Here is a 57,671-nt window from a genome sequence, read left to right as displayed (position 1 = left end):
CCGGCTCGACCGGGACGAGTTCGACCTCGTCAAGACGCACCCCGCGATCGGCCGGCGCATCCTGGGCGGGAGCGCCTCCGAGCTGATCCGGCTGGCCGCGGAGATCGCCGAGTTCCACCACGAGAAGTGGGACGGCGGCGGCTACCCGCACGGGCTCGCCGGCGCCGCCATTCCCCTCTCGGCCCGGATCGTCGCGGTGGCGGACGTGTTCGACGCCCTGACCACGGCGCGGCCCTACAAGGACGCGATGCCCTTCGAGGCGGCCCTGGACTGCATCCGCGCCGAGAGCGGCCGCCATTTCGACCCCGACTGCGTGGCGGCGTTCTGCGCGCGCTTCCCGGACATCCGCGTCGCCGGCGGGCGGACCCGGGCGGGCATGCGGCCGAGCGCCGGGCCGGTCACGGAACCCTGGGCCCGGGTCCCGACCCTCCTGCGCGAGGTCGCCCCCGCCGCGCCCGACCCGACGGGGTGGCGCGCCGACACCCTCGACAGGATCCTGGAGCCGTCATCGGCCCTGTCGGCGAACCTGGAGGCGTTTGCGCCGTTAATCCCCGACCCGCACGGATCACGGACGGAGCCGGACCATGACCCCGACCTGGAAGACGCTGCCGGAGATCGCCCTGGCGCACGGGATCTCCCTGGAGGATGCCCAGCGCCTCGTGGACGGGGCGAACTGCCCGAAGGTCTTCCGCGCGGACGGCACCGTCTACCTCATCTGAGCCCGTCCCATGCGGGTGCATCCCATGCGGGTGCATCCCATGCGGGCGCGCCCCGCGAAGCCGTCCCGGGCGGATGACGCGCGGCCCGGCGGGCCCTAACCTGCCGGCATGCGCATCGTCCACACGCCCGATTCGAGCCGGCACGATCCCGAGCGCTACATGCGCCGCGGCGCGCCGATCCCGCATCCCGAGCAGGCGGCCCGCTACGCGATCCTGCGGGACGCGGCCGTCCGGGGCGGCCACGACCTCGCCGAGCCGGCCGATCACGGCCTCGACCCGATCCGGGCGGTGCACGATCCCGACTACGTGGCGTTCCTGGCCGAGGCCTGGGCGCGCCGGGACGCGATCCCCGGCATCGGCGACGAGATCCTGACCGGGGCCTTCGCCCGACCGCAGATGCACCGGAAGCCCGCCGGCCTCCTCGGGCGCCTGGGCCTCTACACCGCCGACACCTCGACGCCGATCCGCGCCGGCACCTGGGCGGCGGTCTACGGATCGGCGCAGTGCGCGGTCGCAGCCGCCGACGCTGCGCTGGCGGCGGGGCACGCCTACGCCCTGTGCCGCCCGCCCGGCCACCACGCCTACGCGGATTCCGCCGGCGGCTTCTGCTTCCTCAACAACAGCGCCATCGCGGCCGAGCGGATGCGCGCCGCGACCGGCGGCCCGGTGGCGATCCTCGACATCGACGTCCATCACGGCAACGGCACGCAGGGGATCTTCTACGCCCGCGCCGACGTGCTGACCGTCTCGGTCCACGCCGACCCGTCCGACTACTTCCCGTTCTTCGCCGGCTACGCCGACGAGACCGGCGCCGGGGCGGGGGCGGGGTTCAACCGCAACCTGCCGCTGCCGCCGGGCTCGGGGGACGCGCCCTGGCTCGAGGCCGTCGAGGCGGGCCTCGCGGCGATCGCCGCGCACCGGCCCCGGGCGCTCGTGGTGGCGCTCGGCCTCGACGCCGCCGCGGACGACCCGATCGGCGCCCTTGCGGTCTCCCGGGGGGGCTTCGTCGGGGCGGCGGAGCGGATCGCCCGGGCAGGGCTGCCCACGGCGCTGGTCCAGGAGGGCGGCTACCTCTGCGCGGCCCTGCCGGACAACCTCGCGGCCTTCCTCGCCGCCTTCGACGCCGCGCGCTAGGCCGAACGCCGCGGGCGCGCAGAAGGTGCCCAGTGCAAGGTGCGCAGTGAAGCTGCGCAGTGAAGGCGTGATGCGATCGTGATCGCCGGGGCGCCGGATCGGCCGCCCGGATATGGTCGACCCGATGCCACAACCGACCTATCAGGGCGGGGCGGGCGCCGCAGACGCGTCCCGGGCGGGAGGAGCGGACGATGGACGCGGGCGACGTGGGCATGCGCGAGGCGGCCGGCGCACCGTGGCACGCGGGTCTCACCCGGCGCCACTGGCGGATCCTGTGGGGCAGCTATCTCGGCTGGATCTTCGACGGCTACGAGGCGGTGGCCCTGGTCTACGCCCTGCGCCCGGCGCTGGCCTCGATCCTCACCCCCGAGCAGGCCCAGGCGCCGGCCTTCTACGTGGGCCTCGCCATCGGCATCACCCTGCTCGGCTGGGGGATCGGCGGCCTGATGGGCGGGATCGCGGCCGACTATATCGGCCGCAAGCGCATGATGATGGTGTCGATCCTGGGCTACGCGCTGTTCACGGGGCTCACCGCCTTCGCGGAGAGCTTCACGCAGCTCGCCGTCCTGCGCTTCATCACCGGGCTCGCCATCGGCTCGGAATGGTCCACCGGCATCGCCCTCGTGGCCGAGACCTGGCCGAACCGGGCCCGCCCGAAGGGCTGCGGCTTCCTGCAATCGGGCTTCGGCGGCGGCGCGGTGCTCGCCGCCATCGTGTGGGCCGTGCTCGCCGCCACCGAGCCCCTGGGCGCGGAATCCTGGCGGATCCTGTTCGCGCTGGGCGCGCTGCCGGCCTTCGTGTGCCTGTACCTGCGCCGGGCGCTGGAGGAATCCGAGCAGTGGATGCGGGCGCTCAAGGCGCAGCGCTGGGCGGCCACCGCGGAGGACGCGGACCGGGCCCCGCGGAGCGCGCGGCGCCCGTTCTCCCTGACGGAGATCTTCCGCGAGCCCGAGAGCCGGCGGCGGGTCCTCCTCGCCACGCTCCTGTCCTTCGCCACCACGGTGGGCTGGTGGGCGGTCTCGTCCTGGCTGCCGGCCTACACGGAGGGGCTCGCCAAGGCCGCGGGCGCGCCGGCCAATGTCTGGGGCCCGCGCATGGGCATCGTCTACAATATCGGGGCGATCACCGCCTACGTGATCTCGGGCTTCGTGGCCGACGCGATCGGGCGCCGCGCCTTCCTGCTCGTGACCTATGGCGGCTGCATCGCCACGTCGCTCGCCTGCTACCTCTGGACCGGCGGGCTCGTGCCGTTCATGGCGCTCGCCTTCCTGAACGGGTTCTTCACCCTGGGCTTCGCCTTCTCGTGGATGGCGATCTACCTCGCGGAGCTGTTCACCCCGGCGGTCCGGGCGACGGCGTCGAGCGCGGTCTTCAACGGCGCGCGGCTGATCGCCTGGATCTTCCCGATCCTGGCCGGGCAGATCGTGACCGCCTTCGGGGGCGTCGCCGCGGCGGCGCTGACCCTGTCGAGCGTCTACGTGATCGGCCTCGTGGTGCCGTGGTTCATGCCGGAGACGCGGGGCCGACCGCTGCCGGAATAGGCCGGTCCGGCCCCCGCTCGGTCGGAGCGGGGGCCGGTCCTAGTCCTGGTCCTAGTCCTCGTCGTCCTCGTCCTGGTGCCGGCCCTTGAGCTTGGCGAAGACCGAATCGGCGTCGAGCCGCTCCTCGCGGCCGCCATGATCGTCCTCGTGGTCCCGCTCGTCGGCGTCGCGGGCCGTGGAGACCTCGGTCGGCAGCAGCGAGGCGCCGGACTCGGCCGCCACCGCGGCCGGGCGGTCGGCCGCCGCGCGCTGGACCTCGAAATCGAGGTTGATCTGGGTGGTCAGGCCGAGGGTGACCGGGTCCATCGGCTGGAGCGAGCCCGAGTTCCAGTGGGTGCGCTCGCGGATCTGCTGGATCGTCGACTTGGTGGTGCCCACGAGCCGGATGATCTGCGAATCCTTCAGCTCGGGGTGGTTGCGCAGCAGCCACAGGATGGCGTTCGGCCGGTCCTGGCGGCGGGAGAGGGGGGTGTAGCGCGGGCCCTTGGTGGTGCGCTTCACCTCCGGCAGCTTCACCTTCGAGACGGCGGGCTTGAGCTTGTAGTGCGGCGCCTTCTGGGCCTTCTCGATCTCGTCGCGGGTGAGCTGGCCGGTGGAGACCGGGTCGAGCCCCTTGATGCCGGCCGCGACCTCGCCGTCGGCGATGCCCTTCACCTCCAGCGGGTGCAGCTTGCAGAAATCGGCGATCTGCTCGAAGGCGAGCGAGGTGTTCTCGACCAGCCAGACGGCGGTCGCCTTCGGCATCAGCGGACCCTGGGACATGCTTCTCGTGCTCCGGCCTGGCGGGACGGGGGCCGGGCATCGGGCCGCGGGCTCCGGATGACCGATCCGGATGTCCCGTCTCACGCTGTCGAATGGGGATGACGCACTATAGGCCCGGGCGGGGAGGGGCGCAATCGCGGGCTCGAGGCGCCGACGCGGATTCTCCGGGGCCCGGGAATAATGGCTAAGCTCGTGCCGTGAGCCTGACCGACCCACCCGCGAAGGCCGCGCACGGCCGGTCGCGGCCGGGAGTACAGAGGATGGTCATCTCTCTGGCATGGTCCAGAAAAGCGAATGGCGAGTGGCGAGTGGAGATTGACGCTCCGCCTCGCCATTCCTCTCTGGCCTCGGCAACACCTGAAACGGTGAATGCCAGGGACCGGCGGTAGCCGCCGTCGGTCCCACTCCCGAAGATAACGCAGCCCTTGCGGCGCAACAACGTTCCGGTCCGCCCCTCAGCGCGGGCGCACCCCGTCGAGGAACAGCCGCACCGCCGCCTGCCGCCGCCGCTCCTGCGCCTCCGGGTCGGTGGCGATGCCGTAGAGAGTCGCCTGGGACGACCGGCCGAGGACGAGGCTGAGGAACAGGTCGGCCGCGATCTCCGGATCCGCCACGGCGATCCGCCCGCGCCGCGCGAAGGCGTCGAGCAGCTGCGCCACCGCGCGCACGCCGCGCAGCCAGCCCTCCTCGTGGGCGAGGCGGGCGAGCTCGGGAAACTGCAGCGCCTGGGCCACGAGGTTGCGCTTGAGCATCGCCGCGCCCGGCGACTGCCCGTGGGCCAGCAGGGTGCGGCTGAGATCCTCCAGGGCGGTCTCGACGTCGTCGCTCCCGCCCTGCGCGGCCTGGGCCTCGGCCGCGGCGGAGAGCGGCGCCAGCCACGCGGCGATCCGCTCGCGCAGGACCGCCTCGAACAGGGCCCGCTTGTCGCGGTAGCGCGCGTAGACCGTCGGCTTGCTCATCCCGGCGGCCTCGGCCACCGCGTCGATGGAGGTGGCGTCGAAGCCGCGCTCCAGGAACAGGGTCGTGGCGACGGCGATCAGGTGCGCCTCGCGCCGGGCCGCCTCCGCGCGGGTCGGCCGGCCGCCGCGCCGCGGTCCCGCCTCCGCCCGCTCGATCTCCGTGACCGTCACCCCGCGATCCTCCTTGCTCACCACCGCCGTTCGTCCTATTAAAACGATACCGTACCGTTTTGATTCTGGCCAGACCCGATGGACGCACGTCGCAGCGACAGCTTCAAGAGCGCCGACCCGGTCGCGGGTGCGCCGGTCACCGCCCCGACCACCGCGGCTGTCACGCCCCCGGTCTCCGCGCCGGTCCCGGCCACCGTCTCCGCACCGGCGCCGCGCCGCCGCCGCGCGCGGATCGTGCTGCCCCTCCTCGGCCTGCTCGCGCTGGGCGGGGTCGGGACCTACGGCTGGCACTGGTGGAGTGTCGGGCGCTTCCTCGAGGTGACCGACGACGCCTATCTCCAGTCCGACAAGGTCACGGTGGCGCCGCGCATCGCCGGCACCGTCGCGGCGGTGCTGGTCGGCGACAACCAGCCGGTGAAGGCCGGGGACGTCATCGCCCGCCTGGACGACCGGTCCTACCGGGTCCAGCTCAGGCAGGCCGAGGCCGAGGTCGAGAAGGACCGGGCGCAGATCCTGGGCGTCGCCTCGGCGATCGTCCAGCAGCGGGCGCAGGTCGCCTCGTCGCGGGCCGACCTCGCCAACGCCGAGGCCGCCCTCACCTTCGCGCAGCAGGAATACACCCGCTACCAGAACCTGCTGCAGACCGGGTCCGGCACGGTGCAGCGCCAGCAGCAGGCGGAGTCCGACCTGCGCCAGCGCCACGCCGCCCGCGACAAGGCCGCCGCCTCCCTGGACGCCGCGCAGAAGCAGATCGACAGCCTGCAGGCGCTCGAGGCCAGCACCCGCGCGAGCCTTGAGGGCGCGCAGGCCAAGGTCGAGGGGGTGAGGCTCGACCTGAGCTACACCACCATCGTGGCGCCGATCGACGGCGTGGCCGGCGACCGGGCGCTGCGGATCGGGCAGGTCGTCTCGGCCGGCACCGGGCTCCTGACCCTCGTGCCGATGGGCCGCGACATCTACCTCCTGGCGAACTTCAAGGAGACCCAGACCGGCCGCATGGTCGAGGGCCAGCGCGTCACCTTCACGGTCGACGCCTTCGGCGACCACGCGTTCCGGGGCCGGATCGAGAGCTTCTCCCCGGGCACCGGCTCGCAATTCGCGCTGCTGCCGCCGGAGAACGCCACCGGCAACTTCACCAAGGTGGTGCAGCGCGTGCCGGTGCGCGTCGCCCTCGACCCGTCGGATCCGCTCATCGCCCGCCTGCGCCCGGGCCTGTCGGTGGAGGCCACGGTCCACACCCAGGATCCGGTCGAGCCGGTGCGGCCCGCCCGGCCGAGGCCCGCTCCGGCCCTCGTCAGCGAGGCCCTGCCCCGATGAGTCCGGCCCCGATGAGTCCGGCCCCGACGAGCCCCGTGCCGGCCGTGGCCGTGCCCGAGGCGAAGGCGAGCGCCCGGGACTGGCTCGCCGTGTTCGGCGCGATCCTCGGCGCCTTCACGGCGATCCTCGACATCCAGATCACCAACGCGTCGCTCGCCGACATCCAGGGGGCGCTCGGCGCCTCCACCGAGGAGGGCAGCTGGATCTCCACCGCCTACCTGATGGCCGAGATCATCGTGATCCCGCTCACCGGCTGGCTGTCCTCGGTGATCGGCCTGCGCCGCTACCTCGCGGTGAACACCATGCTGTTCACCGCCTTCTCGCTGGCCTGCGCGCTGTCGACGACCTTGGGCCAGATGATCCTGTTCCGGGCCGGCCAGGGCTTCACCGGCGGCGTGCTGATCCCCACCGCCATCGTGATCGTGCGCACCCGGCTCTCGAAGGCGCAGCAGCCCATCGGCATCGCGCTGTTCGGGCTGACCGCGACCTTCGCGCCCGCGATCGGCCCGACGGTCGGCGGCTGGCTCACCGACAACCTGTCGTGGCACTACATCTTCTACCTGAACCTGATCTTCGGACCCGTGGCGGCGGCGATCCAGCTCGGCGCCTTCGACAGCGTGCCGGCGCGCTGGGGCGAGCTGCTCAAGGGCGACTGGATCGGCATCGGCCTGATGGCGATCGGCCTGCCGGCCCTGACCTACGTGCTGGAGGAGGGCCAGCGCAAGGACTGGTTCGGCTCGCAGGTCATCGTGAACATGTCGCTGCTGGCGGTGGCCGGCATCGCCGGCTTCATCGTCCGCGAGCTCACGACCGAGCGCCCGTTCATCAACCTGCGGGTCCTGGCCAACCGCTCGGTCGGCGGCGCCTGCGTGCTGATGACCGTGCTGGGCGCGGTCTCGTTCGGGTCGATCTACATCATCCCGGTCTACTGCGCGCAGATCCAGGGCTACAACGCCCAGCAGATCGGCTACGTGGTGATGTGGTCGGGCCTGCCGCAGCTCGTCCTCTTCCCGATGATGCCGCTGCTGATGCGGACCTTCGACGCCCGGGTGCTGGTGGTCACCGGCACGCTGTTCTTCATCGCGAGCTGCTGGATCAACGTCGGCCTGACCCACGATGTCGGCGCCGACCAGCTGATCCTGCCGCAGCTGATGCGGGCCATCGGCCAGCCGCTCTTCACCATCCCGCTGTCGCAGCTCTCCACCGTCGGCCTCGCCCCGCGCGACACCGCGGACGCCTCCGCCCTGTCGAACATGATGCGCAACCTCGGCGGCTCGATCGGTATCGCCATGCTGTCGACGATGATCGACCGGCGGGAGCACTTCCACTTCTCGATGCTGGCCGAGGCGATCACCGTCAACGCCACCCGCACCCAGGACCGGCTCGCGGCGCTCGCCGCCGGGATGCACGCCCGCATCGCCGACCCGCTGGCCGCCAAGGGCGTCGCGCTGGGCCAGCTCGCCGCCCAGGTCCGCCGCGAGGCCTACGTGATGGCCTACGCGGACGGGTTCTGGCTGGTGGGCGTGAGCCTCGTGGCGAGCCTCGCCGTGGTGGCCATCCTCAAGAAGCCGCAGCGCGCCGCCGGGCTCGTGGAGGCGCACTGAGCGGCCGGGGTCCTACCGCCCCGGCAGGTTGTGGACGATCGGGAAGAACGTGTCCTTCCAGTCCTTGGGCTCGGTCTTGATGGTCTTCATCGCGTAGAAGTGCCGGGCCTGGAGCATGATGCCGTAGGGCGTGGTGGAGAAGTTCGTCCCGGGCTCCTTCATGATCTCGACCAGGGTCTCGGGGGGCGTCTTCTCGTTGGTGGCCGCGACATAGTCCTTGGCGGCCTTCAGCGGATCCCGGGCGATCTCGGCATTGGCCTCGTCGATGGCGGCCACGATGGCGGCGGCGAGCTTCGGGTTGCGGTTGTACCAGCCGGTCCGGGCGTAGAAGATCGCGTTGCTCACCGGCTCGCCGACCATCTCGTAGGAATTGAGCACCTTGTGGATCGCCGGGTCCTGCAGCTCGCGCTGCTGGAACGGCGGCAGCGAGAAGTGGCTGTTGACCTCGTTGTGCGGGCTCGCCAGCGCCGCCACGGCGTCGGGATGGCCGAGCTGGACGGTGAGCGGGTCGAGCTTGGTGGCGTTCTCGGGCCCGAACGCCTTCTTGGCGGCGATCTGCAGCAGCACAGCCTGGGACGAGACCTTCACGGAGGGCAGGGCGATCTTGTCCTTGGACGAGAAGTCCTTGAGTTCCTTCACGTCCGGATTGCGGGTGAGCAGCATCATCGGCGTGGTGCCGACCCCGCACAGGCCCTTCACGTCGCCCTTGGTGCGGTCGTTGAGCAGCAGCATGTTGGTCGAGCCGCTGTCGACGATGTCGATGTTGCCCGAGAGCAGCGCGTCGTTGCCGGCGGCGCCGCTCGTCAGGTTGACCCACTCCACCGTGACGTCCCCGAGGCCCGCGGCCTTGGCGTGCTTCTCGATCAGCTTGTGCTGCTCGGCCAGCACCGCGGGCAGGTAGACGAAGCCCGGCTGCCGGCTGATCCGGACCTTGGCATCGTCGGCCCGGGCGGGGGTGGCGAGCGCCAGCCCGGCCAGCAGGAGGACCGATCCCGCCCGCAGGAGCCGACGGCGGCCCGGCAGCAGCGAGCCCGTCCGAGACGTACGCACCATGACGCTTCTCCCTGTGGCCCGGCGCGATCCTGAGCGGCGCCGGGCTTTCGTTGGACGGGGAGTGGACAGGCTCGGGCCGGCGCGCGCAAGGCCGTCTTCACGCTCCGCTAACGCAGAAGCTGCAAAATATCGCAGGTTGAAATCATCTTCTTGCAATCATCATCGCGGGGGCGCGGGTGAAGATCGGGCTCGGAGCGAAGCTCCACACCATCACGGCCACCGCGCTGGTCGGCATCGTCGCGGTCTCGGGCATCGGGCTCGTCAGCCTGAAATCCCAGGTCGAGCAGGACCGGATGGCCAAGACGCGGAACCTCACGGACGTCGCCTACGGGGTCGCGGCCTATTTCGAGGGCGAGGAGCGGGCCGGGCGCCTGTCCCGGGCGGACGCGCAAGGCGCCGCGATCCGGGCCCTCAAGGCCCTGCGCTACGACGACAAGGAGTACTTCTGGGTCAACGACATGCAGCCCCGCATGGTCGCCCACCCGATCAAGCCCGAGCTGGAGGGCAAGGATCTCGCCGCCGTGCAGGATCCCACCGGCAAGCGCCTGTTCGTCGACTTCGTCGAGACGGTGAAGCGGCAGGGGCAGGGCTTCGTCGACTATTACTGGCCGAAGCCCGGCGCCGACGCCCCCGTGCCGAAGCTCTCCTACGTGCGCGGCTTCGCCCCCTGGGGCTGGGTGATCGGCACCGGCATCTACGCCGACGACACCGCGGCGATCCTGCGGGACGCGGCCTGGAAGGCGGCGGCCGGCATGCTCGTGGTGGTGGCGCTGATCGGCCTGCTCGCGGCGCTGATCGGCCGGCGGCTGACGCGGCCGCTGCGCGCGCTGAACGGCGCCATGCACCGCCTCGCGGCCGGCGAGACCGCCGTGCCGGTGCCGGCACGGGAGCGCCGGGACGAGATCGGCGCCATGGCGGGCGCCGTGCAGGTGTTCAAGGACGCGCTGATCGCCAAGGCCGAGACCGACGCCCGCGCCGCCGCCAGCGCCGACGGGGATGCCCGGCGGGCCGCCGCCCTCGACCGGCTGACCCGGTCCTTCGAGACCCGGGCCGGGACCCTGAGCCGCGGCCTCGCGACGGCGGCCGCCGACCTCGAGGCGACGGCGCGGACGCTGACCGTCACGGCCGCCCACACCACCGAGCGCACCGGCGCGGTGGCCGCGCAGGCGGCCGGCACCTCCGCCGACGTCCAGACCGCCGCGGCGGCCACCGAGGAGATGTCGGCCTCGGTCCAGGAGATCGCCGGGCAGGTGAACCGCGCCTCGGAGATCGCCGGGCAGGCCGCGATCAGCACCCGCCAGGGCGAGGCGACCGTGCGGGCGCTCGCCGCCGGCACCGAGAAGATCGGCGACGTGGTCGGCCTGATCGCCTCGATCGCCGGCCAGACCAACCTGCTGGCGCTCAACGCCACGATCGAGGCGGCCCGCGCGGGCGCGGCCGGGCGCGGCTTCGCGGTCGTCGCCTCCGAGGTGAAGGCGCTGGCCGAGCAGACCGCCAAGGCGACCGAGGAGATCTCCGGCCAGATCGGCCGGATCCAGGGTGAGACCCGGGACGCGGTCGCGGCGATCGGCGCGGTCGGCCGGACCATCGAGGAGATGCGCGGCATCGCGGTCGGGGTCGCGGCCGCCATGGAGGAGCAGAACGCCGCCATCCAGGAGATCGTCCGCGGCGTGGCGAGCGCCGCCACCGGGGCGCAGGGCGTGTCCGAGAACGTCGTCGACCTGCGCCGCGGCGCCGACGAGACCGGCAGCGCCTCCGAGCAGGTGCTGGCGGCCGCACGCGACCTCACCCGCGGCTCGGACGAGCTCGACCACGCCGTGAAGGCCTTCCTGGCCGAGGTCCAGGCTGCCTGAGGGCGCGGCCTGAGGGTGGCCTGAGGGGCGGGGCCCCCGCGGGCGGGCGGGCGGCGCTCAGCCCGCGGAGAAGCCCCGGACCGCGGCCCGCACCAGCGCGTCGATCATCGGCCGCACGTCGCTGACCCCGAGGGGACCCAGGCTGCCGAGATCGGCGAGATAGGTCATGCCGTGGACGCTGGACCACAGCGCCCGCGCCATCACGGGGATCGCCGCCTCGCCGAGGCGGCCACCGTCGCGCAGCACCCCCTCCAGGATCCCGAACAGGGCCGCGATGTCGGCCTGCACCGAGTCCGGCGCCGCCACCGTGCGCCGCTCGAAGATCGCCGCCCAGGCGGCGTGGTGCTCGGCCGCGAAGGCGAGATACGCGTCGGCCAGGCACAGGAGCCGCGCCTCCGTCTCCCGCGACGGACAGGCCGCTAGCGCCCCCACGAGGGTGTCCCGGAGCCGGCGCATGGTGACGGCGTTCGCCTCCAGGCGCAGCACTTCCAGGCTGTCGAACTGCGTGTAGACCGAGCCGACCGCCGTGCCGGCCCGCTCCGCGACGCCGCGGGCGGTCAGCGCCGCCGCGCCGCCCGCGTTCAGGATCGCCACCGCGGCCGCAATCAGGGCCTGGCGATCGGCCGCCCGATCGCCGGGCTCCTTCCGCGGCCGCCCCCTCACTTTTTTATGAACCTCGTTCATTTTATCCCTTGCGGCCCGGCACGTCCCGTGTTTACTTGTTTCATGAACGACGTTCAATCAAATCCGGACGCGGTCCGGCCCGTCGTTCCCGCGAGGTGAACCGTGATGAGGACCCTCTCCTTCCTGATGCGCGGCGTGATCGCCGACAACGCCCAGGCGATCCACGACGCCCATGCCGTGACGATCCTGCGCCAGCAGATCCGGGACGCCGCCGGCGCCCTGGCGACCGCCCGACGGGAACTCGCCGTCGCCATGGCCTACCACGCCGCCGAGGCGCGCGCCCTCGACGCCATCGGCACCCGCATCGACACCCTGTCGGACGGGGCGCGGCGGGCGCTCAGCGACGGGCGCGAGGATCTCGGGACCGAGGCGGCGATCCACATCGCCGCCCTGGAGGACGAGCGGGCCGACCGCCGGGCCGCCGCCGAGCGCTTCGCCGCGGAGGTCGAGCGGCTGAAGCGCCTGGTCGCGCAGGGCGGCGAGCGCCTGCGGGACCTCGACCGCGGGCTCCAGACCGCCCGCACCACCGAGGCGCTGCGGCGGGCCGGACTGGAGGGCCGCCGGGTCACGACCCTGTCGGCGGGGGCGCTCGGGGAGGCCGAGCGGACGCTGGCGCGCCTGCGCGAGCGGCAGGCGGCCGAGGCGGACGTCGCCGCCGCGCTGACCGCGCTCGAGGCCGAGGCCGCGGGCGGGATCGAGGCCGATCTCGAGGCGGCGGGCTACGGCCGCCCCCGCACCGACCCGCGGGCCGTGCTCGACCGCCTCAGGGCCGGCGCCTGACCGGCGCCGCACCGCTTCCCCTTCGATCATTCCTCAGGAGACCGCACCATGACACCGCAGATGCCCCATACCGGCGCCTGGAAGACCTTCACGCTGGTCAGCTTCGCCGTCGCCGCCGCCATGTTGACGTTCGGCATCTTCTTCCTGCCCGCCGACATCTGGATCAAGGGCTACCTCGCCATGGCGTCGCTGTTCCTCACGGGCACGACCTTCACCCTGGCCAAGACCCTGCGCGACGAACACGAGGCGAAGCGGCTGATCAACAAGATCGAGGATGCCGCCACGGAGCGCGTCCTGCGCGAGGTGGTGCCGGGCCGGCTCTGAGGCCCGGCAGGCCCGCGCCCCGACCCGGGCGGCGCGCGTCCGGGGTCGGGGAGGCGGCGCGCGGCGGAGCGCGGCACCTCCCCGGATCGCTCACGCCGCGGCGTCCAGGAACCCGGCCACGACCCGGGCGAATTCCGGGGTCCGCAGGTAGCCGTAGGATTTGTGCCGGTTCTCGGCGCCGTCCGGCCTCCGGTAGGCGTTGATCACCGGTACGTCCCGCACCCGCACCCCGGCGGCGTTCGGCGCGTAGAGGGCCGCGAGGTCGTCGCCCACCGTGGCGATGTCCTGGCGATCCATCAGGTTGGTCCAGGCGGCGAGCGCCGCAGGCACCCGGAGGTCGCCGTGCTCGTCGGCGAGCTTCAGCTTCAATTCGGCGAGCCCGAGGGGCGCGCCGAGGGTGACGAGGTCGCAGCGGGGCATCGGCGTCCCGTCCGCCTCGGCGGCGCGCAGCACGTCGTAGGCGATCAGGCCGCCCATCGAGTGCGCGGCGATCAGCACGCGGTCCGCCGCGGCCGCCGCCAGGGCGTCGCGCAGGCGCGCCCGCGCCGCCGCCCGGAAGTCCGCGTCCTCGTAGTAGCCCCAGAGGTCGTCGAGGCGGTATTCCAGGATCAGGTCGTCCACCGGCGTCAGACCGGCGGCCTCCTGCAGGTGCGACAGGCCGCGGTAGATCCGGTCGGTGAGGGTCGGCTCGGCGCGCTCCGGCTCCCCCGCCGGGGAGGGGAACGGCCCGAGGCCGTGATCGGGGCGGTAGGGCTCGCGGTTGCGGTCGCCCGCGAGCGGCTGCGGGTAGCGCAGGTCGGCCCAGTAGACGAAGGTGAAGGGCAGGTCGGGCTCCGCGACCCGGAGCCCGAGATTGCGGTCGAGCCCCTCGCGGATCGCGGCGCGCCACCAGGCGGCCTTCTCGTCCCGGGGCGGCTTGTTGGCGAGCCCGTGGATGCCGATGATGTGCGTCCGACCCAGTGTCCGCTCCCAGACCGAAGAGAGTGCCGGCCGGGCAAGATAGGGCCGCCCCGCGCGGACGGAACTGCGGCTTAGTTTCCGCGCGGCCCGCCGTCACGCCGCTACCCTCCGCCGTCACCTGGCCGTCACCTCGCCGTCACGCCCGCCGATACCCCATTGCCACGCGGCCGCTCCGCCATAGCTGCGCTGCGGGAACCGGATCGGGCCCGGGGCCTTCTCCCACGACAGATGATCCTGCCGCGCTTGCGTCCCGGTCGCGCGGCCAATGACGAGGACGGTGGCCCGATGCGGCGCGCCCACAGCATGGATTTCGGGGCCGAGATGGTCGGGGGCGGCGTCCGCTTCGCCCTCTGGGCGCCCACCGCCCGGAGCGTCGACCTCGTCGTCGACGGCGTCGACCACCCGCTGCCCGAATCCGGCGGCGGCTGGCGCCGCACGGCCCTGCCGGGGGTGAAGCCCGGCGCCCGCTACGGCTTCCGCGTCGACGGCGACCTCGTCGTGCCCGATCCCGCCTCCCGCTTCCAGCCGGACGACGTCTCGGGCCTCAGCGAGGTGATCGACCCGCGGAGCTTCGAGTGGTCCGACGCGGGCTGGACCGGGCGGCCCTTCGAGGAGGCGGTGATCTACGAGTGCCATGTCGGCACCGCGACGCCGGAGGGCACCTATGCCGGCCTGCAGGCCCGGCTGGCCGACCTCAAGGCGCTCGGCGTCACCGCCCTCGAGCTGCTGCCGCTCGCCGACTTCAAGGGCTCGCGCAACTGGGGCTACGACGGCGTCCAGCCCTACGCGCCGGACGGCGCCTACGGTCGACCGGACGACCTCAAGCGCCTGATCGACGCCGCCCACGGGCTCGGCCTGATGGTCTATCTCGACGCGGTCTACAACCACTTCGGGCCGGCCGGGAACTACCTCCACGCCTATGCCGGGACGTTCTTCACCGAGCGCCACCAGACCCCCTGGGGCGCGGGCATCAACTTCGACGGCAAGGAGAGCGGCGCCACGGTGCGGCAGTTCTTCATCCAGAACGCCCTGTACTGGCTGGAGGAGTACCATTTCGACGGCCTGCGCTTCGACGCCGTCCACGCCATCCTCGACGATTCGCCCCGCCACTTCCTGGCCGAGCTCGGCGAGACGGTCCGGAGGATCTTCCCGAACCGGCAGATCCACCTGATGCTGGAGAACGAGGCCAACCAGGCCCGCTGGCTGGAGCGCGACGCCGCCGGGCGCCCGAAGATGCACGACGCCCAGTGGGCCGACGACCTGCACCATTGCTGGCACGTCCTGCTCACCGGCGAGGACGCCGGCTACTATAAAAGCTTTGCCGACAAACCGGTCGCCCACCTGGCCCGCTGCCTCGCCGAGGGCTTCGCCTACCAGGGCGAGCCCTTCCCGACGCTCGACAACCACCCGCGCGGCGAACCCTCCGGGCACCTGCCGCCCTCCGCCTTCGTGACCTTCCTGCAGAACCACGATCAGGTCGGCAACCGGGCGCTCGGCGAGCGGCTCAACCACCTCGCGGATCCCAAGAAACTCGACCTCGCCCGGGCCGGGCTCCTCCTGGCGCCGCAGATCCCGATGCTCTGGATGGGCGAGGAATGGTCGGCCTCCGCGCCGTTCCTGTTCTTCGTCGACTTCGCGCCCGACGCGGAGCTGAACAAGGCGGTGCGCGACGGGCGCCGCCGGGAGTTCAAGAGCTTCGCGGCCTTCGCGGACGACACCTCCAAGATCCCGGACCCGACCGAGGCCGAGACCTTCGCGGCCTCGAAGCTCGACTGGTCCGAGCGGGAGCGCTCGCCCCACCGCGAGGTGCTGGCCGAGACGACGCGGCTCCTGGGGCTGCGCCGCGACGTGGTCGTGCCCCTGGCGAAGTCCGGCTACGACGGCGCCGCCGCCGCGATGCCGCGCCCGGACGTGGTCGACTGCACGTGGCGCTTCGGCGCCGGCACCCTGCGCTTCGTCGCCAATGTCGGGACCGAACCCTTCGCGCTGGATCCGGGCGGTGCCCGGCCGGTCTGGACCAACGCCCCGGACGGGGCCGGACGCGATCTCCCGTCCTGGACGGGCGTGTTCCTGACGGAGTCCCGCGCGTGAGCCGCCTCGAGACACTCGCCGACCTCGTCGGCGTCGCCCCCGGCTACACCGACGCCTTCGGCCAGCCCGTCGAGACGTCGCTGGAGGTGCGCCGCGGCCTGCTGGCGGCCCTCGGCTTCGCGGTGGAGGACGAGGCGGCGATCGCCGCGAGCCTCGCGGAGGTCGAGCGCCTGCGCCGCGGCCTGATCCCGCCGCTCCTGCCGGTGGAGGCCCGCCGGGCCGCCCGGGTGCCGGTGCGCCCGCAGGACGGCGCGCCCCACACCCTGGTCTGGCGCCTCGTCGACGAGCGCGGCACGGCCCGCGAGGGCCGGGCCAACCCGCAGGGGTCGGAGCCCGGCTTCGAGCTGCCGCCGCTGACGCCCGGCTATCACCGCCTCACCGTCCAGGCCGGGCAGACCCGCGCCGAGGCCTGGGTGATCGCCGCGCCCCAGCGCTGCTGGCGCCCGCGCCCCTACACGGAGGAGGGCGCCTCCGACTGGGGCATGGCCGCCCAGCTCTACGGCCTGCGCTCGGCCACCAATATCGGCATCGGCACCTACGCGGATGCCGGCGAGGCCGCCCGCGAGGCCGCCCTGCGCGGGGCGGCGTTCTTGGGGCTCAGCCCGGTCCACGCCCTGTTCGGCTCCGACCGGACCAAGATCTCGCCCTACTCGCCGTCCTCGCGGCTGTTCCTGGAGACCCTGTTCATCGCCCCGCGCAGCCTGCCGGGGCTCGCGGGCTCCCGGGCCGAGGCGCTGCTCGCCGAGCGCGCGGACGCGATCACGGCTCTGCGCGAGGCCGCCCTCGTCGACCACCAGGGCGTCCACGACGTGCTCGACCCGGTGCTCCGGGCGCTCTGGGCCGAGTCGCCGGCCCGGGCCGGCACCGACGCGGGCTTCGAGCAGTTCCGCCAGGAGGGCGGGGAGGATCTCGAAGCGCACGCCCTGTTCGAGGCGCTGTCCGAGCATTTCCGGGGGCAGGGGGCGCACTGGCTGGGCGACTGGCCGGAGGCGTATCGCCGCGCCGGCACGGAGGCGGTCCGAGCCTTCGCGGCGGGGAACGCGGACCTCGTCGGCTACCACGCGTGGCTGCAGTACCTCGCCGACCGGCAGCTTGCCGAGGCCTCCGCGGCGGCGCTCGGGGCCGGCATGCGGGTCGGGCTCTACCGCGACCTCGCGGTCGGCGCCGACCGGGGCGGCTCCGAGATCTGGTCGCATCCCGAGCGCTTCGCCGACAAGGTGTCGATCGGCGCGCCGCCGGACCTGCTCGCACCGAAGGGCCAGAACTGGGGCCTGCCGGCCTTCGATCCGCTGGCGATGGAGCGCGACGGGCTCGCGGCCTTCCGGGCCCTGGTCCAGGCCAACATGCGCCACGCCGGCGCGATCCGGATCGACCACGCCTTCCAGCTCGCCCGCCTGTTCCTGATCCCGCTGGGGGCGGGGGCCCAGGCCGGAGCCTACGTGGCCATGCCGTTCGAGCCGATGCTGGCGGTGCTGCGGCTGGAGAGCCACCGCAACAAGTGCCTCGTCATCGCGGAGGATCTCGGCACGGCGCCGGAAGGCTTCTCCGACGCGCTGATGCGGGCCGGGGTGCTGAGCTACCGGATCCTCGCCTTCGAGCGCGAGGCCGACGGACGCTTCAAGCCGCCCTCGGCCTACCCGCGGGACGCGCTCACCGCCATCACCACCCACGACCTGCCGACCTTCGTCGGCTGGTGGCGCGGGGTCGACACCGACACCCGCCAGTCGCTCGGCCTCTACGATCAGGAGCGGGCCGAGGTCGAGCGGGGCGAGCGCGTCGTCGAGCGCCGCCGCCTCGCCGAGGCGCTGGCGGCCGAGCAGCTGCTGCCCTCCGCCGAGCCGCCGGATTCCGCGCCCTTCGAGGCCGCCGCCCGCTACCTCGCCCGCGCGCCCGCGATGCTCACCGCCGTCCAGTACGAGGACGTGGTCTCGGAACTCGCCCAGGCCAACGTGCCCGGCTCGACCGAGGGCTACCCGAACTGGCGGCGCAAGCTCGACCGGGATCTCGTGGACATCGCCGCCCCCGGCGGGCCGCTGGCGAAGCTCGCGGCGTCCCTCTCGGCCGAGGCGCGGGGCCCGCGCTCGGGCGCCGCGCGGCTCGCCGCGCCGCCGCCGCGCGCGACCTACCGGCTGCAGTTCCACAAGGACTTCACCTTCGCGGATGCGGGCCGGATCGTCCCCTACCTGCACCGGCTCGGGATCAGCCACGTCTACGCCTCGCCGCTCCAGAAGGCGCGGCCCGGCTCGACCCACGGCTACGACATCGTCGATCACGGCGCGATCAACCCGGAGCTCGGCGGCGAGGAGGGCTTCATCGCGCTCTCCGAGACGCTCCACGCCCACGGGATCAAGCTCCTGCTCGACATCGTCCCGAACCACATGGGCGTCGGCGGCTCCGACAATCCGTGGTGGCTCTCGGTGCTCGAATGGGGCTCCCTGTCGCCCTTCGCCGACGCCTTCGACATCGACTGGCAGCGGCTCGGGGCCGGGCGCAACCTCGTGATCCCGTTCCTCGGCGACCGCTACGGTGAGGCCCTGGAGAAGGGCACGCTAGAATTGAAGTTCGACCCCGAGAAGGGCGCCTTCAGCGTCTGGCACTACGAGCACCAGCTGCCGATCCGCCCCTTGAGCTACCCGACCATCCTCAACCGGGTGATCGCCGCGATCGGGGCGGTGGACGACGACACCACCGCGGAACTGCTCGCCATCTCCGAGCGGCTGCGGGCGATGTCGATCGATACCGACGAGACCCGCCGCAAAGGCTTCCCCGAGGAGGCCGAGGGGCTGAAGCGCCGGCTCGCCGAGATCTACGGCGTGTCGCCGCTGATCCAGGAGGCCACCGCCAGCACGCTCGCGCTGCTCAACGGCTTCAAAGGCCGCCCGGACAGTTTCGGGCCGCTGCACCGGCTGCTGGAGGCCCAGGCCTACCGGCTGGCCCACTGGCGGGTGGCGTCGAGCGACATCAACTACCGCCGCTTCTTCGACGTGAACTCGCTCGCCGGCCTGCGGGTCGAGCTGTCCGACATCTTCCACCGCTCGCACGAGACCGTGTTCCGGCACGTCCGCGAGGGCCGGATCGACGGCCTGCGCATCGACCATATCGACGGCCTCGCCGACCCCCTGGGCTACGCAAGGGCGCTCCAGGCGGCTGTCGGACCGGGCTTCTACGTCGTCGTCGAGAAGATCCTGGAGCCGGGCGAGCGGCTGCGGCCCTGGCCGGTGGCCGGGACCACGGGCTACGACGTGCTCAACCAGCTCGACGGGATCCTGGTCGACAAGAGCCGGCGCGGGAAAATCGAGCGGCTCTACACCTGGGCCACGGGGTTCGACGAGCCCTACGGCTTCCAGCTCCGCGCCGCCAAGGCCGAGATCCTCGAGATCAGCTTCGCGAGCGAGCTGGAGGTGCTGACCACCGACCTCAAGGAGGTCGCCGACGCCGACCGGCGCACCCGCGACTTCACCGTCAACGCGCTCCGCCGGGCGCTGATCGAGATCATCGCGCGCTTCCCGACCTACCGGAGCTACCTGCCGTCGGATCTGGAGGAGGGCGAGGTCGAGCCCGAGGATGTCCGCCTGATCGAGGGCGCCGTCGCCAAGGCCAAGCGCTGGTCGAGCCTGCCGGACCGCTCGGTCCACGACTTCGCCGCCGACGTCCTGCTCGGTCGGGTCGAGACGGCGGGCCCCGGCCGGCCGGACCCGCGGGTGGTGCTGCGCTTCCGCCGCCGGTTCCAGCAGCTCACCGGCCCGGTCATGGCCAAGAGCCTGGAGGACACGCTGTTCTACCGCTACGCCTGTCTCCTCGGCCTCAACGAGGTCGGCGGCGATCCGGGCGAGTACGGGATCGACGCGGAGCACTTCCACGATCTGCAGATCGCCCGCGCCCGGGACTGGCCGAGCGCCATGATCACCACCGCGACCCACGACACCAAGCGGGGCGAGGATGCCCGCACGCGGCTGCTCGCCCTCTCGGAGATCCCCGAGGAATGGGCCAAGGCCTGGGACTTGTGGCAGCGGGTCGCCGGCCCGCACCTCGCCCGGATCGACGGCGAGCCGGCCCCGGACGCCAACGACCAGTGGATGTTCTTCCAGGCGATCCTGGGCGCCTGGCCGCTGGAGCTTCTGGAGCGGGACGAGGCCGGGGCGATCGCGGATTTCCGGGACCGGCTGATCGCCTACGGCGAGAAGGCCATGCGGGAGGGCAAGCGCCGGTCGAGCTGGGTCAACGTCGACGAGGTCTACGAGGGCGCGGTCAAGCGGCTGTTCACGGCGCTGATCGCCCCGGGCTCGGATTTCCTGAGCGCGCTCCGGCCCTTCGCCCGACGGCTCGCCCATCTCGGCATGCTGGCGAGCCTCGGCCGGACGGTCCTGAAATGCACCCTGCCGGGCCTGCCCGACACCTACCAGGGCACGGAGATCTGGGATTTCTCCTTCGTCGATCCCGACAACCGCCGCCCGGTGGATTACCCGGCCCTGGAGCGGATGCTGGAGGAGGGCGGGGCGCCCGCGGAGCTGCTGGGCCACTGGCCGGACGGGCGGGTCAAGCAGGCGACGCTGACGCGGCTCCTCGCCGAGCGGGCCGAGCGCCCGGACTTCTACGCCAGCGCCGCCTACGAGCCCGTCGCGGCCACCGGCGCCCGGGCCGACCACGTCATCGCCTACCGGCGGACCGACCCCGTCCAAGAGGGCGGCGACCTGTTCGTGGCGGTGCCGCGGCTGGTGGCGGGCTTCGTCGGGGAAGCCGTCTGGTCGGGCGAGGCCTTTGCCGGCACCCGGGTCGATCTCGGGGCGGGGACGCGCTGGCGGGACCTCGCCTCGGGGCGGGTGGTGGAGGGGGAGGGGGCCGATCTCGGCGCTCTCCTGCGCGACCTCCCCTACGCGGTGCTGCGGCGGGAACCGTGACCGCGCCGTCATCGCGAGCGGAGCGAGGCGACCCAGGGCAGCGCGACCTGGATCAGCGTGGCGCCGCTCGCAGAGACGGCGGCGGTCCGGGCGCGTCTTCCGGTGGCCCCGCCGCAGCCCTGTCACGCGACTCTGCTGAGACACGTCGGACCGGATCGCGCGGCACAGCCCGGCGGTTCGGGCGTTACGACACTGGGAACGGGAGCCGAGAGGCAGCATGAACGCACCGACCAAAGCCGCTGCGACGTCCGGGGCCGCGGCCGTCCTGCCGGCCGCGCTGGCCCCCCGGGCCGAGGGGCCGCGGATCTACAACCTGTTCCCGCTCCTGGTCGGGCGCATCTCGGACTGGACGGCCGAGTTGCCGCGGATCGCCGCCCTCGGCTTCGACTGGGTCTACCTCAACCCGTTCCACCAGACCGGCGGCTCGCGGAGCCTCTACGCGGTCGCCGATCCCGAGCGCCTGGACGAGCGCTTCCGCGACCCCGACGGCACGCCCGACGACGAGCAGATCCGCCGCTTCTGCACCGCCGCCGCGGCTCTGGGCCTGTCGGTGATGACCGACCTCGTGATCAACCACACCGCCGACAACGCCCGGCTCGCCACCGAGCGGCCCGACCTGTTCATGAAGGAGCCCGACGGCTCGATCATGCACCCGGCCGCCGTCGACCCGGACGACCCGTCGATCCGCACCGTCTGGGGCGACTTGGCCGAGCTCGACTACCACACCCCCTCCGCCCGGGACGAACTCACCCGGATCTGGGGCGCCTACGTGGCGCATCTCCAGGGCCTCGGCGTGAAGGGCTTCCGGTGCGACGCCGCCTACAAGGTGCCGCCGGAGACCTGGCGGGTGCTGATCGGGCAGGCCAAGAGCCAAGACCCCGCCTGCCTGTTCGCCGCCGAGACCTTGGGCTGCACCTTCGAGGAGGCCCGGGCCACGGCCGGCGCCGGCTTCGACTATCTGTTCAACTCCTTCGCGTGGTGGGACCTGAGGAAGCCCTGGGCGCTCGAGCAGTACGAGCGCCTGCGGGTGCTGGCCCCCTCGATCGCCTTCCCCGAGAACCACGACATGACGCGGCTCGCCACCGAGATCGGCGGCGGCCCGGAGGCGGTGGCGGCGCACCTGCGCACCCGCTACGCGCTCGCGGCCTTCTTCTCGGCCGGCGTGCTCATGCCGATCGGCTACGAGTGGGGCTACCGGCGGGCGCTGCACGTGGTCGAGACCACCCCGCGCGACCGCGAGAACGAGACCGGCATCGACATCTCCGGCTCCATTCGGGCGATCAACGCCCTGCGGGCGGAGCTGCCGGCCGCCAATGTCGAGGGCGCGCAGATCCGGATCTCGGCCCCCGACAGCGATCTGGTGGCGCTCGCCCGCTTCGACACCGGCCACCCGGCCTCGGCGCAGCACGGGCTGATCGTGCTCTACAACCCGACCGACCGGCCGGTGCCGGTCGAGGCCGGCGCGCTCGTCGCCCGCACCGGCGGGATGCTCGGCGCCTTCGTCGACCGGACCCCGGAGGCCGAGCCGATCGCGTTCCATCCCGGCAGCGCCATCGACCTGATGCCGGGCGAGTTGCGCATCCTCGCGGCCAGCGCCCAGGAGGTCGCCCGCCAGCCGGCGCGCGGCACCCCGGACGGGGAGGGAAGGGTGGTGATCGAGGCGGTCAGCCCCGAGATCGACGGCGGTCGCTCGGCGGTGAAGCGGATCGTCGGCGAGTCCCTGCGGGTCGAGGCCGACATCTTCTCCGACGGCCACGAGATCATCGACGCCGCGATCCTGTCGCGGGTCGCCGGCACCGAGGCGTCTGGAGGCGAGACTTGGCGCGAGGACCCGATGGTCTTCGTCGACAACGACCGCTGGGCCGGGCACTTCCCTCTGGAGCGGAACGCCCGCTACGAGTTCACCCTGATCGCGTGGCGCGACGCGTTCTCGTCCTGGGTGCGCGACACCCTGAAGAAGCGCGCCGCCGGCGTCGACGTGCGGCTCGAGACGATCGAGGGCGTGGCGCTCGTCGGGACCGCGGCCTCGCTCGCCCGGACCCGCGGCGGCCGCGACGCCGAGCGCCTCGCCGCGCTGGTGGCGGCGCTCGCCGCCGAGGAGACCGGCTCGGCGGCCCAGCTCGACCGGATCCTTCAGCCCGACGCGGCGAGCCTCGTGCGCCGGAACGCCGAGCGGGTGAACCTGACCCGCTATCCGGTGACCCTGCCGGTGATCGCCGACCGCCTCGCGGCCCGGTTCTCCGCCTGGTACGAGATCTTCCCGCGCTCCCAGTCGATGGACGTGAACCGCCACGGCACCTTCGACGACGTGATCCGGCGCCTGCCCGAGATCCGCGAGCTCGGCTTCGACGTTCTCTACTTCACGCCGATCCACCCCGTGGGTCGGACCAACCGCAAGGGGAAGAACAACACCCTCAAGGCCGAGCCCGGCGATGTCGGCTCGGTCTACGCGGTGGGCGCCGAGGAGGGCGGCCACGAGGCCGTGCATCCCGACCTCGGCACGCTCGCGGATTTCGAGCGGCTGGTCGCGGCGAGCCACGCCTACGGGATGGAGATCGCCCTTGACTTCGCGATCCAGTGCTCGCCCGACCATCCCTGGATCAAGAACCACCCGGAATGGTTCGAGTGGCGCCCCGACGGCACGCTCAAATTCGCCGAGAACCCGCCGAAGAAGTACGAGGACATCTCGAATGTCCACTTCTACGGGGGCGCCCTGCCCTCGCTCTGGATCGAGCTGCGCGACATCCTGCTCGGCTGGTGCGCGCGCGGCGTGCGCATCTTCCGGGTCGACAACCCGCACACCAAGCCGATCCCGTTCTGGGAATGGGTGATCGGCGAGGTCAACGGCCGCTACCCGGACGCGATCTTCCTCGCCGAGGCCTTCACCCGGCCGAAGATGATGAAGAAGCTCGCCAAGGCCGGCTACCAGCAGAGCTACACCTACTTCACGTGGCGCAACACCAAGCAGGAGCTCACCGACTACGCCCTGGAGCTGGCCGGCGAGATGGGCGAGTACTACCGCCCGAACTTCTTCGCCAACACCCCCGACATCAACCCGTACTTCCTCCAGACCAGCGGGCGCGCGGGCTTCGTGATCCGCGGCACGCTCGCCGCGACCCTGTCGTCGGTCTACGGCATCTACAACGGCTTCGAGCTGTGCGAGGCCGCGCCGTACCCGGGCAAGGAGGAGTATCTCAACTCCGAGAAATACGAGCTCAAGGCCTGGGACTACGACCGGCCGGGCAACATCCGCGAGCACATCGTCAAGCTAAACAAGATCCGGCGCGAGAATCCCGCTCTCTGGGATTTCCGCAACGTGACCTTCACGGGCGCCTGGAACGACAACATCATCGCCTACGCCAAGGCGACGCCGGAGCGCGACAACTGCGTCTTCACCATGGTCAACCTCGACCCGAAGAACCGCCAGGAATGCACCTACGAGGTGCCGCTCTGGCTGTTCGGCCTGCCCGACGACGGCGCCGTCGAGGTCGAGGACCTGCTGCAGGGCTACACGTTCGAGTTGCGCGGCAAGACCCACCGCATCGCCCTCGATCCGGCCGAGCGATCCTGCGTGATCTGGCGCCTCCGGACGCCGCGGCGGGTTGCGGGCTGAGGCCGCGCGTGGCACTCGGCCATGGCCCTTGAATGCGGCGGCGGGAATTCCCGTCGCCGACCCTCGCACCCGCGCGGCGGCCCGCCGCCCGCGCCCCGGCCGGGTCCCCCGCCGGTCCCGTCAGACTCGACCGATGAGGCAGCGACGCGATGATCGATCGCAGCGACCCGCAATGGTACCGTGACGCCATCATCTACCAGATCCACGTCAAGTCGTTCTTCGACTCGAACAACGACGGGATCGGGGATTTCGAGGGCCTGACCCAGCGCCTCGACTACGTGCGCGATCTCGGCGTGACGGCGATCTGGCTGATGCCGTTCTATCCCTCGCCGCTGCGCGACGACGGCTACGACATCGCCGATTACCGGGACATCAACCCGTCCTACGGGACCATGGAGGACTTCAAGGCCTTCGTGGAGGCGGCGCACGAGCGCGGTCTGCGGGTCATCACCGAGCTCGTCATCAACCACACCTCGGACCAGCACCCCTGGTTCCAGGCCGCCCGCGAGGCCCCTCCCGGCTCGCCCGAGCGCGACTTCTACGTCTGGTCGGACACCGACGAGCCGTACAAGGACACGCGGATCATCTTTCTCGACACCGAGGCGTCGAACTGGACCTGGGACCCGGTCGCCAAGCAGTATTTCTGGCACCGGTTCTACAGCCACCAGCCGGATCTCAACTTCGACAACCCGAAGGTGCTGGAAGCGGTCATCGACGTGATGCGCTACTGGCTCGACATGGGCGTCGACGGCCTGCGGCTCGACGCGATCCCCTACCTGATCGAGCGCGACGGCACGAACTGCGAGAACCTCGCCGAGACCCACGACGTCATCAAGGCGATCCGCGCCGCGCTGGACGCGAGCTACCCCGACCGGATGCTGCTCGCCGAGGCCAACCAGTGGCCCGAGGAGACCGCGCAGTATTTCGGCGACGGCGACGAGTGCCACATGGCGTTCCACTTCCCGCTGATGCCGCGGATGTACATGGCGATCGCCCGGGAGGACCGGCACCCGATCACCGACATCATGCGCCAGACCCCGGAGATCCCGGAGGGCTGCCAGTGGGCGATCTTCCTGCGCAACCACGACGAGCTGACGCTCGAGATGGTCACGGCCGAGGAGCGTGACTACCTCTGGTCGTTCTACGCCGCCGAGCGGCGCGCCCGGATCAACCTCGGCATCCGCCGCCGCCTCGCGCCGCTCCTCGAGAACGACCGGCGCAAGATCGAGCTGATGAAGTCCCTCGTCCTGTCGATGCCCGGCACGCCGGTGCTCTACTACGGCGACGAGGTCGGCATGGGCGACAACATCTACCTCGGCGACCGCGACGGCGTGCGCACGCCGATGCAGTGGTCGCCCGACCGCAACGGCGGCTTCTCGCGGGCGAATCCCCAGAAGCTGTTCCTGCCGGCGATCCAGGACCCGATCTACGGGTTCGACGCGATCAACGTCGAGGCGCAGACCCAGGCCCAGACGAGCCTGCTGAACTGGACTCGGCGCATGATCGCGATCCGCAACAACAGCGTCGCGCTGGGGCGCGGCACCATCCAGTTCCTGTACCCGTCGAACCGGAAGGTGCTCGCCTGGATCCGCGAGCACGAGGACGAGCGGATCTTGTGCGTGGCGAACCTGTCGCGCGCGCCGCAGGCGGTGCAGCTCGACCTGTCGGAGCTGCGCACCGCGGTGCCGATCGAGCTGACCGGTGGCACCGAGTTCCCGCCGATCGGCGACCTGCCCTACCTGCTGACCCTGCCGTCCTACGGCTTCTACTGGTTCTCCTTGAGCGCCGCTCGGTCGGGGGTGATCGGCCCGCAGCAGGAGCCGCCCGAGCTGTTCACCCTGGTGCTCACCGGCGGGATCGAGACCCTGATGAGCGGGCGCGAGCGCGTCGCCTTCGAGCGCACCGTGGTGCCGCCGTTCCTGACGAGCCGGCGCTGGTTCGGCGCCAAGGGCTCGCGGATCAAGGCCACGAAGGTCGTCGACTGCGCCGCCCTGAAGGACGTCGACGGCAGCGCGCGCTTCCTGCTGCCGCGGCTGCAGGTGCAGCTCGCCAGCGGCGAGACCCAGGAATACTTCGTGCCCGTGGGCGTCGAGGAGGGCCGCGAGGACGAGACCCTCATGCCCTTCGCGGTGGCGCGGGTGCGCCGGGGGCCGCGCACCGGCCTGCTCTACGGGGCGGCCGGCTCCAACGACTTCGCCGCCTGCCTGATCGACGACATGCGGCAGGCCCGCGAGATCCCCACGGAGACCGGGCGGCTCGTCTTCGCCGTCACCTCGGCCTTCGACCCGGACGTCACGGTCGACGTGGCCGACATCCGCCGGCTCTCGGGCGAGCAGAGCAACACCTCGATCGCCATCGGCTCGAAGATGATGCTCAAGCTGCTGCGCCGCCTGCAGCCGGGCCTGCATCCCGAGATCGAGGTCGGGCGCTTCCTCACCGAGAAGGCGGGTTTCTCGAATACACCCGCCCTGCTCGGCACCCTGGAGCATGTCGCCGAGGACGGCACCCGGACCGCCCTAGCGGTCCTGCAGAAGTTCGTGATGAACCAGGGCGACGCCTGGACCCTGATGCTGGAGGGCCTGCGCCGGGACTTCGAGACCGTGGTGCTCACCCCCGAGAGCGAGGCCGCGACCCCCGAGGAGGCGTTCCAGGCCCACCGGCCCTGGGCCGACCTGCTCGGCCGGCGCACCGCCGAGCTGCACGCGGCGCTCGCCATCGAGACCGACGACCCGGCCTTCGCGGCCGAGCCGTTCACCGGGGACGACCTCGCCGTGCTGGCGCGCGACGCCCGCCACCAGGCCGAGCGCGCCTTCCGGGCGCTCAAGGGCCTCGCCGACCGCGGCCTCGACGCCGGCAAGCCGGCTTGCGCGGAGCTCGGCCAGCGCCGGGGCGAGGTCGAGGCGCTGATCGCCGCTCTCACCGAAGCGCCGGTCCGGGGCGCCCACAAGACCCGCATCCACGGCGACTACCATCTGGGCCAGGTGCTGGTCGCCGAGAACGACCTGATCATCGTCGACTTCGAGGGCGAGCCCTCGCGCCCGGCCGACGAGCGCCGGGCCAAGTCGATGCCCCTGCGGGACGTCGCCGGGCTGATGCGCTCCTTCGCGTACGGCGCCGAGACGGTGATCCGGGAGATCACCGCACGGTTCGCCGATTCGGAGGAGCGGGCGCGGGACGCGGCGACCGCGTGGCGCGGCATGATCGAGGCGGCGTTCCTCGCCGGCTACGAGACTGCGGTCGAGGGCTCCCGGGCGGCGGTGACCGATCCGGAGAGCCGGACCCGTCTGCTGCGCCTCTGCCTGCTGACCAAGGCGCTCTACGAGGTCGACTACGAGGCCAACAACCGGCCGGACTGGATCGAAATCCCCGCCCGTGGGGTTCTCACCATTCTGGACACGGACGGACACGAGCCCGGAGCATCTGAATGACGGCGATCGACGAGACCTTCGCACGACGGGCCGACCCGGGCGCGGGGACGGCGCGGACCGCGGATGTCCCGGGCTCCGGCGCCGCGCAGCCGCCGAGCGTCCACCCGGACGCGATCGCCGCGCTGATGGCCGCCAACCACGGCGACCCCTTCGCGGTGCTCGGGCCCCACCGGGTCGGGCCGAAGGCCTGGGAGGTGCGCGCCGTGCTGCCCGAGGCGCGGGCCGCCACCCTGGTGATGGACGGCCGCACCGCGCCCTTCGAGAAGCGCCATCCGGACGGGTTCTGGGTCGCGAAGGCCGAGGGCGAGCACCGGCCCCTCTACGAGATCGAGGTGGAGTCCTGGGACGGGACGAAGCGCCGCCGCTACGACCCCTACGGCTTCGGCTCCTCGATCGAGCAGTACGACGTGGCGGCGCTCCGCGAGGTCGGCACCAACCTCGTCTACCGGATGCTCGGCGCCCAGTCGGGGCAGCTCGACGGCATCGACGGCTTCCGCTTCGCCGTCTGGGCGCCCAACGCCCGCAAGGTCAGCGTCGTCGGCGACTTCAACGACTGGGACGGGCGGCGCCACCCGATGCGCCTCTGGCAGGACGGCGGCATCTGGGAGCTGTTCGTGCCGGGCCTCAAGGCCGGCGTGCGCTACAAGTTCGAGATCCGCGGCCCCGACGGATCCCTGGTCCCGCTCAAGGCCGACCCGGTCGCCTTCGCGGCCCAGCACCCGCCGGAGACCGCCTCGGTCACCCACGGGTCGAGCGACTTCGACTGGCGCGATTCCGGCTGGATGAGCACCCGCGGCGCCAAGGACCCGCGCCACGCGGCGATCTCGATCTACGAGGTCCATCTCGGCTCCTGGGCGCGGGTGCCCGAGGAGGGCAACCGCTACCTCACCTACAAGGAACTCGGCGACCGGCTGATCCCCTACGTCAAGGATCTGGGCTTCACCCATATCGAGATGCTGCCGATCACCGAGTTCCCGTTCGACGGGTCCTGGGGCTACCAGCCGGTCTCGCTCTTCGCGCCGACGAGCCGCTTCGGAAGCCCTGAGGACTTCGCGGCCTTCGTGGACGCGGCCCACGAGGCCGGCATCGGCGTGCTGCTCGACTGGGTGCCGGGCCACTTCCCGCTCGACGCCCACGGGCTCGGCCTGTTCGACGGCACCCACCTCTACGAGCACGCCGACCCGCGCCAGGGCTTCCACCAGGACTGGGGCACCTACATTTACAATTTCGGGCGGACCGAGGTCGCGACGTTCCTCGCCGCCAACGCCCGGTTCTGGCTGGAGCACTACCACCTCGACGGCCTGCGCGTGGATGCCGTCGCGTCGATGCTCTACCTCGACTACTCGCGCCGCCAGGGCGAGTGGATCCCGAACCGCTACGGCGGCAACGAGAACCTCGACGCCATCGACTTCCTGCGCAAGACCAACGAGGCGACCTACAGCCACGCCCCGGGGACGATCACGGTGGCGGAGGAATCGACCTCCTGGCCGGGCGTCTCGCACCCGACCTACACGGGCGGCCTCGGCTTCGGCTTCAAGTGGAACATGGGCTGGATGCACGACACCCTGCATTTCATGCAGGAGGATCCGATCCATCGCCGCTACCACCACCACAACCTGACCTTCGGGCTGCTCTACGCCTTCTCGGAGAATTTCATCCTGCCGCTCTCCCACGACGAGGTCGTGCACGGGAAGGGCTCGCTGCTCGGCAAGATGCCCGGCGACCGCTGGCAGAAATTCGCGAATCTCCGCGCCTATTACGGCTTCATGTGGGGGCATCCCGGCAAGAAGCTGCTGTTCATGGGCGGCGAGTTCGGCCAGGAGCGGGAGTGGAACCACGACAACAGCCTGGACTGGCACCTGCTGGACGATCCCCTGCACGAGGGCGTCCAGAGCGTGATCCGCGATCTCAACCGGCTCTACGTGTCGACCCCGGCCCTCTACAGCCGCGACGTGGAGCATACCGGCTTCCAGTGGCTGGTGGCGGACGACCAGGACAACAGCGTCATCGCCTGGGCCCGCAAGGGCGCGAAGCCCGGCGAGGTCGCCATCGTGGTGTCGAACTTCACCCCGGTGCCGCGCGAGGGCTACCGGATCGGCGTGCCGCAGGCGGGGTTCTACCGGGAGGCGTTCAACTCGGATGCCGGCGTGTATGGCGGGTCCAACCTGGGCAACCAGGGCGGCCGCCACACCGACGATCAGGCGAGCCACGGCCAGGGGCAGAGCTTGTCGCTCACCCTCCCGCCGCTCGCCACGATGATCTTCCTGCTGGAGGGGTGAGGAGACTTTCGCCTTCGCCCAGGCGTCACCGCGTCGTCCCGGGGCCGCGCAGCGGAGCCCGGGATCCAGGCCCGCCGGCGGTCAAGGTCCGCACCGACGGCGGTCCGGGTTGCCCCCCTCCGGCATATCCGTCCGGGTCCGGCTGCGACGCCCCGGGACGACGGGCGCGGTGAAGCGGCGCGAGGGGAAGCGCCCGCGCCGTTGGCAGAGATGATCTGACCCGACCGGACCTCCCCGCCCCGCAGGGGGGCCCGCGAGAAGTCCCTACGCCGCCCGCCAGCGCAGCCCGACGCTGTTGCCGATGGCCCGGCCGTAGAGCCCGGCATAGTTCTCGGCGGCCCGGTCCCAGCCGAAATGGGCCGCCATGGCCCGCCGCCGCATGGCGTTGAGGCGCTTCTTCTGGCCGAAGGCCTCCAGCGCCCGCCGCACCGCCGCCCCGAAGGAGGCGGCCGAGGCCTCCCCGAAGGTGAAGCCCGTCACGCCGTCCTCGACCGTGTCGGCGAGGCCGCCGGTCCGGCGCACGATCGGCAGGGAGCCGAAGCGCTGCGCGTACATCTGGGCGAGGCCGCAGGGCTCGAAGCGCGAGGGCATCAGCAGGAAGTCGCTGCCGGCGAACATCCGCCGGGCCTGCGCCTCCTCGAAGCCGACATGCACACCGACCGCGTCGGGATGGCGCTTGGCCAACCCCTGCAGCGCCTGCTCGAACCGGCCCTCGCCCTGGCCGATCACCACGAGCTGGCCGCCCCCGGCCACGATGGTCTCGGCCGCCTGCAGGCTCAGGTCGATGCCCTTCTGGTGCACGAGGCGCGACACGATGGCGAAGAGAGGCCCGCGGGAGACCGCGAGGCCGAATTGCTGGCGCACCGCCTCGGTGTTGGCGCGCTTGCCCTTCCAGTCGTCGATCTCGAAGCGCGTGGCGAGGTGCGGGTCGGTGGTCGGATCCCAGCTCTCGTCGATGCCGTTCAGGATGCCGGCGAGCCGGCCCTGGCCGGCGCGGGTGCGCAGCAGCCCGTCGAGGCCGCAGCCCAGCTCGGGCGTCTGGATCTCCCGCGCGTAGGTCTCGCTCACCGTGGTGACCTGCGAGGCGTAGAAGATGCCGGCCTTCAGGAAGGAGAGCTGTCCGTAGAACTCGGCGCCGTCGACCTGGAAGGCCGAGTCCGGCACGCCGAGCCGGGGCAGGGCGTCCCGGGGGAACAGGCCCTGGTAGGCGAGGTTGTGGATGGTCAGCACGCTCGGGACCCGCCGGCCGCGCCACGCGAGATAGGCCGGCGCCAGGGCCGCCTGCCAGTCGTTGAGGTGCAGGATGTCGGCCGCCCAGTCGGGATCGGCGCCGGTGGCGAGGTCCGCCGCCGCGAGGCTGAGGCGGGCGAAGCGCAGGTCGTTGTCGCCGAAATCGCCGTGCTGGTCGCCGTAGGGCGTGCCGTCGCGCTCGTAGAGGTCGGGGCTGAGCAGGACGTAGATCCGCAGGCCGTCGGCCGCCTCGACCAGGCCGAGGTCGCAGGCGGGAATGCCCGCGAAGCCCTCGAGGCGGGCGACGACCGGGATCTCCGGGAAGGCGGCCCGGACCTGCCGGTAGCCTGGGATCAGGACGCGGATGTCGTAGTGCGGGACCAGGGCCCGGGGCAGGGCGGCCGAGACCTCGCCGAGGCCGCCGGTCTTCACGAAATCCGCCATCTCGGGCGTCGCGTAGAGGATGCGGCGGCGCAGCGAGGCCGGCCGGGCCGGAACCGGTACGGGACCGACGCCGTTCCCCTCGCCGGACGACCACTCGGCGAAGGGACCACCACGGCGCGCATCGAGCATCAGCATTGATCCTGGCCGGGCGGAATGCCCCGGTCTGGCAGTCGACCGGGCAGGCACGGCTGTCACGATCTCAACCACGGCCAATGCTCCTTCGCCGCGACGGTTCCGTTGCGACGCACAAAATAGGCCACCGTGGTGATTAAGCGTCACTTACCTATGTGGCATCGCAGCGAGAAATCGCGCCGCCACGGCGGATTTCGGCCGCTGGATACAGATCTTCGGCCCGGAACGACGGCGCCCGGCGTAACCGGACGGGTCCCGCTCGTCCGTCTTCGACCGATCGGCGGTGCCCGCCGAGCCCCTGATTCGGTCCCCGGCTTGACGGGTGCCGGAGCCGGGGCGGCCTCGCGTCACCCGGCGCGGCGCAGAATCACCCCCTCGGCGGGCTCCAGCGCGAGGGTGAGGCCGGCCGGCTCGCCCGCGCGCCCCGGACGGGTCGAGAGCAGCACGGTCCAGGCCCCCTCGGGCAGCGGCAGGTCCTGCGACGCCGCGCCGAAATTCAGCAGCACGCGCAGGACGTCCCCGTCGGCGAAGCGCTCGTAGGCGAGCACCTCGGCGATCCCGAGCGGCACCTCGCGGTAGCCGCCCACGGCGAGCGCCGCGTGGTCGCGGCGCAGGGCGAGCAGCCGCCGGTGCAGGGTGAGCATCGAGCCCGGATCCGAGCGCTGGCTCTCGACGTTGCAGGCTGCCCAATCCGCCGCCAGCGGCAGCCAGGGTTCGGCCGTGGAGAAGCCGGCCTGGGGACTGTCGTCCCACTGCATCGGCGTGCGCTCCGGGTCGCGGCCGTGCCCGGGCTCGTTGTGCTCCCAGGGATCCCGGGCGCGGTCGGGCGGGATCGGCACGTGGCCGAGGCCGATCTCGTCGCCGTAGTAGAGGGTCGGCGTGCCCCGAAGGGTCAGCAGCAGCATCGCGGCGATGCGGGCCTGCGCCGGCCCGACCCGCGCGGCGATGCGCGGCTGGTCGTGGTTGCCCAGCACCCAGTTCGGCCAGCCGCCCTCGGGCAGGGCCGCCTCGTACTGCGCCACGAGGTCGGCCACCGCGTCGGCCCGCCACGGGGTCTGGATCAGCTGGAAATTGAACGGCAGGTCGGCCCCGGTCAGGTCCGGGCCGTAATAGGCGACCAGCCGCTCCACCGGCAGGTAGATCTCGCCGATCAGCACGCGCTCGCCGTACTGGCGCAGCACCGCCCGCATCCCGGCGATCACGTCGAAGATCTCGGGCCGGTCGGCGGAGTAGACCTGGGTGAAGCGGTTGATCTCGGGCGAGCCCGGCGCGTAGTCGGGATTGGCCGGGTTGTCGCGGAATCCCGCATCCTTCATCAGGTGCCAGATCACGTCGACCCGGAACCCGTCGACCCCGCGCTCCAGCCAGAAGCGGAGCACGTCGTGCATGGCCGCCCGCACCGCGGGGTTGCGCCAGTTCAGGTCCGGCTGCTCCGCCAGGAAGGCGTGGTAGTAGTACTGGCCGGTGGTCTCATCCAGCGTCCAGGCCGGGCCGCCGAAATTCGACAGCCAGTTGTTGGGCGGGCCGCCGCCAGGCGCCGGGTCGCGCCAGATGTACCAGTCCCGCTTCGGGCTCGCGCGCGACGACCGGCTCTCGGAGAACCAGGGATGCGCGATCGAGGAGTGGTTCGGCACGAAGTCGAGGATCACCTTCAGCCGGCGCCGATGGGCCTCGGCCACGAGGGCGTCGAAATCGGCCAGCGTGCCGAACAGCGGGTCGATCCCGCAGTAATCGGCCACGTCGTAACCGAAATCGGCCATGGGCGAGGGGTAGACCGGCGAGATCCACACGGCGTCGACCCCTAGCCATGCGAGGTAGTCCAGCCGCGCCGTGATGCCCGGCAGGTCGCCGACCCCGTCGCCGTTCGTGTCCTGAAAGGAGCGCGGATAGACTTGGTAGACGGTCCCGCGCTTCCACCAGACGGTGTCGGTCATGCTGCGCCCCTCGCATCGGCGGCCCACGCTTAACCGCTGACCCGCGCCCTGGCGACCGGCGATGGATGCGCCGAGAGCGCGCGCTGCGCGCGAAATGCCCCGACGCGGCGTCGCCCAGGGAATGGCTGCGGCCCCCAAAACCTGTGCGCATGCCCCTCACGCAGGGCGACGCCGCGCGGCTGTGCCTGGAATGTCACGCCGCCCTGCCATATCTCCTCCGGCGTGCCCGTGCGCTCCGCCGGAGCGGCGCTGCCACGACTTCGCCGGAAGCCGACCGCATCGTCGGACGCTTCGGGGCACGGATCGCCCGTCCGTTCATGCGGCGGCAATCCATCAAAAGAGATAATCCGCCCACGATACCCCCGGCGCTAGAATCCGGGGCGACGACTTTGGGGGACCCGCACGTGTTGAACGATGTTCTGACCCGGCCTGTGCCACAAGATGTCTCGCGCGACGAGCGCGCAACCGAGGCGCCCGCCCCGGCCGCCTGGACCGCCCCGGTGCTGTCCGGCAGCGGCGACGCGGTGGTGGACCTGCGCGAGGCGATCCGCGCCAAGCTCACCTTCACGCTCGGCCGCACGCCCGAGACCGCCCGCCCGCGCGACTGGTTCGCCGCGACGGCGCTGGCCCTGCGCGAGCGGATCGTGGCCGCCGCGCTGACCTCCGAGCGGAGCGTGCCGAACAAGCGCGTCTACTACCTGTCGCTGGAATTCCTGATCGGCCGGCTGATGTCGGACGCGCTGAACAATCTCGGCCTCACCGAGACGACCCGCGGCGCGCTCCGGGAGCTCGGGATCGATCTCGATGCCGTGCAAGAGGCCGAGCCCGACGCGGCCCTGGGCAATGGCGGCCTCGGGCGGCTCGCCGCCTGCTTCATGGAGAGCATGGCCAGCATCGGCATCCCGGCCATGGGCTACGGCATCCGCTACGACCACGGCCTGTTCCGCCAGTCCTTCGAGGACGGCTGGCAGCGCGAGGCGCCGGAGACCTGGCTGGCCGAGGGCAACCCCTGGGAATTCGCCCGGCCCGAGGCGACCTACGCGATCGGGTTCGGCGGCACCGTCACGCTGTCCTCGCCGGAGGAGGGCGTGATCCGGCGCCACTGGCAGCCGGCCGAGACCGTGCGGGCGGTGGCCCACGACGTGCCGGTGGTCGGCTGGCGCGGCCGCCACGTCAACGGCCTGCGCCTGTGGAAGGCCGAGGCCGGCGAGCCCGTCGACCTCGCCCGCTTCAACGGCGGCGACCATGTCGGCGCGGTCGCGGCGCGGATGCGCGCCGAGGCGATCTCGCGGGTGCTCTACCCGAGCGATTCCTCGGCCGAGGGCCAGGAGCTGCGCCTGCGCCAGGAATACTTCTTCACCGCGGCCTCGATCCAGGATCTCGTGGCCCGCCACGTGGCCGAGCGCGGCGACGTCCGGTCCCTGCCGGACCACGCGGCGATCCAGCTCAACGACACGCACCCGGCCATCGCGGTGCCGGAGCTGATGCGCGTCCTGCTCGATGTCTACGGCCTCTCCTGGGAGGACGCGTGGCACGTCACCACGCACACGCTGCACTACACGAACCACACCCTCCTGCCCGAGGCCCTGGAGACCTGGCCGGTGGAGCTGATGGAGCGGCTGCTGCCGCGCCACATGCAGATCATCTACCTGATCAACTGGATGCACTTGGAGGAGCAGGCCAAGCACGGCCGGCAGGAATCGGCGGATGCCGCGGCCTACCTCGCGTCGATCTCGCTGATCGACGAGTCGCACGGGCGGCGGGTCCGGATGGGGCACCTCGCCTTCCACGGCGCGCGCCGGGTCAACGGCGTCTCGGCCCTGCACACGGACCTGATGCGCTCGACGGTCTTCTCCGACCTGCACGCGCTGGATCCGGACAAGATCGTCAACAAGACCAACGGCATCACCTTCCGCCGCTGGTTCCACAACGCCAATCCCGGCCTCACCCGGCTCGCCGTGGAGACGGTGGGCGCCGGCGTGCTGGACAATCCCGAGCTGCTCCGGGGCCTCGAGGCCCATGCCGAGGATCCGGCCTTCGTGGCGCGCTACGCGGCCGTGCGCCGGGAGCGCAAGGAGGCCCTGGCGGCGATCATCGCCGAGCGCACCGGCATCGACGTCGATCCGGCCGCTTTGTTCGACATCCAGGTCAAGCGCATCCACGAGTACAAGCGCCAGCTCCTCAACGTGGTCGAGACCGTGGCGCTCTATCAGGCGATCAAGGCCGAGCCGCACCGGGACTGGACGCCCCGGGTGAAGATCTTCGCCGGCAAGGCGGCGCCGAGCTACGTCCAGGCCAAGCTGATCATCAAGCTCGCCTGCGACGTCGCTAAGGCTGTGAACGACGATCCCGAGGTCGCGGACCGGCTGAAGGTGGTGTTCCTGCCGAACTACTCGGTGAGCCTCGCCGAATCGATCATCCCGGCCGCCGACCTGTCGGAGCAGATCTCCACCGCCGGCATGGAGGCCTCGGGCACCGGCAACATGAAGTTCGCCCTCAACGGCGCCCTCACGGTGGGCACCCTCGACGGCGCCAACATCGAGATCCGCGACCATGTCGGGGCGGACAACATCTTCATCTTCGGCCTGGAGGCCGACGGCGTCCGCGCCCGGCAGGCCGAGCCGGACTACGCGGCCCGGGCGATCCAGGCCTCGCCGCGGCTGGCCGCCGCCCTCGACATGATCGCCTCGGGACGGTTCTCGCCGGAGGAGCCGGGCCGGTTCCGGCCGCTCACCGACGACCTGCGCCGGCGCGACCAGTACCTGCTCACCGCCGATTTCGACGATTACTGGCGGGTGCAGCGGTCGATCGACGCCGCGTGGCGCGATCCCCGCGGCTGGTGGGCGAAGGCGATCCGCAACACCGCCCGCATGGCGTGGTTCTCCTCCGATCGCGCCATGCGCGAGTACGCCGAGGAGATCTGGCGGGTCCGCCTGGGCTGAGTCGCCACCGGCCCGCTCCCGCGCGGGAGCGGGCCGCTCCGCCCTCAGGCTGCGCGCACGTTGGCCAGGAACCGCCCGACCTCCGCCGCGAGCCCCTCGGACTGACGGGACAGGGCGGTGGCGGCCGTGAGCACGTGGTCGGCCGCGACCCCCGTCCGCTCGGAGGCCTCGGCCACCCCGGCGATGGTGCCGGTCACCTCCGCGGCGCCCCGCGTCGCCTCGGCGACGGTGCGCACGATCTCCCGGGTCGCGGCGCCCTGCTCCTCCACGGCCGCGGCGATCGCGATCGCCACCCCGTTGATCTCGCGGATCCGGTCGATGATCGCGCCGATGGCGCCGACCGCGGATCCGGTCACGCCCTGGATCCGGCCGATCTGCGCGGCGATCCCGTCGGTCGCCCGCGCGGTCTTCTCGGCCAGGGCCTTCACTTCGCCCGCCACGACCGCGAAGCCGCGGCCGGCCTCGCCGGCCCGCGCCGCCTCGATGGTGGCGTTGAGGGCCAGCAGGTTGGTCTGCTCGGCGATGGACGCGATCAGCCGCACCACGTCGCCGATCTCGGAGGCCGCCTGCCGCAACTCGGCCACGAGCCCGGCGGTCTGGTCGGCCTCGCCGACCGCCTGCTGGGCGAGTTCGGACGAGCCGCCCGCCTGACGGCCGATCGCCTGGATGGCGCTGCCGAGCCGCTCGGTCGCGGCCGCCACCGCGCCGATGTTGACCGCCGCAGCCTCGGCCGCCAGCGCCACCGCGCCGGACTGGCTGGCCGTCTCCTGGGCGGTCGCGGTCATCTGGTGGGCGGTGCCTTCGAGTTCGCCCGCGGCGGTCGAGACCCGGTCCACGATCCTGGCCACCGCCGCCTCGAAGGTCCGGGCGAGGCCCATCGTGGCCTCCTTGCGGGCCGCGGCCGCGGCGGCGTCCGCGCGCCGCCGGCCCTCGGCTTCCGCCTCGGCGTTGCGGATGATCAAGCTCCGGATCGCCTCGACCGCCCGGCCGACCGCTCCGATCTCGTCGCCGCGCCGCGCCTCCGGGATCGTGGCCGCGCCGTCGCCCTGCGCCACGCGCCGCAGCGCGGCGACGAGGCGGTGGAGCGGCCGCGTGACACCGACCACGACGATGGCCGCGGAGAGTCCCAGGGCGACGAGCAGGCCCGCCACCGTGGCGCCGATCAGGACCGTCCGGGCCTGCTCGGCCCCCTGCTGCGTGGCGATCTTCGCCTCGCCGAGGCGGGCCGCCGCCGCCGCCTCGTACGCCTGGGCCGCGCGATCGAACTGCGCCCGGACCTCCCGGCTGGCGACCACGCCGACCTGGATCGCCGCCGGCCGGTCATTCCGGAGCGCGAGGTAGTTGGAGCGGTCGAGCAGGTCGAAATAGTCCCGGGCGACCGTGCCGATCTGGCGCTGCAGAGCCGCGATCTCCGCGCGCCGCGAGCCCTGTTCCAGCGTCTCGATGCCGTCGGCCACGGCCTTGACGGAGGCGTCGTAGCGCTTGCGGAAGAGGGGGATGTCGCCTTTCGGCGCGCCGATGATGAGGTTGCGGTTCATGAGGGCCGCATCGACGAATTTTTCGCGGACACGTGAGAAGATCTCGAGCCTCGCGAAATAGTAATCCACCAAAAATCTATCTCTCTCCTCGATCGCTCTGAGTTCTCTGAGCGAGTACGCGGCAGAGGCGGCGCACACGATCACCATGAACAAGAGCGGCGCGGACATTTTCACATGCAGGTTCGCATCGCGCAGGATCCGCATTCCGTTCGATCTCCGCCGGCGTCACCGGCACAGCTTATCACACGCCACGAACAGGAAGCCACGATCGATCACACCACTCTTCGCGCGCACGAGGACACGAACCGATACAGAGACTAAATCGACAAGTACAGAAATCGATAAATCGAATGCCATAAATGTGCGTTATTCAAACGCTCGTTCCTGCATGACTATGCCCGAACGGGGCCGGAGTCAGGCGCCTCGGACGAGCCCGAGCCGCAACCCGACGCGGCTCAGGCCGCGCCGCAGCCGGTGAAGCTGGCGCGCGGCGCGCGGGGCGAGGCCGAGTCTGCGCCGGCAGACGACGTGCGACACGCGCCCGACCCGCGGACCCGGATCCGGCGCGCCCTTGCGCAAGGCGATGTCCGGGCGCTCCGCCGACTGCGCGATCGTCAGCGCGCGCGCCGCCGGGAGGGTCACGCTGCGGAACATCGCGCGCGTGTAGTAGGAGAACTCGTCGTAGGCGACGAGGGTCCGCGCCCGCCCGGTCGCCGGGTCCTCGACCGTCAGCGTGCCCGCCCGCGGCCCGTAGGTCACGAGGAGCCCGATCACGTCGCGGGGGCGCCCCAGGGGAACGGCGACGCGCGTGCCCTCCGGGATCTCCAGGAAGTCCAGCGGGATGCCGTTGCGGCGCAGGGCGAACCCGCAGGTCAGGCCGGGGAGGGCGCGCAGCGGCAAGACCTCGAACCGGCCCGGCAGGGTCCGGAACCGGTCGATATAGGCCCGCCCCGGCGGCGGCGCGCGCAGGAAGCTGTAGACCAGGGTGCCGTAGAGGTCGGCGCCCGCCGGCGTGACGTGGGTCGCGTCCTTCAGCAGGTAGGTGATGTCGCCCGCGCCCGCGGCCGCCACCGGGGCGGCGATGTCCAGATAGGGGATCCCGTAGAGGGCGCGGTACTCCGCCAGCAGGCCGGCGACGGGCTCGGCCGCGTAGTCGACGCCGCCCTGGTGGAGGTTGAGGAAGGCGACGGGCAGGTCCCGCCGGGCGGTCGCCGCGAGGATGTCGTCGAGATAGGCCCGCATCGTCGCGCCGTCGAAGTAGCGGACGTTGCCGGTGAACAGCTCGAGGAGGACGCGGTCGCAGGGGATCGCGTCCAGGATCTCGTCGATCAGCGCGGCGATGGAGGGCAGGGAATGGCCGCCCCAGCCGCTGCGGAGGAAGGTGACCGGGCGCCCCTCGGCCTCGGCCAGGGCGTTGGCCCGCTCGACGTAGCCCGGCAGCTCCGTGACGCTGTAGCCGAGGCAGAGGACGCGGATCATCGGGGCTCGGATCGGGCTCAGGATCGGCCCCGTGCGGCCGCTCCGGCGCCGGTAGCAGCAGGGCGCCGCCGCGTCGAGGCGACGGCGCTCAGTCGATCACGATCGGGTAGCAGCGGGCGCCCACCGAGGCGGCGAGCACCTGCACGGCGCCGACCGTCGAGACGTCGCCCGCCACGTGGACCACGTCGGTGGCGCGCAGGCTCGGCAGGTGGGCGCTGAGCGGGCCGGAGCGCACGTCCGGCGGCCGCTGGCGGCCGCGATCGGCGCAGAGCACGATCCGGCCGACGCCGGTGCGGCGCAGCCAGTCCAGGCTCTCGCGCATGTAGAGGTCCAGGGCGTCGCGGGCGCCGACGGCCAGGGCCATCTCGCGGGCGGGCTCGACGTAGCGGGCCGCCCGGGCGATCGCCCAGATCGCGCCGAAGCCGGCGCCGGCCGCCACCAGCACGAGCCGGCCGCCCCCGGGGCGGTACTGCCCCCGGCCGACGGGGCCCTTGAGACGCACCGGCTGGTCGAGGCGGAGCCCGTCGAGGGGATCGCCCTCGGGGTCGCGGGCGACGTGGAACACCACGTCGTTGATCTCGGTGGTGCCGTCGAGCCGCAGGGTCGGGGACAGCGTCCGCGTCGGCAGACCCGCGAAGGTCACCAGCGCCTGGTGGCCGGGCTCGCCGGTCGGGCGCCGGGTCAGGGTCGCGACGATCTCGAGGATGCCGGGACTGAGCCGGCGGATCTCCGTGACCGTGCCCTTGCGGACGGCGACGGGCGGCGGCGGCGCCTCCTCCTGGCCCTGGATCGGGGCGCCGGGGAGGGCCGGGCGCAGGGCCTCGGCCCGGGCCCGGCGGGCCGGATGGCGGCGGCCGGACGGCGCCGCGCTGCCCTGAGCGATCCCCTGAGCGATCCCCTGGCCGGCGAGCAGGTTGCCGGACTGCGCCTGCAGCGGCGCGATCATGCCCTCGGCCAGCGCCGCCTCCAGCGGCGTGTCGCCGGTCGAGACGCGGACCGACCGACCGTTGACGACGAGCGAGCAGCGCGCCCCCATGGCTCTCCCCCGCATGCCCTGGTGACGGATCAGCGGGCGCGGATCAGGAGCGAGTCGACCAGGGCCGCCCAGCGCTCGCGGGTCGCGCGGACATCGTCGGTCGGGGCCGATTCGGTCAGGAGCTGGCGCTGCGCCCGCAGCGACTCGACCTCCTGCCGCTGGGCCCGGAGCACCGCCTTCATCACCTGCAACTCGGTCTCGAGGCGGACGATCGCGTCGGCCTCGGCCAGCGCCTCCGCGTCGTCCGCGGCCTCGTCGGCATAGGCGTCGGCGAACGCGTCGACGCGGCGCGGGTCGCGGAGGGGCATCCGGGTCCGGACCTGCTGCTCCAGCCGGACCGGCCGGGCCATCAGGCGACGCACGAGGTCCGAGCCGCCCGCCTGCTGGTAACGCCGTGCCGCCTCGGCCATCCGACCCATCCCCATCGCGGGCGCTGGAGGGCCCGTCTATCAACAGGAGCTTGATCGGACATGGTTAAGGCGAACTTAAACCGATCCGCGACTTTCGCCGGATCGGGTCCTGGGAGCAGCCCTCAGGCCGCTTCCGGGGCGGCCCCGACGATCTGGCGGGCCTGCAGCATGGTCATCGGCTCGCCGAAGGCCGGGCCGAGGGCGTACTCGCAGCCGAGACCGGCGAGCGCCTGGGCGTCGGCCTCGGACTCGCAGCCCTCCGCCACGATGGCGAGGTTCAGCTCGCTCGCCATGCGCACGATGGAGCGCAGGATCGCGGTCTGCCCGGTGCCGATCTGGCGCACGAAGGTCGCGTCGACCTTGATCGTGTCGAACGGGAAGCGCTGGAGATAGGAGAGGGCCGAGTAGCCGGTGCCGAAATCCGACAGGCACAGGCCGGCGCCGAGGTCGTGGATCCGCGCCAGCATCTGGGCGGCGTATTCCGGGTTCTCCATCACGAGGCTCTCGCTGAATTCCAGCTTGAGCGAGCCGGGCAGGGCGCCGGAGCGGGCCAGCACGGTCTTCACGTCGTGCAGGAGGTCGTGGCGCAGGAGCTGGCGCGAGGACAGGTTGCAGGCCGCGAAGATCGGCGGCTCGACCTCCAGGGAGCGCTGCCACGCCGCGAGCTCCAGGGCGGTGCGCTCCAGGGCGAAGATGCCCAGGTTGACCACGAAGCCGCTCTCCTCGGCGAGCGGCAGGAAGGTCGAGGCGGGGATGCGCCCGAGCTTCGGATGGTCCCAGCGCAGCACGGTCTCGAACCCCGCCACAGTGCGGTCCTCGAGCCGCACCACCGGCAGGAACAGGACCCGCAACTCGTTGCGTTCGATCGCCTTGCGCAGGTCGCTCTCCAGCATCAGCCGGTCGGAGCGGTCGGTGCGCATGTGGGCGCGGAACACCTCGATCCGGTCGCCGCCGTTGCGCTTGGCCTGGATCATGGCGATCTCGGCGCTCTTGAACACCTCGTCGCGCTTCAGGTTGGCGCCGGCCTCGTAGAGCGCGAGGCCGATCGAGACGGTCAGGAAGATCTCGCGGTCGGCGTAGGTGATCGGCGTCGCGATCGCCCGGCGGATCATCTCGGCGAAGGCCAGGATCCGGTCGGGGTCGCGCTCGGAGAGGAGGATCACCGCGAACTCGTCGCCGGCCACCCGGGCCAGCGTGTCCTGCGGGCGCAGCAGGCGGCCGAGCCGGCGCGAGAGGGTCAGCAGGATCGAATCGCCCGCCGACAGGCCGATCGCGTCGTTGATGCCCTTGAACCGGTCGACGTCCAGCACGATCACGGTGGGCTTGAGGCGCTGGTCCTGGCCGGCGAAGGCCAGAGCCGCGTCGAGGCGGTCGCCGAACAATTCGCGGTTCGGCAGGCCGGTCAGGCTGTCGTGCACGGCGTCGTGGAGCAGGCGCTCCTCGGCGGTCTTGATCTCGGTGACGTCCGCGATGGTGCCGACCACCCGGATCACCTCGCCGTCGGCGCCGATCACCGGCCGCGCCTTCAGGCGGTACCAGAAGAACGTGCCGGCCTCCGAGCGCAGGCGGAAATCGTGGACGATGCGGCCGCGCCGCTCCTCGATCACCGTGTCGAGGGCGGCCGAGTAGCGCTCCACGTCGAAGGGGTGGAGCGCGCCCAGCCAGTTGGTGGCCGGCCCCTCCAGGGTGCCGCGGGCGAGGCCGAGCTGGCCCTCGATCTCCGGGCCGACGAAGACCCGGTCGGCGGGCACGTCCCAGTCGAACACCACGTCGCCGGCGCCGGTCAGCGCCAGCGCCCGCCGCTCCGTGTCGGAGACCAGGGTGTGGCTGAGGCCGCCGCCCGCGAAGGCGTGCTGGAGCACCGTGAAGCCGATCAGCATCACGATCAGCACGAGGCCGCCGATCAGGGCCGGCTGCACGAGGTCGCTGCCGATCTGGCCGGTCACCGCGAACCCCGCCGCCGTCACCCAGACGACGAGCAGGAGCCAGGTCGGCACCAGCAGGATCGCCCGGTCGTAGCCGTTATGGGCGGCGAGGTAGACGATCAGCAGCAGGCCGATCCCGGCCACCGCGGCGATCGAGATCCGCGCCACGCCCGCCGCCACCGGCGGGTCGAACACCGCGAGCCCGACGAGGCCCGCCAGGAAGGCGAGCCAGAAGAACGCCACGTGGCTGTAGCGCACGTGCCAGCGGGCGAGGTTGAGATAGGCGAACAGGAAGACCAGCAGCGTCGCCCCGAGCACCGCCTCCGCGGAGGCCCGGTAGACCCGCTCGGCGAGCTCGGTGACCGGGAACACCCGCTGCAGGAAGCCGAAATCGATGCAGGCATAGGCCAGCACCGACCACGCGAGCGCGGCGGCGGCCGGGAAGATGATCGCGCCCTTGACCACGAACACGATGGTCAGGAACAGGGCCAGCAGGCCGCTGATCCCGATGATGATGCCCTTGTAGAGGGTCAGGCCGGCGGTCTTGCGGCGGTAGGCGTCCTGGTCCCAGAGGCGCAGCTGGGGGACGTTGGAGCCGCGCAGCTCGGCCACGTAAGTGACGGTGGCGCCGGGATCGAGCGTGATGGTGAACTGGTCGGCCTCCGGGTTCTCGTCCCGCTCGGGCCGGATGCCCTGGCTCGCCGTGATGGCGGCGATGCGCGAGCCGCCGAGATCGGGCCAGATCACCCCGGAATCGACCAGCCGGAAATGCGGGGCGACCAGGATGCGGTCGATCTGCTCGTCGGTGTCGTTGGTGAGCGCGAACACGATCCAGTCGGGCCGGGCGCCGGCGTCGCGCGCCTTCACGACGATGCGCCGGACGATGCCGTCCTTGCCGGGCGCCGTGGAGATCTGGATCAGGTCGCCGTCGGAGCGGTAGCGCTCGATCGCGGTGGTCAGGTCGATCACCGGCGCGTCGAGGGTGACGCGGACCGCCTCCACCGCCTGGGCGGGCGCGCTCGCGGCGAGCGTGAGCGCGAGGGCACCGACGAGACCGCCGACCAGGGTCAGGAGGAGGGCGAGGATGCGCAAGGGTGTCTTGACTTCCGGCCGTGCGAGCTTCGGCATCGGCCGCCCGGGCGGCCTCGATCGATAGGCGCGGACCTGACCTGGGGCAAGGTCGCCCCGGGGCCGGTCCACCGCCCGCGGATCGCGCCCCTTTGCGGCCAAATCAAGTTGGGCGGGGCGGGGGCCGGCCGTTGCGGGGGGTCTCCGCTCGCAAAGACGGTGGCGCGGCGACCGACCGAAGCTGCCCTACGCCCCCTGGAGCGCGCCCGCGATCCTGTCGAGGGCGGGCAGCTTGCGGATCGGGCCGATCGCCGCCAGCGTCGGCGTGCCCTGCAGCATCGCGGCCGCCGCGGCGCGGACGTCCTCGACCGTGACGGCATCGACCTTGTCGATCACCTCCCCGGCGGGAATCACCCGGCCCCAGGCCAGGATCTGGCGGGCGTTGCGCTCGATGCGCCCGCCCGGCGTCTCCAGGGCCGAGAGCAGCGAGACCTTCAGCTGCGCCTTGGCGCGGGCGATCTCGGTGGCGTCGAGGTCGCGGGCCGCCCGGGCGGTGGCCGCCAGGGTCACGTCGACGAGCTCGGGCAGGTCCGCCCCGGCGGTGCCGGCGCCGATTCCGAACAGGCCGCAATCGGAGAAGGGCCAGTGGAAGGCCTGGATCTCGTAGGCGAGGCCGCGGGTCTCGCGCACCTCCTGCCAGAGCCGCGAGGTCAGGCCGCCGCCCAGCACCTGCGCGAACATGTGGAGCGCGTAGTAGCGGTCGTCCCGGAAGGAGAGGCCCGGCAGGCCGATCACCACGTTGGCCTGCTCGAGCTTGCGCGGCATCCGCCGCTCGCCGCCGCCGTAAACGCCCGGCACCGCCGTGGGGGCGGACTTGGCGGGGAGGGCGCCGAAATGGCGCTCGGCCGCCGCCACGATCGCCTCGTGGGTCACGGCCCCGGCGCCCGCCACGACGATGCGGTCGGGCGTGTATTCCCGGTCGAGATAGGCGCGGATCCCGGCCTCGTCGAAGCTCCGGATCGTCTCGGGCCGCCCGAGGATCGGCCGGCCGACCGGCTGGTCCGGGAAGGCCGCCTCCGTGAAGGCGTCGTAGACCACGTCGTCCGGCGTGTCCTCGACGGCGGCGTATTCCTGCAGGATGACGCCCTTCTCCCGGGCGAGCTCGCCCGCGTCGAACACCGAGTCGGTGAGGATGTCGCCGATCACGTCGAGGGCGAGGCCGGCATCCTCGCCGAGCACCCGGGCGGTGTAGCTGGTGCCCTCCGTGGAGGTGGCGGCGTTGATCTCGCCGCCGACATTCTCGATCTCTTCCGCGATCTTCTGCGCCGACCGGGTGCGGGTGCCCTTGAACGCCATGTGCTCGATGAGGTGGGACAGGCCCGCCTCGTCGGCCCGCTCGTTGCGCGAGCCCGCCCCGACCCAGACGCCGAGGCTCGCGGTGGCGACACCGGGCATCGGCTCGGTCACCACCGTGACGCCGTTTGGAAGCCGCGTGGTGCGCAGGGACGGCGAGGCGGCGTGGGTGGAGAAATGCTGGTTCATCGACGCCTCGTCGCGGAGGGGGCCGGATGCGGCGCGGGTCCCCGCTCCCGCACGGGAGAGGGGGCGCGTCGCGTGACGCGCGCCGGGCTCACGCACCCCTCGTGATGCGGGCGCGCTCGCGGATGAGCGACTCCAGGGCGGCCTGATCGTTGGCGACCCGGGTCAGGCGCTCGGGCCGGTCCATCAGATCGGCGAGGTGCGGGGGCAGGGGCGGGCGCAGGCCGCCGGTCGCCCGGGCGACCGCGTCCGGGAACTTCGCGGGATGCGCGGTGGCGAGCGCCACCACGGGGGTCGCCGGGTCCCGCTCCAGGAGCCGTCGCCCGGCCCGGACGCCGATGGCGCTGTGGGGATCGAGCACCACGCCGGTGGCGGCCTGGGTCAGGGCGATCTCCGCCATGACGTCGGGCTCCGGCACCGCCACGGCGTCGAACTCCGCCCGCACCGTCGCCAGCGCCTCGGGGTTCAGCGAGAACCCGCCGGACTGCTTCAGACCGGCCATCAGCCGCGACAGGGACGCGGCGTCGCGCCCCAGCGCCTCGAACAGCAGCCGCTCGAAGTTCGACGAGATCTGGATGTCCATGGAGGGCGAGGAGGTGGGGACCACGCCGCGCAGCTCGTAGGCGCCGTGCTCCAGGGTCCGCACCAGGATGTCGTTGGCGTTGGTGCCGATCATCAGCCGCTCGACCGGCAGGCCCATCTGCTTGGCGACCCAGCCGGCGAGCACGTCGCCGAAATTGCCGGTCGGCACCGCGAAAGAGACCGGGCGGTGGGGGGAGCCCAGCGCCACGGCGCTGGTGAAGTAGTAGACCGCCTGCGCCGCGACCCGGGCCCAGTTGATCGAGTTGACGCCGGACAGCCGCACCGCGTCGGCGAAATCGGCGTGCTGGAACAGGGCTTTGACGAGGTTCTGGCAATCGTCGAACGTGCCGTCGACGGCCAGCGCGTGGACGTTCTGCGCCGGCACCGAGGTCATCTGCCGCCGCTGCACCTCCGAGACCCGCCCGTGCGGGTAGAGGATGAACACGTCGACCCGGTCGAGGCCGCCGAAGGCCTCCACGGCGGCGGAGCCCGTGTCGCCCGAGGTCGCGCCCACGATGGTGGCGCGGGCGCCGCGCTCGGCCAGGACGTGGTCCATCAGCCGCCCGAGCAGCTGCATCGCCACGTCCTTGAAGGCGAGCGTCGGCCCGTGGAAGAGCTCCAGCAGGAACAGGTTGTCGTCGAGCTGGGTCAGCGGGCAGACCGCCGGGTGGCGGAACGTCGCGTAGGCCGCGTCGATCATCCGGTCGAGGTCCGGCCCGGCGACGTCGCCGTCGATCAGCGGGCGCAGCACCCTTTTGGCGGCCTCCGCGTAGGGCCGGCCCGCCAGGGCGGCGATCTCCGAACGGCCGATCTGCGGCCAGGTCTGCGGCACGTAGAGCCCGCCGTCGCGGGCGAGGCCCGCCAGGAGCGCGTCCGAGAACGAGAGCGGCGCGGCCGCGCCGCGAGTCGAGACGTGGAGCACGGGGTCCTCCGAGGGAAGGCGCCCCCTCTACACGATGCCGGCGGACCTGTCGAAAGCCGAGCGCCGCCGCCCTGGCTGCCGGGCGCGCACGGGGCGGGGCCGGCGGTTTAACCGGGGCTGAACGGGCCGGTTCAGGGCCGGTTGCCCGGCCGCGTCCTAGAGCCGGACCGCCCCGCGGCCCCCGAGCCGCCGAGCCGCCGGGGCGGATCCCGTCTCGGAGAGAGCCGACATGACCCGAATCATCGCCCTCGCGGGCGTCGCGGCACTGCTGTCCGGCACCGTCGCCTTCGCGCAGGCCCCGCCGCCGCCGCCCGGCGGCCCGAGGCCCGGCCCCGAGGCCGGCGCGCCACCCCCGCCCCCCGGCGACCCGCGCCGCGGTCCCGGCCCGGATGGCCCCCCGCCGCCTCCGCCCCCGCCTCCGCCGTCGCGGGCCGCCCACATCGTGCTGGAGCGCGGCGACGCGCGGGTCGACGTGAAGTGCGCCGACGACGACACGACCAGGGCCTGCGCCGACGTCACCCTGCAGATGCTCGAGAAGCTCGGGACGTTCCGGCCCTGAGCTCGGCCTCCGCGCCCGCCGTGCCGGCGGCGGGCGCCCCTCGGGGGCGCGCTCTCCTGCGCGCGTCCTCAGGCGCGCGTGCCGGGCGCCTTGGTGAGGCGGCAGCCGGTGATGCGCCACTGCCCGTCCGCGTCGCGGGCGAGGCTGTACTCGGCCGTCCAGTCGTCGCCGTACTCGTCCTGGATCGCCACAGACTGGACCACGCCCGCCGGGTCCGTGTCCCGCGCCTCGCCGAACACGAAGCTGCGGTGGCGGTAGACCGGACGGTACTGGTTCCGGACCATGCTGATGAACAGGTCGGCATTCGGGAACAGCTCCCGGATCCCGGGCGCGGCCTGCTCGTAGGCGGTCTGCGCGTCGTCGCGGCCGAGCGCCTGCTCCTGCTTGGCGATGACCGCCCGGGCCGCCGCGCGCCCCGCCTCGTCGGCCGCCACCGGCCCCGCGAGGCCGAGGACGAGGAGCAGGGCGGGCCACGCGCGCATCGCTGTCACTCCGGCAAGGTCAGGCAAGGTCCGGCAGGGTCCGGCAGGGTCGGACCGAGATCCGTCATCGTCACGGGAAGATGGTCTTCGCCACGCCCACGACAATGTTTGTGACCCTGCCGACAGTGATCGCCGCACCGTCACCGCATCGTGACCGATCATCGCGCCGCGCGGAAGCGCGGGCCGGCGGGAAGGCGCGGCCGGACGGGAAGCGCGCATGGGTTGGGCAGGCATCGCGCCCTGGTTGTGCAAGTCGCTGGAAAGATAGGCATTTTCGCGCCCGACGGGCGCCGCGGGTTTGACCCTCCGCGGCGGTTTTGCGAGCCTCCGCTTGCCGACTCGGTTCCGGCAGGGAACCGACCGGGCGGAGCGCGGGACGACGATGCAGAGCCACGCGGACGACAGCGCCGATGCCCGTCCGGCCCAGGCCATGAGTGTCGGGGTGTTCATCCCCATCGGCAACAACGGCTGGCTGCTGTCGGAGAACGCCCCGCAGTACCGCCCGAGCTTCGCGCTCAACAAGGCGATCACCCTGAAGGCGGAGGGCTACGGGCTCGACTTCGCCCTGTCGATGATCAAGCTCCGCGGCTTCGGCGGCAAGACCGAGTTCTGGGACCACAACCTCGAATCCTTCACCCTGATGGCGGGGCTCGCCGCCGTCACCACCCGGATCCGGCTGTTCGCCACCGCGGCGACCCTGTGCCTGCCGCCCGCCATCGTGGCGCGCATGGCCGCGACCATCGATTCGATCTCCGACGGGCGCTTCGGCCTGAACCTCGTCACCGGCTGGCAGAAGCCGGAATACGACCAGATGGGCCTGTGGCCGGGCGACGACTACTTTGCCAAACGCTACGACTACCTGGCCGAGTACGCCCAGATCCTGCGCGACCTGTGGGAGACGGGCGCCAGCGACCGCAAGGGCACGTATTTCCAGATGAACGATTGCCGGCTGAGCCCCCGGCCGCAGGCGCCGGTGAAGATCATCTGCGCCGGCCAGAGCGGCGCCGGACTGGCCTTCACGGCGCAGTACGCCGACTACAATTTCTGTCTGGGCAAGGGGCTCAACACGCCGACCGCCTTCGCGCCCGTGGTGGAGACGCTCGCCGAGGCCGGCGCGCGGACCGGGCGGCGGGTGACCGCCTTCGCGCTGTTCATGATCATCGCCAACGAGACCGACGACGCCGCGATGGCGACCTGGGCGCACTACAAGGCGGGCGCGGATGCCGAGGCGATCGCGTGGCTCGGCGTCCAGGGCGCGGCCGACACCAAGTCCGGCAGCGACACCAACGTGCGCCAGCTCGCCGACCCGACCTCGGCGGTGAACCTCAACATGGGCACCCTTGTGGGCAGCTACGCCAGCGTGGCCGCGATGCTCGACGCCGTCATGACCATCGACGGCGTCGAGGGCGTGCTGCTCGTCTTCGACGATTTCCTCAAGGGCCTCGACGATTTCGGGACCCGGATCCAGCCCCTGATGCGGTCGCGCCGGCACGTGACCGCGGCGGCACTGCCCGAGGTCGCCTGATGGACCGCCCGATGGACCGACCGATGGATCGCCAGATGGATCGCCCCGCCGGATTCCGCGACGCCCAGGGCCGGCACGGCGGCGTCGTCCTGCCGGCCCGCCCGGAGCCGATCGCCCTCGATCCCGCGACCACGGTCCTCATCGTGGTGGACGTCCAGAACGCCTACGCGAGCCCGGGCGGCTACCTCGACCGGGCCGGCTTCGACGTCTCGGGCACCGGCCCGGTGATCGCCCGGATCGCCCGGGCGGTGGCGGCGGCGCGATCCGCCGGCATCCCGGTCCTGTGGTTCCAGAACGGCTGGGACCCGGCCTATGTCGAGGCCGGCGGCCCGGGCTCGCCGAACTGGCACAAATCCAACGCGCTCAAGACGATGCGGCGGAATCCTGAAGCGAACGCGCAGCTCCTCGCCAAGGGATCCTGGGACTACGCGCTGGTGGACGCCCTGAGGCCGGAGCCCGGCGACATCGTGATGGGCAAGCCGCGCTACAGCGGCTTCTACAACACGCCCCTCGACAGCACCCTGCGGGCCCGGGGCGTGACCACGCTGGTCTTCACCGGCATCGCCACCAACGTCTGCGTCGAGTCGACGCTGCGGGACGGGTTCCACCGGGAGTATTTCGGGATCGTACTGGCCGACGCCACGCACCAGGCCGGGCCGGAGAGCCTGCAGCACGCGGCGCTCGCCAACATCGAGACCTTCTTCGGCTGGGTCTCGGACGTCGCCGCCTTCGAGGCCGCCCTCGGGGCGTCCTCACACGCCGGGATCGATACATCCGGCGGTACATCCGGCGGCGATCTGGCCGGATAAGTGCATCGCGCGCCCGGCCGGTGACCGGCAGGGTGCGCGAAGACCGCCGCGACGCGGCCTCCCGCGCGGCCTGCCCGGCCCGGCCGACAGGTCGCGCGCGGGAGGCGCAGGGAATGCCCAAGCAGGTCGTGATACCGCCGGGGACCGGCAAGCCGCTGGCCCCCTACGTGCCGGGCACCCTGGCCGACGGGATCCTGTACGTCTCGGGCACGCTGCCGCTCGATGCGGAGGCCAACGTGGTCCATGTCGGCGACGCGGCGGCCCAGACCCGCCACGTGCTGGAGACCATCCGGGGCGTGGTCGAGGCCGCGGGCGGCACCATGGACGACGTCACCTTCAACCACGTCTTCCTGGCGGACTGGGCCGACTACGCGGCGATCAACGCCGTCTACGCCGAGTATTTCCCGGGCGAGAAGCCCGCGCGCTACTGCATCCAGTGCGGCCTCGTGAAGCCCGAGGCCCGCGTGGAGATCGCCGCGATCGCCCATATCGGCCGCTGATGGGCCCGCTCCCCCACGCGGTGGCCGGCCCGGCGGGCGGGCGGCCGGTGCTGCTCTCGCCGGGCCTCGGCGGCGCGGCGGGCTACTTCGCGCCGCAGATGGCGGCCCTGACCGCGCGGTTCCGGGTCGTCACCTACGACCACCGCGGCACCGGGCGCTCGCCCGGCCGGCTCGCGCCGGACCACGACGTTCCCGCCATGGCGCGGGACGCGCTCGGGGTGCTGGACGCGGCCGGGATCGACCGGGCCGACGTGGTCGGCCACGCGCTCGGCGGCCTGATCGCCCTCCAGATGGCGCTGGACGCCCCCGGGCGGGTCGGGCGCCTCGTCGTGATCAACGGCTGGGACGCGATGGACCCGGCCACGCGCCGCTGCTTCGCGGCCCGCCGGGCGATCCTGGCCGGGGGCGGGCCGGAGGCCTACGTGCGGGCCCAGGCGATCTTCCTGTACCCGGCCCCCTGGCTCTCCGCGGAGGCCGACCGGGTCGAAGCCGACGCGGCGCAGGCCCTGGCGCATTTCCCCGGCGCCGAGACCGTGCTGACCCGCATCGCCGCCCTGGAGCGCTTCACCATCGCGGACCATCTCGGGGCGATCGGCCACGAGACCCTGGTCATGGCCGCCCGGGACGACGTGCTGGTGCCCTACACCCGGTCCGAGCGGCTGGCGGCGGCGCTGCCCAAGGCCCGGCTCGCCCTCGCCCCGGAGGGCGGCCACGCCCACAGCGTCACCCGGCCCGAGGCCTTCAACCGGGCGCTCCTGGAGTTCCTGGACCGGGACTGAGCGCCCGCTACGCCCGCAGCGCGATCATCGGCAGCACCACCGCGTCGGGGGCGGCGGCCAGCACCGGGAGCAGGGCCGGCCAGCGCAGGGCCGCCGCGGTGCCGATCCGCCCCCGGGCGAAGGCCAGGATCAGCATCGGCGCCAGCGGCAGCAGGTCCCGGGCCTGCATCCCCCCGAGGCCGCCCGCCGGGGCGAGGGCCTGCGGCAGCACCGCCAGCCAGAGGCCGAGCAGCGCGCAGCCCGAGAGCCACAGCCGCTCCGCGGGCGGGGGCAGGGGGCCGCGCCGCAGCGCGACGGGCGGCACCAGCAGCGCGGCGGCCCAGACCCCGGTGAGGAACCCGGGCAGCGGGACGGGCAGGGACACCAATCCGCCCCCCGCCGCGCCGGGGGGCGGAAGCCCGGGGCTCGCGGCCGGAAGCAGGGCCGGCGGCAGAGCCGGCAGGAGAGCCGGCAGCAGGGCGAGCGCGGCGAGCGGCAGCCGCTCCCGCCAGGCGCGGACGCGTCGCCCCGGGGGCGGGAACGGCACCAGCAGCATCCCCACGAGGGGCGCGCAGGCCGGCCGCGCCAGCACCACCAGGGCGATCGCCAGCGCCGCGCCGGCGCGGCGCGCCGATCCGTGCCGGCCCGTCATCGGCCGGGGGCTGAGCAGCGCGGCCGCGAGCGCCGCCAGCGCCAGGACGGGCCCGTCCGGTCCGGAGGCGGCCGCGAGCGAGGCCGGGAAGCACAGCAGCGCGAACAGCGCGGCCCGGCCCCGGGTCGCCAGGGCCAGGGCAGCGAGCCCCAGGCCCAGGAACGCCGCGATGCCGGCGAGCCGGCCGCAGACGGCGAGGGCGGACGGGGTCTCACCGGTGAGACCGATCCAGGCCAGCGCGAGGCAGGCCGGGAGGCCGAGGCCCAGGAAGGCAAGGGCCCAGAACCGGCCGTCGCCGGTGACAGGCAGTCTCACGGCCGCGTCCGGGTCGATCGGGCGGCCGGCCCCTGCGCGGCGGGCGCGCGGACAGGGCACGGCATCGCCGGCCCGCTCAAGCGGCGGGCCGCGCGCGCGCGGCCCGCAGGAGGTCCGGCACGAGCCCCGGCAGCGCCGCGGCCAGGAGGCCCGCCGCCCGCAGGACCTCCGCGGCCTCCCGGGGGGAGCGGCGGGCGAGGGCCAGGGCGAGCCGCAGGGGCACCTGCGCGCCGAAGCTCGCCGCCGCCAGGGCGAGGGCCGTCGCGGCGCCGTGGTGCTTGCCGGCGTAGAGGATCTGGCTGCGCAGGAAGTAGAACAGCCGCCGCGCCCGCACCTGCCGGGTCGTGCCCTGGCCGACATGGCGGGCGACCGCCCCGGCCACGTGCCGCACCGCGAAGCCCGCCGCCCGGGCCCGTTCGCAGAGGTCGGCATCCTCCCAGTAGACGAAGAAGCGCGGGTCGAACCCGCCGAGGCTCCGGAACAGGTCGCGGCGGATCATCAGGAAGGCGCCCATCACCTGGTCGACGGCGCGGTCCTCCGCGTGGTCCCACTCCAGCAGGAAGTGCGGCCGCACGAGGCCGAGGCGGTCCAGCGCCAGGGCGCGGCCGAGGAGGCCCAGCGCCGAGGGCGCCCGGGCGCAGGAGCGCGCGGTCCGCCCGTCCGGGTCGACGAGCCGCGCGCCCACGATCCCGGTCCGCGGGTCGGCCGCCAGGGCGGCCAGGGCCACGCCGAGCGCGTCGGGCGCGACCTGCGTGTCAGGGTTCAGGAACAGGATCGCGGGGGCGTCGCCGGCGGCGGCGCCCTGGTCGCAGGCCCGGCCGAAGCCGAGATTCGCGGTGTTCTGGATCAGCCGCAGCGGGCGGGGCAGGGCGGCCAGGGTCTCGGTGGAGCCGTCCGTCGAGGCGTTGTCCACCACGGTGACCTGCACGGCCGCGGCGTCCCGCGCGGCCGCGAGGCTCGCGAGGCAGGCGCGCAGCAGGCCGCCGCCGTTCCAGTTGACGATCACGACGTCGAGGGCAGGGCGGTCGGTCACGGCAGGTCCCGGGGCAGGTCCCGGGGCAGGTCCCGGGGCGGCCCGAGGCGCCCGAGGGCGCCGTCGCGCGCGGCCGCGAGGAGCCTGAGCAGCACGGCGGGCCGGAAGCCCGAATCCGCCCAGTACAGCCCGGCCTGGAGCGGCAGGTAGGCGGCCTGGGCGAGTTTCCAGCGCGGCGGCACGTGCGGCAGCCGCCACGCGTAGATCGCGTTGCGCAGGTAGGTCGCCATGCGGAACAGGGGCTGGCGCGGCATCGTGATCCCGAGGGCCCGGATCGTCCCGCCGCCCACGCGGTGCGGGATCGCGACGGCGTCGGCTCGGTAGCAGCCGTAGCCGAGGCTCCAGGCACGGAAGCACCATTCGAGCTCGACCCCGTCGATGAAGAAGTCGCCGCGGAACGGCCCGACCCGCGCGAAGGCGTCGAGGTCGACGAGCGAGCCCGAGGTCGCCAGGAACTGCACGGGAGCGAGGCCGTCGCGTGCCGGCGCGCCGGGACGGGGCGGGTAGGCCGGCGCCTTGTGGCCCGGTGCCGGCGCGGGCGCCGGGCCCACCACCGCCGCCGGGATCCCGGCCTCCCGCAGCCGGTCCCGCGCCGCCAGCAGCGCGGCGGCGAGATCCGCGGGCGGCTCGGCGTCCTGGTCGAGGAGGAGGAGGGTCCCGCCCCCCGCGGCGCGGGCGGCCGCCGCGATCCGGTTGAGCGCCTCGGCGATGCCGAGATTCGTGCCCGCCGACAGCAGGGTCACGCCGGTCCGGGCGAGCTGGTCGGCCGTCCCGGTCGGGAGGCCGCCATTGTCGAAGGCGATCACCGCGGCGTCGCCGGCCGAGGCCAGGGCCCGGACGCGCGCCACCTGGTCCGGCCGCGGCCGGAACAGGGTGATCCCGAGGACGAGGCTGCCGAGCCGCGTCCCGGTGACGGGTCCGGTGACGGGCGCGGGACGGCCCGTCACGCCCGCTCCACCGCGGCGGTCGCCGCCTCCAGGGCCGCCGTGATGGCGGCGGCCTGCTCGGCGCTGAGCGGGCCGCGGGCGAGCCGCATCTGCAGGGCGAGCTTCAGCCCCTCCTTGGCGCGCACGACCGAGGGCGGGGGACCGTCGCCCCGGGCGGCCTCGGCCTCGGCCATCCGGGCGAGGATCGCCTCGAGGGTCGGGCGGTTGCCGTCCAGGAAGGCCTGCCCCTCGGGCGTGATCGCGTGCAGCCGCTTGGTGCCCTCCCCGGGGGTCACCGTGACGTGGCCGAGTTCCTCCAGGAGGGTCAGCGTCGGGTAGACGGTCCCGGGGCTCGGGCTGTAGGCGCCGCCGACCCGCTCCTCGATCGCCTTGATGATCTCGTAGCCGTGGCGCGGCTTCTCGGCGATCAGGTGGAGGATGACGAGGCGCAGGTCGCCGTGGGCGAAGAAGCGCGCGAGGTCGCCGCGGCCGCCGCGGCCGAACATCCGGCGGTCGCCGGGACCGCGACCCGGGTGGCCGTGGGGCCCGTGCCGTCCGCGGGGGTCGCCGCCCATCGGCCCGCGATGGGCGCGGACGCGGAAGGCGTCGAAGGGATCGGCGTGCAGGCCGTCCGAGACATAGGGATGCATGGAGACGACTCAATTTCGATATGACGAATTTTCAGATATATCGAAATACGGTCGACAGCAAGGCCCCTCCGCCGGTCCGCGGCGCGGACGCCGGCGGCGCCCCGCGGTTTACGGATTCGGCCGGTTCCGCTAGTGCGACTTGTGTCCGACAGGACGATCGCTCCCGCGCCGCCTCGCGCCTCCGACGCTGCCCGCCAGCTGCCGCCCATGACCCGATCAGAGCCCCGCGCCTCGACGGCGCCCGCCCGGCGGGCGGCCGATGGATCCCGCGCCCCGTGACGGCCCGCGGCGAACGCCCCTCCGCAGAGTCCTGAGATGCGCCGCGACTCCGACGGGACCGGCCGGATCTCGGCCCTGACGCGGATGCGACGCCGCCTCGGCCGGCTGCGCGACCCGCTGGCCACGCCGGCGGCGCTGCACCGACGCTGGGCGGGCGCGGCGACCGGCGCGGATCTCGAGGCGCGCCTGATCGCCGCCCTGGCCCCGCACTTTGACACGGCGTTCTACGCGAGCTGGTACGGGATCGCGGCCGACCCGGTGCGCGACTACCTCGTCCACGGCTGGCGCGCGGGCCGCGACCCGCGCCCCGACTTCGACTCCGCCGCCTACCTCGCCGCCCATCCCCACCTCGCCCGCGCCGGCATCAACCCGCTCCTGCACGCCCTGGCGCGCCGCCGCGCCGGGCGTGGCGGGGCCGGCGGGGAGGGGGAGGCGGCCACCCTGCCGAAGCCCGACACGGCCGAGGCCCACCGCCTCGCCCGCCGCCTCGTCGACGGCGCCTTCTATCTCGCCGGCAACCCCGACCTCGCCGCCGCCGGCGTCGACCCGGTCGACCACTACATGGCCTCCGGCTGGCGCGAGGGCCGCGAGCCGGCGCCGCAGTTCGACACCCTGGCCTACTGCCTCAGCCGCGGGATCACCTTCGCCACCCGGAACCCGCTGGTCCACTACGTCCTCCACGGCGGACCGGCCCGCCCCGACCCGGAGGCCGCGCTCGCGCTGCGGATCGAGACGCTCGCCCCCTACTTCGACGCCGCCCATTACCGGCGGCGCCTGCCCGGACCGCAGGCCGAGGCGCTGGCCGATGCCTCGGACACGGAGTTGCTGCGCCACTACGTGGCGGAGGGCTGGCGGGCGCGGATCGGCCCGCGGCCGGACTTCGACCCGGCCGGCTACGTGCAGGCGCGGGCCGGCAGCCGGGCGGTCGCGGACGACCCGTTCTTCCGCTACGTCGCCGAGACCCGGCTGACGGGGGCCGAGCCGTTCGCGGGGCCGCACCGGCTGAACCTGCCGGCGGTGGACGCGGCGTGGTACCGGGCGACCTACCCGGACGTGGGCGGGCGCGAGCCGTTCCTGCACTTCGCCGAGGCGGGCTGGCGGGAGCTGCGCGATCCCGGGCCAGGGCGCTCGACGCTGGCGGCGCTGCTGCGGGTCTGCGGGCTGCGGCCGGCGCGGGCGCCGGTCGAGGACACGGCCTGGCTCGGGGCGATCGGGCGGGAGCCCCCCGACCGAGGCGCGCTCCTGGACCTGCAGGCGCGGCTGGTGGCGGGGCATTTCGACCACGGCTTCTACCGGGCGCGCTACGGGCTGTCCGAGGCGGAGGACGCGGTGCGCGACTACTGCGACACCGGCTGGCGCGCGGGCCGCAACCCCAGGCCCGACTTCGACGGGCAGGCCTACGCCGACGCGCATCCCGGGATGCGCGAGACGGGCCTCGCGCCCCTCGTCCACCGCCTCGCCACGGCGCTGATGCACGGCACCGACATCGCGGCCGGTGCCTTCCACCCCCGCTACGGCACGCCGGATTCGCGGGAGGCGGCGCTGGCCGACGAGGCCCGGACGGTCGCGCCGTTCTTCGACGCCGCCTTCTACGCCCAGCGCAACCCCGACGCCGCCGGGGCCCCCGGCGGGCCGCTCGCCCACTTCGTCGCCTACGGGCAGCACGAGGGCCGGGACCCGAGCAAGGCCTTCTCGATCGCGTTCTACCGGGAGACCTACGGGCACCTGCTGGGTCCCGGGGAGTCGCCGTTCCTGCACTACGTGCGCACCGGCCGGGCCGCCGGGCTGATGGCCTGCCCCGAGGATCTCGGCACCTACCCGCCCATGGAGGC

The 57,671-nt window shown here is 72.9% G+C and carries 38 protein-coding genes and 1 pseudogene (1 of these 39 running past the window's edge); 20 read left to right on the top strand and 19 right to left on the bottom strand.

All coding sequences use genetic code 11. From position 1 onward, the window contains the following. The 3 genes from ACQKQD_RS20865 to ACQKQD_RS20855 all read left to right on the top strand — a co-directional run. A protein-coding gene (locus ACQKQD_RS20865) for an HD domain-containing phosphohydrolase (RefSeq protein WP_427509445.1) crosses the window boundary here: on the top strand, window positions 1–796 show its 3' portion. 656 nt of this gene lie to the left of the window's left edge; the window shows 796 of its 1,452 coding nt (coding positions 657–1,452); its start codon lies beyond the left edge, outside the window; it ends in the stop codon at window positions 794–796. A 31-nt stretch (window positions 797–827) separates the two neighbouring features. Beyond that, entirely contained in the window at window positions 828–1,853 is a 1,026-nt protein-coding gene (locus tag ACQKQD_RS20860) for a histone deacetylase family protein (protein ID WP_427509444.1), read from the top strand. 191 nt (window positions 1,854–2,044) lie between these two features. Further along, window positions 2,045–3,394: an MFS transporter gene (locus ACQKQD_RS20855; RefSeq protein ID WP_427509443.1), complete on the top strand. Its 1,350-nt coding sequence runs from the start codon at window positions 2,045–2,047 to the stop codon at window positions 3,392–3,394. Between the two features lie 51 nt (window positions 3,395–3,445). Here ACQKQD_RS20855 and ACQKQD_RS20850 read toward each other — a convergent pair whose 3' ends face one another. Both ACQKQD_RS20850 and ACQKQD_RS20845 read right to left on the bottom strand, forming a co-directional pair. Further along, window positions 3,446–4,156 carry a DUF1013 domain-containing protein gene (locus ACQKQD_RS20850; RefSeq protein ID WP_020093323.1) on the bottom strand — a complete coding sequence of 237 codons (711 nt, stop codon included), beginning with the start codon at window positions 4,154–4,156 and terminating at the stop codon, window positions 3,446–3,448. A gap of 455 nt (window positions 4,157–4,611) precedes the next feature. Next, complete coding sequence (locus tag ACQKQD_RS20845) at window positions 4,612–5,286, bottom strand: TetR/AcrR family transcriptional regulator (RefSeq protein ID WP_091926397.1); 675 nt, start codon at window positions 5,284–5,286, stop codon at window positions 4,612–4,614. A 78-nt stretch (window positions 5,287–5,364) separates the two neighbouring features. On the opposite strand from ACQKQD_RS20845, the gene ACQKQD_RS20840 reads away from it, so the two are divergent. Together ACQKQD_RS20840 and ACQKQD_RS20835 are read left to right on the top strand one after the other, a co-directional pair. Further along, window positions 5,365–6,603 carry an HlyD family secretion protein gene (locus ACQKQD_RS20840; RefSeq protein ID WP_427509442.1) on the top strand — a complete coding sequence of 413 codons (1,239 nt, stop codon included), beginning with the start codon at window positions 5,365–5,367 and terminating at the stop codon, window positions 6,601–6,603. Between the two features lie 11 nt (window positions 6,604–6,614). Further along, on the top strand, window positions 6,615–8,207 hold the full coding sequence (locus ACQKQD_RS20835; RefSeq protein ID WP_427509441.1) for a DHA2 family efflux MFS transporter permease subunit: 1,593 nt from the start codon (window positions 6,615–6,617) through the stop codon (window positions 8,205–8,207). A 12-nt stretch (window positions 8,208–8,219) separates the two neighbouring features. Here ACQKQD_RS20835 and ACQKQD_RS20830 read toward each other — a convergent pair whose 3' ends face one another. Next, on the bottom strand, window positions 8,220–9,260 hold the full coding sequence (locus ACQKQD_RS20830) for an ABC transporter substrate-binding protein (RefSeq protein ID WP_020093327.1): 1,041 nt from the start codon (window positions 9,258–9,260) through the stop codon (window positions 8,220–8,222). Window positions 9,261–9,436: 176 nt separating this feature from the next. Here ACQKQD_RS20830 and ACQKQD_RS20825 point away from each other — a divergent pair, with 176 nt between their 5' ends. Then, the gene (locus ACQKQD_RS20825) at window positions 9,437–11,113 is read left to right on the top strand and encodes a cache domain-containing protein (RefSeq protein ID WP_020093328.1); all 1,677 of its coding nucleotides are present in this window, start codon (window positions 9,437–9,439) and stop codon (window positions 11,111–11,113) included. A 57-nt stretch (window positions 11,114–11,170) separates the two neighbouring features. On the opposite strand, the gene ACQKQD_RS20820 is transcribed toward ACQKQD_RS20825, so the two are convergent. Next, window positions 11,171–11,797, bottom strand: a complete 627-nt coding sequence (locus ACQKQD_RS20820; protein ID WP_103985026.1) for a TetR/AcrR family transcriptional regulator — start codon at window positions 11,795–11,797, stop codon at window positions 11,171–11,173. Between the two features lie 105 nt (window positions 11,798–11,902). Here ACQKQD_RS20820 and ACQKQD_RS20815 point away from each other — a divergent pair, with 105 nt between their 5' ends. Together ACQKQD_RS20815 and ACQKQD_RS20810 are read left to right on the top strand one after the other, a co-directional pair. Continuing rightward, window positions 11,903–12,577: a PspA/IM30 family protein gene (locus tag ACQKQD_RS20815; RefSeq protein ID WP_056523139.1), complete on the top strand. Its 675-nt coding sequence runs from the start codon at window positions 11,903–11,905 to the stop codon at window positions 12,575–12,577. Window positions 12,578–12,625: 48 nt separating this feature from the next. Next, window positions 12,626–12,901 carry a YiaA/YiaB family inner membrane protein gene (locus tag ACQKQD_RS20810; RefSeq protein ID WP_020093331.1) on the top strand — a complete coding sequence of 92 codons (276 nt, stop codon included), beginning with the start codon at window positions 12,626–12,628 and terminating at the stop codon, window positions 12,899–12,901. Window positions 12,902–12,991: 90 nt separating this feature from the next. On the opposite strand, the gene ACQKQD_RS20805 is transcribed toward ACQKQD_RS20810, so the two are convergent. Beyond that, window positions 12,992–13,522 (bottom strand): hypothetical protein, encoded by a 531-nt coding sequence (locus ACQKQD_RS20805; RefSeq protein WP_419545403.1) that lies wholly within the window; start codon window positions 13,520–13,522, stop codon window positions 12,992–12,994. A gap of 624 nt (window positions 13,523–14,146) precedes the next feature. Here ACQKQD_RS20805 and treZ point away from each other — a divergent pair. The 5 genes from treZ (at window position 14,147) to glgB (ending at window position 30,170) form a co-directional block, all read left to right on the top strand. Beyond that, the gene (gene treZ / locus ACQKQD_RS20800; RefSeq protein WP_091926396.1) at window positions 14,147–15,952 is read left to right on the top strand and encodes a malto-oligosyltrehalose trehalohydrolase; all 1,806 of its coding nucleotides are present in this window, start codon (window positions 14,147–14,149) and stop codon (window positions 15,950–15,952) included. Next, window positions 15,949–20,850 (top strand): malto-oligosyltrehalose synthase, encoded by a 4,902-nt coding sequence (locus ACQKQD_RS20795; RefSeq protein ID WP_427509440.1) that lies wholly within the window; start codon window positions 15,949–15,951, stop codon window positions 20,848–20,850. Before treZ ends, ACQKQD_RS20795 begins: the two co-directional genes overlap by 4 nt. Window positions 20,851–21,067: 217 nt before the next feature. After that, window positions 21,068–24,463 (top strand): maltotransferase domain-containing protein, encoded by a 3,396-nt coding sequence (locus ACQKQD_RS20790; protein ID WP_427509439.1) that lies wholly within the window; start codon window positions 21,068–21,070, stop codon window positions 24,461–24,463. A 149-nt stretch (window positions 24,464–24,612) separates the two neighbouring features. Further along, window positions 24,613–27,891 (top strand): maltose alpha-D-glucosyltransferase, encoded by a 3,279-nt coding sequence (gene treS / locus ACQKQD_RS20785; RefSeq protein ID WP_042672719.1) that lies wholly within the window; start codon window positions 24,613–24,615, stop codon window positions 27,889–27,891. Then, window positions 27,888–30,170, top strand: coding sequence for a 1,4-alpha-glucan branching protein GlgB (gene glgB, locus ACQKQD_RS20780; RefSeq protein WP_427509438.1), 2,283 nt, complete (start codon window positions 27,888–27,890; stop codon window positions 30,168–30,170). The genes treS and glgB overlap by 4 nt, the downstream gene beginning before the upstream one ends. Window positions 30,171–30,434: 264 nt before the next feature. Here glgB and glgA read toward each other — a convergent pair whose 3' ends face one another. Beyond that, on the bottom strand, window positions 30,435–31,973 hold the full coding sequence (gene glgA / locus ACQKQD_RS20775) for a glycogen synthase GlgA (RefSeq protein ID WP_427509437.1): 1,539 nt from the start codon (window positions 31,971–31,973) through the stop codon (window positions 30,435–30,437). Between the two features lie 350 nt (window positions 31,974–32,323). Further along, a complete protein-coding gene (locus ACQKQD_RS20770) occupies window positions 32,324–33,910 on the bottom strand; it encodes an alpha-amylase family glycosyl hydrolase (RefSeq protein ID WP_427509436.1) in 1,587 nt (528 codons plus the stop codon). 404 nt (window positions 33,911–34,314) lie between these two features. On the opposite strand from ACQKQD_RS20770, the gene ACQKQD_RS20765 reads away from it, so the two are divergent. Then, the gene (locus ACQKQD_RS20765; RefSeq protein WP_056523154.1) at window positions 34,315–36,852 is read left to right on the top strand and encodes a glycogen/starch/alpha-glucan phosphorylase; all 2,538 of its coding nucleotides are present in this window, start codon (window positions 34,315–34,317) and stop codon (window positions 36,850–36,852) included. Window positions 36,853–36,896: 44 nt separating this feature from the next. On the opposite strand, the gene ACQKQD_RS20760 is transcribed toward ACQKQD_RS20765, so the two are convergent. The 7 genes from ACQKQD_RS20760 to thrC all read right to left on the bottom strand — a co-directional run bounded on the left by ACQKQD_RS20760 (window position 36,897) and on the right by thrC (window position 47,351). Continuing rightward, window positions 36,897–38,594 carry a methyl-accepting chemotaxis protein gene (locus tag ACQKQD_RS20760; protein WP_427509435.1) on the bottom strand — a complete coding sequence of 566 codons (1,698 nt, stop codon included), beginning with the start codon at window positions 38,592–38,594 and terminating at the stop codon, window positions 36,897–36,899. A 210-nt stretch (window positions 38,595–38,804) separates the two neighbouring features. After that, window positions 38,805–39,869 (bottom strand): SGNH/GDSL hydrolase family protein, encoded by a 1,065-nt coding sequence (locus ACQKQD_RS20755; protein WP_427509434.1) that lies wholly within the window; start codon window positions 39,867–39,869, stop codon window positions 38,805–38,807. An 88-nt stretch (window positions 39,870–39,957) separates the two neighbouring features. Continuing rightward, window positions 39,958–40,905: a ferredoxin--NAD(+) reductase gene (locus ACQKQD_RS20750; RefSeq protein ID WP_427509433.1), complete on the bottom strand. Its 948-nt coding sequence runs from the start codon at window positions 40,903–40,905 to the stop codon at window positions 39,958–39,960. A 29-nt stretch (window positions 40,906–40,934) separates the two neighbouring features. Next, window positions 40,935–41,315: a hypothetical protein gene (locus ACQKQD_RS20745; RefSeq protein ID WP_020093344.1), complete on the bottom strand. Its 381-nt coding sequence runs from the start codon at window positions 41,313–41,315 to the stop codon at window positions 40,935–40,937. Between the two features lie 122 nt (window positions 41,316–41,437). Next, entirely contained in the window at window positions 41,438–44,368 is a 2,931-nt protein-coding gene (locus tag ACQKQD_RS20740) for an EAL domain-containing protein (RefSeq protein WP_020093345.1), read from the bottom strand. A gap of 186 nt (window positions 44,369–44,554) precedes the next feature. Next, on the bottom strand, window positions 44,555–45,850 hold the full coding sequence (locus tag ACQKQD_RS20735; RefSeq protein ID WP_427509432.1) for a M16 family metallopeptidase: 1,296 nt from the start codon (window positions 45,848–45,850) through the stop codon (window positions 44,555–44,557). A gap of 88 nt (window positions 45,851–45,938) precedes the next feature. Next, a complete protein-coding gene (gene thrC, locus ACQKQD_RS20730) occupies window positions 45,939–47,351 on the bottom strand; it encodes a threonine synthase (RefSeq protein WP_427509431.1) in 1,413 nt (470 codons plus the stop codon). Window positions 47,352–47,580: 229 nt separating this feature from the next. Here thrC and ACQKQD_RS20725 point away from each other — a divergent pair, with 229 nt between their 5' ends. Next, on the top strand, window positions 47,581–47,910 hold the full coding sequence (locus tag ACQKQD_RS20725) for a hypothetical protein (RefSeq protein WP_107353635.1): 330 nt from the start codon (window positions 47,581–47,583) through the stop codon (window positions 47,908–47,910). Between the two features lie 68 nt (window positions 47,911–47,978). Here ACQKQD_RS20725 and ACQKQD_RS20720 read toward each other — a convergent pair whose 3' ends face one another. Next, window positions 47,979–48,392, bottom strand: coding sequence for a DUF4864 domain-containing protein (locus ACQKQD_RS20720; RefSeq protein ID WP_427509430.1), 414 nt, complete (start codon window positions 48,390–48,392; stop codon window positions 47,979–47,981). A gap of 430 nt (window positions 48,393–48,822) precedes the next feature. Between ACQKQD_RS20720 and rutA the strand changes: the two genes are divergently transcribed. The 4 genes from rutA (at window position 48,823) to rutD (ending at window position 52,005) form a co-directional block, all read left to right on the top strand. Then, complete coding sequence (gene rutA / locus ACQKQD_RS20715) at window positions 48,823–49,917, top strand: pyrimidine utilization protein A (protein ID WP_427509537.1); 1,095 nt, start codon at window positions 48,823–48,825, stop codon at window positions 49,915–49,917. Window positions 49,918–49,928: 11 nt separating this feature from the next. After that, on the top strand, window positions 49,929–50,726 hold the full coding sequence (rutB, locus tag ACQKQD_RS20710) for a pyrimidine utilization protein B (RefSeq protein ID WP_427509429.1): 798 nt from the start codon (window positions 49,929–49,931) through the stop codon (window positions 50,724–50,726). Between the two features lie 113 nt (window positions 50,727–50,839). After that, entirely contained in the window at window positions 50,840–51,226 is a 387-nt protein-coding gene (gene rutC, locus ACQKQD_RS20705; RefSeq protein ID WP_100252122.1) for a pyrimidine utilization protein C, read from the top strand. Further along, the gene (gene rutD / locus ACQKQD_RS20700; RefSeq protein WP_427509428.1) at window positions 51,226–52,005 is read left to right on the top strand and encodes a pyrimidine utilization protein D; all 780 of its coding nucleotides are present in this window, start codon (window positions 51,226–51,228) and stop codon (window positions 52,003–52,005) included. The genes rutC and rutD overlap by 1 nt, the downstream gene beginning before the upstream one ends. Before the next feature lie 7 nt (window positions 52,006–52,012). Here the strand turns inward: rutD and ACQKQD_RS20695 are convergent, their stop codons facing one another. The 4 genes from ACQKQD_RS20695 to ACQKQD_RS20680 form a co-directional block, all read right to left on the bottom strand. Further along, window positions 52,013–52,951, bottom strand: coding sequence for a hypothetical protein (locus ACQKQD_RS20695; protein WP_427509427.1), 939 nt, complete (start codon window positions 52,949–52,951; stop codon window positions 52,013–52,015). 76 nt (window positions 52,952–53,027) lie between these two features. Further along, the gene (locus ACQKQD_RS20690) at window positions 53,028–53,984 is read right to left on the bottom strand and encodes a glycosyltransferase family 2 protein (protein ID WP_427509426.1); all 957 of its coding nucleotides are present in this window, start codon (window positions 53,982–53,984) and stop codon (window positions 53,028–53,030) included. Continuing rightward, window positions 53,981–54,931 carry a rhamnosyltransferase gene (locus tag ACQKQD_RS20685; RefSeq protein WP_427509425.1) on the bottom strand — a complete coding sequence of 317 codons (951 nt, stop codon included), beginning with the start codon at window positions 54,929–54,931 and terminating at the stop codon, window positions 53,981–53,983. The genes ACQKQD_RS20690 and ACQKQD_RS20685 overlap by 4 nt, the downstream gene beginning before the upstream one ends. Then, window positions 54,928–55,560: a PadR family transcriptional regulator gene (locus tag ACQKQD_RS20680; RefSeq protein WP_020093357.1), complete on the bottom strand. Its 633-nt coding sequence runs from the start codon at window positions 55,558–55,560 to the stop codon at window positions 54,928–54,930. Before ACQKQD_RS20680 ends, ACQKQD_RS20685 begins: the two co-directional genes overlap by 4 nt. Before the next feature lie 315 nt (window positions 55,561–55,875). On the opposite strand from ACQKQD_RS20680, the pseudogene ACQKQD_RS20675 reads away from it, so the two are divergent. Beyond that, window positions 55,876–57,671 (top strand): annotated as a pseudogene (locus ACQKQD_RS20675) (glycosyltransferase); the annotation flags it as partial.

The sequence above is a fragment of the Methylobacterium sp. NPDC080182 genome, assembly GCF_050281105.1.
Lineage (GTDB): Bacteria > Pseudomonadota > Alphaproteobacteria > Rhizobiales > Beijerinckiaceae > Methylobacterium.
The sequence above is the reverse complement of the archived record's forward strand: the minus strand, read 5'-3'. Positions and strand labels throughout refer to the sequence as shown.

Bases quoted from the DNA above. Each gene is read 5' to 3' on its own strand.
- rutA (WP_427509537.1), top strand. From the start codon at position 48,823: ATGAGTGTCGGGGTGTTCATCCCCATCGGCAACAACGGCTGGCTGCTG.
- ACQKQD_RS20850 (WP_020093323.1), bottom strand. From the start codon at position 4,156: ATGTCCCAGGGTCCGCTGATGCCGAAGGCGACCGCCGTCTGGCTGGTC.
- ACQKQD_RS20830 (WP_020093327.1), bottom strand. From the start codon at position 9,260: ATGGTGCGTACGTCTCGGACGGGCTCGCTGCTGCCGGGCCGCCGTCGG.
- ACQKQD_RS20735 (WP_427509432.1), bottom strand. From the start codon at position 45,850: ATGAACCAGCATTTCTCCACCCACGCCGCCTCGCCGTCCCTGCGCACC.
- glgB (WP_427509438.1), top strand. From the start codon at position 27,888: ATGACGGCGATCGACGAGACCTTCGCACGACGGGCCGACCCGGGCGCG.
- ACQKQD_RS20810 (WP_020093331.1), top strand. From the start codon at position 12,626: ATGACACCGCAGATGCCCCATACCGGCGCCTGGAAGACCTTCACGCTG.
- ACQKQD_RS20790 (WP_427509439.1), top strand. From the start codon at position 21,068: ATGAACGCACCGACCAAAGCCGCTGCGACGTCCGGGGCCGCGGCCGTC.
- ACQKQD_RS20680 (WP_020093357.1), bottom strand. From the start codon at position 55,560: ATGCATCCCTATGTCTCGGACGGCCTGCACGCCGATCCCTTCGACGCC.
- glgA (WP_427509437.1), bottom strand. From the start codon at position 31,973: ATGCTCGATGCGCGCCGTGGTGGTCCCTTCGCCGAGTGGTCGTCCGGC.
- ACQKQD_RS20855 (WP_427509443.1), top strand. From the start codon at position 2,045: ATGGACGCGGGCGACGTGGGCATGCGCGAGGCGGCCGGCGCACCGTGG.
- treZ (WP_091926396.1), top strand. From the start codon at position 14,147: ATGCGGCGCGCCCACAGCATGGATTTCGGGGCCGAGATGGTCGGGGGC.
- ACQKQD_RS20755 (WP_427509434.1), bottom strand. From the start codon at position 39,869: ATGATCCGCGTCCTCTGCCTCGGCTACAGCGTCACGGAGCTGCCGGGC.
- ACQKQD_RS20770 (WP_427509436.1), bottom strand. From the start codon at position 33,910: ATGACCGACACCGTCTGGTGGAAGCGCGGGACCGTCTACCAAGTCTAT.
- rutC (WP_100252122.1), top strand. From the start codon at position 50,840: ATGCCCAAGCAGGTCGTGATACCGCCGGGGACCGGCAAGCCGCTGGCC.
- ACQKQD_RS20745 (WP_020093344.1), bottom strand. From the start codon at position 41,315: ATGGCCGAGGCGGCACGGCGTTACCAGCAGGCGGGCGGCTCGGACCTC.
- ACQKQD_RS20750 (WP_427509433.1), bottom strand. From the start codon at position 40,905: ATGGGGGCGCGCTGCTCGCTCGTCGTCAACGGTCGGTCGGTCCGCGTC.
- treS (WP_042672719.1), top strand. From the start codon at position 24,613: ATGATCGATCGCAGCGACCCGCAATGGTACCGTGACGCCATCATCTAC.
- ACQKQD_RS20815 (WP_056523139.1), top strand. From the start codon at position 11,903: ATGAGGACCCTCTCCTTCCTGATGCGCGGCGTGATCGCCGACAACGCC.
- ACQKQD_RS20840 (WP_427509442.1), top strand. From the start codon at position 5,365: ATGGACGCACGTCGCAGCGACAGCTTCAAGAGCGCCGACCCGGTCGCG.
- ACQKQD_RS20820 (WP_103985026.1), bottom strand. From the start codon at position 11,797: ATGAACGAGGTTCATAAAAAAGTGAGGGGGCGGCCGCGGAAGGAGCCC.
- ACQKQD_RS20835 (WP_427509441.1), top strand. From the start codon at position 6,615: ATGAGTCCGGCCCCGACGAGCCCCGTGCCGGCCGTGGCCGTGCCCGAG.
- rutB (WP_427509429.1), top strand. From the start codon at position 49,929: ATGGACCGACCGATGGATCGCCAGATGGATCGCCCCGCCGGATTCCGC.
- rutD (WP_427509428.1), top strand. From the start codon at position 51,226: ATGGGCCCGCTCCCCCACGCGGTGGCCGGCCCGGCGGGCGGGCGGCCG.
- ACQKQD_RS20720 (WP_427509430.1), bottom strand. From the start codon at position 48,392: ATGCGCGCGTGGCCCGCCCTGCTCCTCGTCCTCGGCCTCGCGGGGCCG.
- ACQKQD_RS20740 (WP_020093345.1), bottom strand. From the start codon at position 44,368: ATGCCGAAGCTCGCACGGCCGGAAGTCAAGACACCCTTGCGCATCCTC.
- ACQKQD_RS20760 (WP_427509435.1), bottom strand. From the start codon at position 38,594: ATGCGGATCCTGCGCGATGCGAACCTGCATGTGAAAATGTCCGCGCCG.
- ACQKQD_RS20725 (WP_107353635.1), top strand. From the start codon at position 47,581: ATGACCCGAATCATCGCCCTCGCGGGCGTCGCGGCACTGCTGTCCGGC.
- ACQKQD_RS20860 (WP_427509444.1), top strand. From the start codon at position 828: ATGCGCATCGTCCACACGCCCGATTCGAGCCGGCACGATCCCGAGCGC.